Consider the following 53,530-nt stretch of genomic DNA (forward strand, 5'->3'; position numbering starts at 1 on the left):
CCTGAGCCAGGATCAAACTCTCCAAAGAATTTGATATAGCTCGAAATTGACGAAGCTTGCGCTTCATTCAAAAATTGTAAAACTTTTTTGCCTCATCGTTCAGTTTTCAAAGACCAAATCTGTCGTGTTAGCGACTTTTTAATAATAGCGATTTGACTACCGAAAGTCAACCACTTTTTATTATTTTTTTGTCATCTGTTAGTTGTTCGAGGAACAACATCAGCGACGTTTATTAATATATCAGCCTCGTCCATACCCGTCAACTGTTTTTCTAAAAAAACTTTATCAAATTTCTTATCAACCTGATTTTCATTCTTTTCACACTAAAAAAAGCGCCTCTATTTTGACAGAGACGCCTTCCTACATTGTTTTATGAAGATTTTGTCGACATTTGTTTTCCTTTTTTCCCAGTCGATTGAGATGTTTGCTGTCCTGATTGCTGGAAACGGTGTAACATCAACACTTGATAAGCATTCGCAAATACTAAAGTAGCCAACGCCGGCCATAGCAAAGCAATATCATCTGTAGCCTGCAAAGCCGGAATCCATTCAATCAGTGTAATGACGATCATTAAGAAGAGGGTCGGAATGAAAGCACTCGCATTTGTTTGTTTCGCCTTACTAGCTGCAACCAACCAGGCGATCACCACTAGCACAACCATCTCTCCCACGTATCTCCACATATGACCACTGTCGAAAGCGAGCATCCGCAAATACACAGCATCAAAGAGTGCAAACACAATCAATAGCACTTGGACCCGATTCCATAGTCGGGGGCCTCGGAAGATATCTAACCCTACACGATGGACAATTAGATAAGAAAAGAACCCCATCATACTGATTCCTGTCCATGTGCTGGAGTAACTTAGCGCTGTGACAATCGCTTCCCAAGAATGACTAACTAAATAACCTGGATTCGCTAATAGGTTCATAATGAACCCAAACAACGACCCGAATACGAGCGTTGTCCAAAACAAACGTAAAAAGCCTTGTACTTTCATCTTTTACCGATTCACCCTTCTATTTGTTGAATGACTGCCTGCGCTAACTCGTCATATGTGTTTTCGAACGGATGCCCATCCCGATAAACAGACGGTGCAAAATCTTCCTCGTTCTCATACGGTTGACCGAGAGGAATTTGAGCAAGCAACTTGCTCTTCAGCGCTTCCGACAATTTTTCTCCGCCTCCGTATCCGAAGACGTATTCTTTCTCACCTGTCAGCTTACTTTCAAAGTAAGCCATATTTTCGATAATCCCGAGAAGCTTATGGTTCGTCTTAATGGCCATCGCTCCAGCACGTGCCGCGACAAAAGCTGCGGTCGCGTGAGGTGTCGTGACGATCAATTCTTGACAGGACGGGAGCATTGAGTGAATATCAAGCGCGACATCCCCTGTTCCCGGTGGTAAATCAAGAAGAAGATAGTCGAGATCTCCCCACTCCACGTCATTGAAGAAGTTGTTCAGCATTTTCCCTAACATTGGTCCACGCCAAATGACCGGTGCGTTGTCTTCTACAAAGAAGCCCATTGAAATCACTTTAACCCCAAACCGGTCAACCGGAATGATTTTTTCCCCACGGACGACCGGGCGCTCTTCGATCCCTAACATATCCGGAACGCTGAACCCGTAAATATCCGCATCAATCAATCCGACTTTCTTTCCAGCCCGGGCTAAAGCGACTGCCAAGTTAACAGAAACAGTCGATTTCCCGACGCCGCCTTTACCTGAAGCAATCGCGATAAATGTCGTCCCCGAGTTTTCCCGGAGAATTGCCGGTTTAGTTGCCTCTTTCAAACTCTCATCATTCAATGCCTCAAAACGAAGGCCGACCGTCTTAAATCCTTTCCCCTTAAGCAGTGTGACGATTTCTTGTTGCAACTGAAGCTGTTCCCCGCTCCCCGTCTGCCCAAGCGCCACTTTCACACTGACATAATCCTCTTTAATACGGACGTCTTTTACCCCCGCAGTATCTCCAAGCGTTCGGTTGATCGTTGGATCAACGAGCCCCGCTAATTCCTCACGTACTTGATCTACTGTAAGCATTTCGCTTCCCCCTTCTATCTGTTTCGATATCAGTATATCAAAAAAAGCGTTTTCTTGACGGGTTCGGAATCGACTATTTCAAACAAAAAACTCTCCACCCAAAAGGATGGAGAGTTCGAACCACATCGCGAAGATTAACGCTTCGAGAATTGTGGTGCGCGACGAGCTGCTTTAAGACCGTATTTTTTACGTTCTTTCATACGAGCGTCACGAGTTAAGAAGCCTTTTTCTTTGAGGCTTGGACGGAATTCTGGGTCCGCTTGAAGAAGCGCACGTGATACGCCGTGGCGAATCGCTCCAGCTTGTCCAGTGTATCCACCACCGTTAACGTTAACGATTACATCGTATTTACCTTCTGTTTCAGTCAATACGAGTGGTGATTTAGCCATCATGATTAAAGTCTCATGACCGAAGTATTCTGAGATATCGCGGCCATTTACAACAACTTTACCGTCACCTGCAACGAGGTGAACGCGAGCCACCGAGTGTTTGCGGCGGCCTGTTCCGTAGTAACGTACATCTGCCATCGTTTAGTTCCTCCCTGTGTCTCGATTAACCGCGAAGTTCGTAAACTTCTGGTTTTTGTGCTTCGTGTTTGTGTTCAGCTCCAGCGTAAACGTGGAGTTTGTTGAATTGTTGACGACCGAGTGATCCTTTTGGAAGCATCCCTTTGATCGCGAGTTCAAGCATACGCTCTGGACGTTTTGCAAGAAGCTCTTTTGCAGTTTGTGATTTCAAACCGCCTGGGTGACCTGAATGACGGTAGTAGATCTTGTCATTCAACTTGTTACCAGTCAATTTGATTTTCTCAGCGTTGATGATGATGACGTGGTCTCCGCAATCAACGTGTGGTGTGAAAGTCGGCTTGTGCTTACCGCGAAGAAGTGATGCTACTTCACTAGTCAAACGACCGAGTGTTTTGCCTTCTGCGTCGATAAGGAGCCATTTGCGTTCTACTTCAGATGCTTTAGCCATGAATGTTGTGCGCATGTGGAATACCTCCTAGAAATGTCTGTTCACTTAATTTTTTTGATGCTTTATCATAATCCTAGTTTACGGGGCTAAGATTGTGGTTCATCTCTAAATGTGAAAATGAAATGCCAATGAATATAATACGATTTTATAGAGGGAATGTCAATCTACTTTTTCATAATTCACATTCCATAAATACAAGCCATGGGGCGGTGCCGTAATCCCGGCCACCCGGCGGTCTCGTGCAGCTAACATCCGACTGATGTCTGCCGGCTCATATTTGCCTCTCCCAACCTCTATAAGCGTCCCAACCATAATCCGTACTTGGTTGTAGAGAAAGCCTGACCCGATAAAACGGAAAATCAACTCGCCTTCCGTCTCAAGAAGCTCAGCCGCATAGATTGTGCGAACGCGATCGACAACTTCTGCTTTCGTGACGGAAAAAGAAGTAAAGTCGTGCGTCCCGACCAATAACCGAATGGCTTGACGAATCCGCTCGACATCCAGGGGATAGGTCACAGTGACCGCATAGTGACGACGAAACGGATCGTCTTCCTGTCTTACGACATAGCGATACTCTTTTCGCTTGGCGCCGTATCGTGCATGAAATGACGCGTCTACTTCTTCGGCATCTTTAACCAAAATATCGTCCGGAAGCATAGCATTCAACGCTTTGACGAAACGGTCAGCCGGCATCCCTAACGAAGTATCAAAATGGAGGACTTGACCTAACGCATGGACACGTGCGTCCGTTCGACCTGAAGCCACAACTTTCACTTTGCCTCCATGCATCCGGGTCAGTACAGCCTCTATTTCAGCCTGAATTGTATTGCCGTTCGGCTGAACCTGATACCCTGCGTAGTTTGTTCCGTCATAGGAAATGGTTAATTTGATTCGTCTCATCCAATCCCTCTCAATCCAAACAAAATGAGCGTAATGACGACAAACGAAAGAAGTAACGCCGTATCACGCCGATGCCACGTCATTTCACGAAGCCGCGTTCTTCCTTCACCCCCACGGTACCCCCTTGCTTCCATCGCCGTAGCGAGGTCCTCAGCGCGCTTAAACGCCGAAATGAATAAAGGAATCAAAAGCGGGATGACTCCTTTTAAACGAGATTTCCATGGACCGCTCATCAAATCGACGCCCCGTGCTTGTTGCGCCTTCATGATCCGTTCGGTCTCATCCGCCAAAGTAGGCAAAAAACGTAATGAAATCGACAGCATCAGTGCAATCTCATGGGCCGGAACCCGGAATCGTTCGAACGGACGGAGTCCCGCCTCTATAGAATCCGTCAATTCCATCGGAGTGGTCGTCAACGTAACGAGTGTCGTCAACATCACAAGATAGAAGAAACGAAGCGAAACAATCAATCCCATGCGAATCCCTTCAGAATAAATTTTGAAAGGCCCCCAATCCACCAAGAGCGTCCCATCCCGGTTAAAGAAGAGCTGGAGCAGCAAGGTAAACCCGATCAGGAATAAGATCATCTTAAGACCATTCCATAAATAGCGCCAAGACAATTGAGATAGTTTGACAGCAATTAGCGTAAACGTCAGTAAAAACAGGTTTGTCCATAGGTTATCCGCTAAAAACACGACCGGGATAAACCCGAGGATGAAGAGCGTCTTGGCTCGCGCATCGAGTGAGTGAAGCCAGGAGTGACCCGGTATATACTGCCCGATAATCATGAGACCCCTCCTTCAATCTGTGAGGCGATCCAGTCAGCCAGCTCGGTCTCCGTCCTTACGAAAGGTACTTCGGTTACACCGAAGGCTGGAGCGACATCACGGGCCAATCGCAGCACATGTGGAATATCGAGTTGAAGTTCACGCACAAGCGACTCATCCTGAAACAACTCGAACGGGTTGCCGTCAAAGGCGACCTGTCCTTTTTCCATGACCACGACACGTTCCGCATAGGCGAGCACGTCATCCATGTCATGTGACACAAGAATCAAAGTCAAATTCAACTCTTCTCTTAAACGTTTAAAGAGCGAGAGCATATCGCGTCTCCCAATCGGATCAAGTCCGGCTGTCGGTTCATCGACGATGAGCACATCGGGACGGCTCGCTAAGACGCCTGCAATCGCGACACGGCGCATCTGCCCCCCTGAGAGATCGAATGGGGAACGTTCCCATAGCGATTCATCTAATCCGACGAGACGAAGTGCCTCATGGGCACGCTCTTTCGCTTCGGCTTCTGTCGCGCCAAAGTTGCGCGGACCGAACATCACGTCGCGTTCGACCGTCTCTTCAAATAATTGATGTTCAGGATATTGAAAGACGAGCCCAACGCGGCGCCGAAGCGGTAAGAGGTTCTGTTTTTTGTCACGACGCGATCGGATTGGCGTCACGATGAGATCATCCACCACAACGCGCCCTTTCGTCGGTCGCAGGAGTCCGTTCATGTGCTGAACGAGCGTCGACTTCCCGGACCCGGTATGTCCAAGAAACGCAACAAGCGCTCCCGACGGAATGGTTACATTCACATCGCGCAGCGCGGTTCGTTCAAACGGAGTATTTAATTGATATTGATACGTCACTTCTTCAATGCGTATTGGCATAGATGGTTCACCAACTCCGAATGTTGTAGCATCAGACGATCGAGTGGAATGCCTCGTTCCTTCAGTTCGAGTTGCATCCGTACAATGAACGGGACATCCAGTTGGATGGCACGTAACGCTTCCGGATGTTGAAACACGTCTTCAGGTGTTCCGGTCATTGCGATTTTCCCTTTGGACAATGCAATGATACGGTCGGCAAACAATACTTCGTCGAGCTCGTGGGTAATGGCAACGACAGTCATCCCTTCCGAGACGAGCTGTTGCACCGTTTGTAACACCTCTTGCCGCCCAATTGGGTCAAGCATCGAGGTCGCTTCATCGAGCACGAGGACATGCGGGCGCATTGCGAGAGCCGCAGCAATCGCAACGCGCTGCTTTTGTCCACCGGATAACTGATGCGGTTCACGGTCCGCTAGTTCCGATAATCCAACGCGCGCTAGACTGTCATCAATTCGACGAACCATTTCTTGACGTGGAAGTCCCATGTTTTCGAGAGAGAATGCCACATCATCGCGCACGGTCGCCCCGACAAATTGATTGTCAGGATTTTGAAAGACGACCCCGATCCGTGTTCGAACGTCCCACACGTCTGTGGCGTTCGATGGATCGAGTGTCTCTACGCGGACTTCTCCTTGTTCAGGAATAAGAAGTCCGTTCCACAGCTTTGTCAGTGTCGACTTGCCGGAACCGTTATGACCGACAATCGCGAGCCATTCCCCTTTGTATACATCGAGCGACAAGCCATCTAAGGCCGGCTCGGTTTGTCCAGGGTAACGAAACACGATCTCTCGTACCATAATTTGTGATTCCATGGGTCGACTCCTTTCCGATGTGGAAACAGGGCAATACGTCACCGCATGCCCTGTTGACTGCCTAATAAATTAGACGAGTTCGATGATTACAACTTCTGCACCATCGCCGCGGCGTGGGCCGACTTTCATGATGCGTGTGTATCCACCTTGACGTTCAGCGTAGCGTGGAGCCACGTCTTCGAACAATTTTTGGATAGCGTCTTTTTCTCCAGCGTTCTCTTTACGAACGAATGAAGCTACTTGACGACGGGCATGAAGATCGCCACGTTTCCCAAGAGTGATCAATTTTTCAACGACTGGGCGAAGTTCTTTCGCTTTTTGTTCAGTTGTTTGAATGCGCTCGTTGATGATTAGGTCAGTTGCAAGATCACGCAAAAGCGCCTTGCGTTGCGAGCTTGTACGGCCAAGTTTCGAATAAGCCATTACATTTCCCTCCTTCGGTTGAACTTAGTCTTCTTTACGCAAGCCCAAACCGAGTTCGTCCAACTTGTGTTGAACTTCTTCGAGTGATTTACGTCCGAGGTTACGAACTTTCATCATCTCTTCCTCTGATTTGTTTGCGAGTTCTTGAACAGTGTTGATGCCAGCGCGCTTCAAGCAGTTGTACGAGCGAACAGAGAGATCGAGTTCTTCAATCGTCATTTCGAGTACTTTTTCTTTTTGGTCTTCTTCTTTCTCGACCATGATTTCTGCATTGAGAGCTTCATCTGTCAATCCAACGAAGATGTTCAAGTGTTCTGTCAAAATTTTAGCGCCTAATGATACAGCTTCTTCCGGACGAATTGAACCATCTGTCCACACGTCTAATAAAAGCTTATCAAAGCTTGCATCTTGACCGACACGTGTTTTATCTACTTCGTAGTTCACGCGTTGAATCGGTGTATAGATCGAATCGATTGGAATGACCCCAATCGGCATATCATCACGTTTGTTATCTTCTGCCTGGACGTAACCACGACCACGGCGAGCAGTCAAACGCATGCGAAGCGTCGCGTTGTCAGCGAGAGTCGCGATGTGGAGCTCAGGATTCAAGATTTCAACGTCGCTATCATGGGTAATGTCTGCCGCAGTGACAGCACCGGCACTTGAAACGTTAATCTCAAGCGTTTTCTCTTCTTCCGAGTACACCTTGAGTGCTAACTTCTTGAGGTTTAATACGATTTGAGTCACGTCTTCGACGACACCGTCAATCGTAGAGAACTCGTGAAGCACGCCATCGATTTGAACCGCTGTTACCGCTGCCCCTGGGAGCGATGACAATAGAATTCGACGTAGTGAGTTACCGAGAGTAGTGCCATATCCACGTTCAAGCGGTTCCACTACGAATTTACCGAACGTAGCATCCTCGCTGATTTCGACCGTTTCGATCTTTGGTTTTTCAATCTCGATCATCTGAACCCCTCCTTGAGTATATCCTGCCGTGCAGTTTGAACTGCTTAGTATAAGCTGTCGTGCTAGGTGAGCCCTTCACACGCTCAGGCGATTATACGCGGCGACGTTTTGGAGGGCGGCAACCGTTGTGCGGAACTGGAGTTACGTCACGGATTGCAGTTACTTCGAGACCAGTAGCTTGGAGTGCACGGATAGCCGCTTCACGTCCAGCACCAGGACCTTTAACGTTTACTTCAACTGTACGCATACCGTTGTCCATTGCAACTTTTGCTGCAGTTTCAGCAGCCATTTGTGCTGCGAATGGAGTCGATTTACGTGATCCGCGGAATCCGAGGTTACCAGAAGTAGCCCATGAGATTGCGTTACCTTGCGTATCAGTGATTGTAATGATTGTGTTGTTGAATGTAGAACGGATGTGTACGATTCCGGATTCAACATGTTTTTTAACTTTACGTTTTGAACGTACGTTTTGCTTACGTTTCGCCATTGTTCAATTCCCTCCTTTACTTCTTCTTGTTCGCTACTGTACGGCGTGGGCCTTTACGAGTACGCGAGTTGTTCTTCGTGTTTTGACCGCGAACAGGGAGACTACGGCGATGACGGATACCGCGGTATGCGCCGATCTCGATCAAACGTTTGATGTTAAGTGAAACTTCACGACGAAGGTCACCTTCAACTTTGATTCCGTCAATTGCTTCACGGATACGGTTGAGTTCATCTTCTGTAAGGTCGCGTGTGCGTGTCTCTTCTGATACGTTAGCAGCCTTCAAAATTTCTTGTGCTTTTGTTTTACCAATACCATAGATGTATGTGAGCGAAATAACGATACGTTTTTCGCGTGGAATATCTACACCAGCAATACGTGCCATGTGTGCACCTCCTCTGAAATTAACCTTGTTTTTGTTTGTGTTTCGGGTTTTCGCAAATTACCATTACTTTACCCTTACGGCGAATAACTTTACATTTTTCGCAAATCGGTTTTACCGACGGTCTTACTTTCATGAGTATACCCTCCTCCTGGAAAAATCGGAGTTACTTATAACGGTACGTAATCCGCCCGCGTGTCAAGTCGTATGGAGACAACTCAACCGTTACGCGGTCACCTGGAAGGATTCGAATGTAGTGCATTCGAATTTTCCCTGAGACGTGCGCGAGCACCGTGTGGCCGTTTTCTAACTCCACTTTAAACATTGCGTTCGGAAGTGGTTCGACAACAGTGCCTTCCACTTCAATGACATCTTGTTTCGCCATCATTCATTCCCCTTTCTATATGAAGATCTTTAGGAGCACAGACGATCTATTGTCTACTACTGTGAGAGAAGGATCCATGGCGGATCAGTATGAAACAATAGAGCCTCATTCACCGGAATCGAGTTTCGTTAAAATCTCGTATCCATCGTCTGTGATGGCGATGGTGTGCTCAAAGTGGGCGCACATGCTACCGTCCACTGTGACAACTGTCCAGTTATCAGCCAGTGTTCGAACATAGCGTTGACCAGCATTAACCATTGGTTCAATGGCTAACGTCATCCCAGTCTTCAGGCGTGGCCCTTTCCCCGGTGGACCATAGTGAGGAATTTGCGGTGCTTCGTGCAAATTTTGTCCAACACCATGACCTACGTATTCGCGGACGACAGAAAAATCATGTGATTCAACATAAGCTTGAATCGCATGCGAAATATCTGTCAATCGCACTCCAGCCTTGGCGTGCTCCAATCCTTTATACAGACTTTCTTCGGTTACGTCAAGTAGCCGCTGTGTCTCTTCCGAGATTGTTCCCACTGGATAGGTCCAAGCGGAATCTCCATGGTATCCGTTATAGTTGGCACCGATATCAATGGAGATAATATCTCCATCATTCAATACCCGTTTTCCTGGAATGCCATGAACAAGCTCTTCGTTCACCGAAGCGCAAACACTACCGGTAAAACCGTTATAGCCTTTGAACGATGGCGTCGCACCTTGGCTGCGAATGTAATCTTCCGCAATCCGGTCGAGCTCAAGCGTCGTGATTCCTGGTTTAATGTGCTCTTTGAGCACCTGGTGCGTTCGAGCAACAATTTGCCCAGCCTCACGCATAATCGCAATTTCACGAGGCGTCTTCGTGATGATCATTCAGTATCACCGAGTAAAACTTTGACATCGGTATAAACGACATCGATTGGACGATCTCCATCCAATGTACGAAGATACCCTTTTTCAGCGTAAAAGTCAATGAGTGGTTTCGATTGCTCGATGTTGACGTCAAGGCGACGGCGAACCGTTTCCTCTTTATCGTCTTCACGTTGCATGAGAGCCGACCCATCCACATCACAAATCCCTTCCACTTTTGGTGGGTTGAAGATGACGTGATATGTCGCACCACATGTTGGACAGATCCAACGACCTGTTAAACGTGGTACGAGAATTTCCGCATCCACATCGATATTGATGACATGGTCAATCTGTTTTCCCAAATCTTTAAGCAAACTTTCGAGTGCCTCTGCTTGAGCAACAGTACGCGGGAATCCATCGAGCAAGAAGCCTTTTTCGGTATCATCTTGGCTAAGGCGTTCACGTACGATTCCGATTGTTACCTCATCCGGTACGAGTTCACCTTTATCCATATATGACTTGGCTTCTTTACCGAGTGGCGTTCCGCCTTTGATTGCCGCACGAAACATGTCGCCTGTCGAAATGTGAGGGATTTGGTACTCTTCAACGATTTTCGCTGCTTGAGTCCCTTTCCCAGCACCCGGTAAGCCCATGAGTACTAGATTCATCTCGGTTAGCCTCCAGTTTTGATTTTCACGAAGGGCTTGTAAACACGACAGGAAGGAAGGGTGGACCCTTCCTTCCGCTTTAACGGATAAAGCCTCTATAGTGTCGTTTTACAAGTTGACTCTCGATTTGTTTCATCGTTTCAAGCGCTACCCCGATGACGATCAGTAAGCTTGTACCTCCGATTTGAACCGAAGTCGGCAAACCGGCAAGTTTAATGAAGATGGTCGGCATAATCGCTACGAGCGATAAGAAAATCGCTCCGAAGAAAGTCAATCGATAAAGCAACTTCGTGATGTACTGTTCTGTTTGCGCCCCAGGACGAATCCCAGGAATATAACCACCTTGCTTCTGCAAGTTTTCCGCCATTTGTTCCGGGTTCACCTGAACAAATGTATAGAAGTAAGAGAACGCTACAATCAATGCGACGTAAATGGACATTCCGATCGGTGCCGTTGTGTCAAAGTACGATTGCAATTTTTGTGTCGTCTCTGCAGAAGCAACGAAGCTTGCAACAGTTGGTGGTGTTACCATGAAGGAAATCGCGAAGATTACCGGGATAACACCTGCAGCGTTTAACTTGATTGGCAAGTGCGTCGACTGTCCGCCCACAGGGGTACGGTTCGCCGTGCGTTTTGCATATTGGATTGGAATTTTGCGTGCCGCTTGTTGAACATAAATGATCCCCATCGTCACTGCCAAAATAACAAGTGCCAATACAACCAAGTAAACAATGTTAATGAACAATGCATCTCCAGCGTTTTGGAGTTTTGTTTCATAAATCTGCGTGAAGATTCTTGGGAAACCGGCGACGATCCCAGTGAAGATGATGATGGAAATACCATTCCCAACACCTTTCTCTGTCGTCATTTCGCCGAGGAACATCAAGAACGCTGTACCCGCAGTGAGTACAATCGCGATCACAAAGTAAGTGGCCGTCCCCCACGTCTCATTGACGAGACCTGGGTAAAGACGGTTAAATCCGAACGACAACGAAGTCGCTTGGACAAAGCCTAAGATGATCGTCCCATAGCGCGTGACCGTTGCTAACTTCTTACGGCCCGCCTCTCCTTGTTTTGCCCATTCGGCAAACTTTGGAACGACGTCCATTTGTAAGAGTTGAACAACGATCGATGCCGTGATGTACGGCATGATCCCCATTGCGAACAATGAGAAGTTCTGTAAAGCATTTCCTCCAAACAAGTTCACGAAGTCTAAAAGACCTCCTGAGTCAAAACGCAACACATCCGTATTCACCATCGGCACCGGGATATGAGCCCCGATGCGGAAAATGATGATGATTGCGAGTGTGAAGAGAATACGCTGTCGAATATCTTTCACGCGCCACATATTGGAGATCGTCTGAAACATCAGATCACCTCAACTGTACCGCCAGCTGCTTCGATCGCTTCTTTCGCTGCACCCGAGAACTTGTTGGCTTTTACAGTCAATTTAGTTTCAAGCTTGCCGTTAGCAAGTACTTTGATTCCGTCTTTAGCAGAGCTGACGACACCAGTCTCGATTAAGAGTTCTGGAGTAACTTCAGTACCTGCCTCGAAACGGTTAAGCGTGTCTAGGGAAACAACCGCGTACTCTTTACGAGTTGGGTTGTTGAAACCGCGTTTTGGAAGACGACGGTAAAGTGGGTTTTGTCCACCTTCAAATCCTGGACGAACGCCACCGCCCGAACGAGCTTTTTGACCTTTGTGTCCACGGCCAGAAGTTTTACCGTTACCAGTCGCCATACCGCGACCGACACGGTTACGTTCGTGACGTGAACCTGGAGTTGGCTTCAATTCATGGAGTTTCATAGTGGCACCTCCTTATTTATTAAAATCTTTATTATTCGTTGATTTCTTTTACAGTCACAAGGTGCGACACTTTGTTGATCATACCGCGCATCGCGACGTTGTCAGGGACAACGACAGTCTGATGCATTTTACGAAGACCGAGTGTACGTACAGTAACACGCTGACCTTCCGGACGACCAATAGTGCTGCGTGTGAGGGTGATTGCGAGTTTCGCCATGTCTAATTCCCTCCCTTAGTTAAGAAGTTCTTCTACGCTTTTACCGCGTAGTTTAGCAACTTCCTCTGCTTTTTTGAGCTCAGTCAAGCCCTGAACCGTCGCACGGACGATGTTGATCGGTGTGTTTGAACCTAACGATTTTGAAAGGATGTCACCTACACCTGCAAGTTCGAGCACCGCACGAACTGGACCACCCGCGATAACCCCAGTACCTTCAGAAGCTGGTTTCATGAATACACGACCTGCTCCGAATACTCCTGTGATTTCGTGTGGAATTGTTGTACCAACCATAGGTACTTGAACCATGTTTTTCTTAGCGGCTTCAATAGCCTTGCGAATCGCTTCTGGCACCTCTTGTGCCTTACCTGTACCGAAACCGACGTGACCATTTTTGTCACCTACGACTACGAGAGCTGCAAAACGGAAGCGGCGGCCACCTTTTACGACTTTCGCGACGCGGTTTACGGTAACAACGCGTTCTTCAAGTTGTTCCATGTTAACGTCTAACTGGCGCATCGAGTGTCCCCTCCTTTTTATTAGAATTTAAGACCTGCTTCACGAGCTGCTTCAGCAACAGCTTTGACGCGGCCATGATAGAGGTATCCACCACGGTCGAACACAACTGTGTCGATACCTTTCTCGAGTGCACGTTCAGCAGCAAGTTTACCAACAGCTTTCGCTGCTTCAACGTTACCACCATTTGTAAGATCGAGAGCTTTATCTTTCGAAGATGCAGACACAAGCGTTGTTTGTGCCGCGTCATCGATAAGTTGAACGTAAATGTGTTTGCTCGAACGGAATACGTTCAAACGTGGACGAGCTGCTGTCCCCGAGATCGTACGACGTACACGAGCATGACGTTTTTTACGAACTGCATTTTTATCTGCCTTTGTGATCATTTATGCCACTCCTTTCCGTTCATTTCGTGACGAATTACTTACCAGTCTTACCTTCTTTACGGCGAATACGTTCATCAGAGTAACGAACACCTTTACCTTTGTAAGGTTCTGGAGCACGGTACGAGCGGATTTGAGCAGCAACGTGACCGACGCGCTCTTTGTTAATCCCTTTTACGATGATTTGCGTGTTTGAAGGAACTTCGATTTCGATGCCTTCCTCAGCAACGTACTCGATTGGGTGCGAGTAACCGAGGTTAAGGACGAGTTTGTTACCTTGCTTCGTAGCACGGTAACCAACCCCCGAGATCTCAAGTGTTTTTTGGAATCCGTTCGACACACCTTGTACCATGTTGGCGATAAGGGCACGTGTCGTACCGTGAATTGTGCGGCTTTCTTTCGATTCGTCTGGACGAACAACCGTCAATTCGTTCTCTTCAACTTTGATTTCCAATGCCGGGTTAGCTGAAAGCGAAAGTTCACCTTTAGCACCTTTTACTGTGACTGTGTTGTCTTCAGCAACTGTTACAGTAACGCCAGCAGGAATCGTAACTGGTTTTTTACCAATACGTGACATTGATTACACCTCCGTTCTTGTTAGAAAAGTGACTTACCAGATGTAGGCGAGCACTTCGCCGCCGACTTGTTGTTGGCGAGCTTCTTTATCAGTCATAAGACCTTTAGATGTCGAAAGAACTGCGATTCCGAGTCCTCCGAGTACTTTCGGTACTTCATCAGCTTTTGCGTATACGCGAAGACCTGGTTTCGAAATACGTTTGAGACCAGTGATTACACGTTCGTTGCCTGCTCCATATTTAAGGAAAAGACGAAGTGTACCTTGTTTAGCGTCCTCGATATATTCAACATCGCGAATGAAACCTTCACGCTTAAGGATTTCAGCGATCTCACGTTTAATGTTCGAAGCTGGAAGCTCCATTTTTTCATGGCGAACCATGTTAGCGTTACGGATACGTGTAAGCATATCTGCAATAGGGTCTGTCATTACCATGCGATGTACCTCCTTTCACACTGTTAGTGGATTACCAGCTTGCTTTTTTAACACCAGGGATTTGACCTTTGTATGCAAGATCACGGAACTTGATACGGCTGATCCCGAATTTACCCATGTAACCATGTGGGCGACCTGTGATGCTGCAACGGTTGTGCAAGCGTACAGGTGACGAGTTACGTGGCAATTTGCTGAGTCCGATATAATCGCCTTCAGCTTTCAACTTTGCACGCTTTTCAGCGTACTGGGCAACGAGTTTCTCGCGTTTGATTTCGCGATTCACCATTGACTTTTTAGCCATGTTGTCGACCTCCCTTTAGATTATTTTTGGAATGGCATACCAAGAAGTGTGAGCAATTCACGTGCTTCTTCGTCTGTGTTTGCTGTTGTAACAACAACGATGTCCATACCGCGTACTTTTGATACTTTATCGTAATCGATCTCAGGGAAAATAAGTTGCTCTTTCACACCAAGCGTGTAGTTACCGCGTCCGTCGAATGCTTTCTTCGATACACCGCGGAAGTCACGTACACGTGGAAGTGAAACAGTTACCAATTTGTCGAGGAAATCGTACATACGCTCGCCACGAAGAGTAACCTTCGCACCGATTGGCATACCTTCACGAAGCTTGAAACCAGCGATTGATTTCTTCGCTTTCGTTACGAGTGGTTTTTGACCAGAAAGAATTGTTAATTCTTCAACTGCCATGTCAAGTGCTTTCGAGTTCGAAACAGCGTCACCTACACCCATGTTGATAACGATCTTTTCGATTTTCGGTACTTGCATGACCGAGTCATAGTTGAATTTATCCATCATCGCTTTCACGATGTCGCTTTTATACTTCTCTTGCAAACGGTTCATAGTCGAATGGACCTCCTTTCGTCACGTTCTTCTTATTTATCGAGTACTTCGCCCGATTTCGCGACACGAACTTTTTTACCATCGACTACTTTGAAACCAACACGAGTTGGCTTGCCAGTTTTAGGGTCGATCGGCATTACGTTCGAGACGTGAATTGGTGCTTCGATTTCAAGGATACCGCCTTGTGGATTCGCTTGTGATGGTTTAGCGTGTTTTTTCATCACGTTAACCCCTTCAACGATTACGCGGTTCTTGCTTGGCATAGCTTTGAGGATAACCCCTTGCTTGCCTTTATCTTTACCAGACATTACCTGGACTGTATCGCCTTTTTTAACATGCATCGTTTGCGCACCTCCTTATAGGATTGAAATTGGAAATTAAAGTACTTCCGGTGCCAACGAAACGATCTTCATGAATTCTTTTTCACGAAGTTCACGTGCAACTGGCCCGAAGATCCGTGTGCCGCGTGGGCTCTTGTCATCTTTGATAATGACTGCTGCGTTCTCATCGAAACGGATGTACGAACCATCTTTACGACGAGCGCCACGTTTTGTACGAACGACAACTGCTCTGACAACGTCACCTTTTTTAACAACGCCACCTGGTGTTGCTTGTTTTACCGTTGCGACGATGATGTCACCGATGTTTGCAGTCTTACGACCAGAACCACCGAGGACTTTAATTGTCAACAGTTCACGCGCGCCAGAGTTGTCTGCTACTTTCAAGCGAGATTCTTGTTGAATCATGCGAGTGTACCTCCCTCCGGATGTTTAATAAATCCGAACTGTTATTAGATGATTACTGATTCTTCTACTACTGTTACAAGACGGAAACGTTTGTCTTTAGAAAGAGGACGTGTTTCCGCGATGCGAACGATATCGCCCACTTTAGCGACGTTGTTCTCATCGTGTGCTTTGTATTTCTTCGTGTAGTTTACACGTTTGCCATAGAGTTTATGACGAACCTTTGTTTCTACTGCGACGACGATCGTTTTGTCCATTTTGTCAGACACGACGCGACCAGTGAACACTTTACGGTTGTTGCGTTCCATGAGTGTTACCTCCTCTCAAGAATCCGATGTAATTAGCCGTTGTTGATGCCGAGTTCGCGTTCACGAAGAATCGTTTTAGCACGCGCAATCGACTTGCGTACTTCACGGATACGAGCAGGATTCTCAAGCTGACCTGTAGCAAGTTGGAAGCGAAGGTTAAAGAGTTCTTCTTTCCACTCGCCCACTTTACCGTTGAGCTCTTCAGTTGTTGATTGACGGAGATCAGTTGCTTTCATTCGTATCACCACCATTTTCTTCACGTTTCACGAACTTACATTTTACTGGAAGTTTGTGCGATGCAAGACGAAGTGCCTCACGTGCCACTTCCTCAGATACACCTGCGATTTCGAACATTACTTTGCCAGGCTTAACTACAGCTACCCAGCCTTCTGGAGCACCTTTACCCGAACCCATTCGGACTTCGAGAGGCTTTTTAGTGTACGGTTTGTGTGGGAAGATCTTGATCCAAACTTTACCGCCACGTTTCATATAACGTGTCATTGCAATACGTGCTGATTCGATTTGACGGTTTGTAATCCAGCTCGCTTCGAGAGCTTGGAGACCGAACTCACCGAAGTGTACAGTAGTACCGCGTTTAGCATTCCCGCGCATTTTACCACGGTGTACACGACGATATTTCACGCGTTTAGGTAACAACATAGTGTGTTGCCTCCTTCCTGAAAGAGTGTTTATTATTCAGCGTTTTTCGCTGTGTTGTTTTTTGTTGGAAGAACTTCACCGTGGTATAACCAAACTTTTACGCCGATTTTACCGTAAGTTGTGTCAGCTTCAGCTGTTCCGTAGTCGATGTCGGCACGGAGTGTGTGAAGTGGAACTGTTCCTTCCGAGTATTTCTCTGAACGAGCGATATCAGCGCCACCAAGACGACCAGAAACTTCTGTTTTGATCCCTTTGATGCCTGTACGCATCGAACGTTGAATTGATTGTTTCATCGCACGACGGAATGATACGCGACCTTCCAATTGACGTGCAATGTTTTCTGCTACAAGCTTCGCTACAGCGTCAGCGTTTTTCACTTCAACAACGTTGATGTGAACGCGTTTTCCGTTAGCAAGCTTAGTGATGTGTTTACGGAGTGATTCGATTTCAGAACCACCTTTACCGATTACCATACCTGGTTTCGCAGTGTGAAGCGAAATGTTCACGCGGTTTGCAGCGCGTTCGATTTCTACTTTAGAAACACTAGCATCCTTCATTTTGTTTTCGATGTATTCACGAATAACGAAGTCTTCATGAAGGAGATCAGCGTAGTCTTTCTCAGCGTACCAACGCGAATCCCAGTCTTTGATAATACCAACGCGAAGACCGTGCGGATTTACCTTTTGACCCACTACATATCCCTCCTTATTTCTCAGTTACCACGATGTGGATGTGGCTTGTGCGTTTGTTAATACGGCTTGCGCGACCCATCGCACGTGGGCGGAAGCGTTTGAGTGTTGGACCTTCGTTTACGTAAGCTTCTGTTACGACGAGGTTCTCAATGTTCATATCGTAGTTGTGCTCTGCGTTAGCAATCGCTGATTTTAATACTTTCTCAACGACTGGCGATGCTGCCTTGTTTGTGTGAGCAAGGACAGAGAGCGCTTCGCCGACTTGTTTCCCGCGAATTAAGTCTACAACGAGACGTGCTTTGCGAGGAGCAAGACGGACCATATTAGCTGATGCTTTAGCTTGCATGGATTTGACCTCCCCTCAAATTACCGTTTCGTTTTCTTGTCTGATCCGTGACCTTTGTAAGTGCGTGTTGGAGCGAATTCACCAAGTTTGTGACCAACCATGTCTTCTGTCACGAATACTGGCACGTGTTTACGACCATCGTGTACACCGAACGTGTGACCCATGAATTCTGGGAAGATCGTCGAGCGACGTGACCAAGTTTTGATGACTTGCTTCTCACCTGATTCGTTGAGTTTGTCAACTTTAGCGAGTAAGTGGTGATCTGCGAATGGACCTTTTTTCAAGCTGCGACCCATGTTAGAACCTCCCTTTGGAATGATTCGGGAACGGCCCTTTCGAACCGCCCGAGAATCATGTAGTAATTATTTCTTACGGCGACGAAGGATGTACATGTCGCTCGATTTGTTTTTCTTACGAGTCTTAAGACCAAGAGCTGGTTTACCCCAAGGAGTAAGTGGGCCCGAACGACCGATTGGCGCACGACCTTCACCACCACCGTGTGGGTGATCAACCGGGTTCATTACAGAACCACGTACTGTTGGGCGCTTGCCTAACCAACGTGAACGTCCTGCTTTACCGATGTTTACGAGTTCGTGTTCTTCGTTACCAACTGAACCGATTGTCGCGCGGCAAGTGCCGAGGAACAAGCGTGATTCACCTGATTGAAGACGAACGATGACGTACTTGCCGTCACGTCCTTGGATTTGTGCCGATGCACCAGCCGCACGAACAAGCTGACCGCCTTTACCAGGCTTAAGCTCGATGTTGTGGATTGTTGTACCGACAGGGATGTTTACGAGTGGAAGAGCGTTCCCCACTTTAATATCCGCCTCAGGACCAGACATGATTTCCATGCCCACTTTGATGCCCTTAGGAGCGAGGATGTAACGTTTTTCACCATCAACATAGTTGATAAGTGCGATGTTTGCTGAACGGTTTGGATCGTATTCGATCGTTGCTACACGTCCTACAACGCCATCTTTGTTACGTTTGAAATCGATGATACGGTATTTACGCTTGTGACCGCCACCTTGGTGACGAACAGTCAAGCGACCTTGGTTGTTACGTCCGCCTTTTTTCGAAAGCTTTTCAGTTAACGATTTTTCAGGGCGATTCGTTGTGATCTCTGCAAAGTCGAGAGATGTCATGTTACGACGACCGTTAGTGGTCGGCTTAAACTTTTTGATTGCCATCGAGGATTCCCTCCTTTTCTTCTAAGGTAGTTAATTAACCGAGGAAGTCGATTGTGTTGCCTTCAGCAAGAGTTACGATCGCTTTTTTACGGCGAGCTGTGTAACCAGAGTGACGACCGACACGTTTCGCTTTCGGTTTGTAGTTCATTGTGTTTACCGAAGCAACTTTCACGTTGAAGATTGATTCGATAGCGTGTTTCACTTGCGATTTAGTCGCTTTTACGTCGATTTCGAAAACGTATTTGTTAGCTTCCATGAGGCCAACTGAACGCTCAGTGATGATCGGACGTTTGATGATATCGTATGCTTGAGCCATTATGCAAGCACCTCCTCTACCTTCGCAACCGCATCTTTAGTGAAGATGACTTTGTCGTTAGCAACGAGGTCAAGAACGTTCACGCCTGCTGCGTCGATCACAGTCACTCCTGGGATGTTACGAGCTGCGAGAGCGATAGTCTCATTGTAGTCCGCTGTGACTACAAGAGCCTTACGTTCTACTGATAAGCTGTTGAGTACAGCAGCCATATCTTTTGTTTTTGGTGCATCGAAAGCAAGGCCTTCGAGGACGATGAATTCGTTGTTTTGTACTTTCGACGAAAGAGCCGAGAGAAGTGCTAAACGACGAACTTTCTTAGGAAGTTTGTAAGAGTATGAACGTGGTGTTGGACCGAAGACTGTTCCACCACCAACCCATTGTGGTGAGCGGATCGAACCTTGGCGCGCACGACCAGTTCCCTTTTGTTTCCATGGTTTACGGCCGCCACCGCGTACTTCCGAGCGACCTTTCGTATCGTGAGTACCTTGACGGCGTGATGCTTGTTGCATGACGATCGCGTCATAAAGTACTGATTCGTTTGGCTCGATTCCGAAAATGGCTTCTGCCAATTCGATTTCGCCAACTTGTGAACCTGTTTGGTTAAGCAAAGCTACTTTAGGCATTCGTAATTCCTCCTTTCCGTGCAGTTAATTAGTTACCTTTTACCGCTGATTTGATGATGACGTTCGATTTACGAGCGCCTGGGATAGCACCTTTCACGAGGAGAAGGCCGCGTTCCACATCAACTTTAACGACTTCAAGGTTTTGAATTGTTTTACGCTCTCCACCCATTTGACCAGGAAGAAGTTTCCCTTTAAATACGCGGTTAGGAGCGACAGGACCCATCGAACCAGGACGACGGTGGTAGCGCGAACCGTGAGCCATTGGTCCACGTGATTGTCCGTGACGCTTGATCGCACCTTGGAATCCTTTACCTTTCGATGTACCTGTTACGTCTACTAATTCACCTGCAGCGAAAATGTCTGCTTTGATCTCTTGACCGATTTCGTATCCTTCTACTGAAGTACGAACCTCTTTGATGAAGCGCTTAGGTGTCGCGTTTGCTTTCGCAGCGTGACCTTTTGCCGGTTTGTTTTGACGTGATTCTTTGATGTCTCCGAAACCGAGTTGAACTGCTTCGTATCCGTCTGTATCAACTGTTTTAAGTTGAAGAACGACGTTACCTTCGACAGCAACTACTGTTACCGGTACAACTTCGCCTGCTTCGTTGAAGATTTGAGTCATACCAAGTTTTGTTCCTAAGATTCCTTTAGCCATGAGATACACCTCCTATTAATAATTAATTGTCTCTTCTGGCTAGTATCTACTATATGAAGAATTAAAGTTTGATTTCGATGTCAACACCTGATGGTAACTCAAGACGCATAAGCGCATCGACAGTTTTTGGTGTTGGGTTTACGATGTCGATCAAGCGTTTGTGTGTACGCATTTCGAACTGCTCACGAGCATCTTTGTACTTGTGAACCGCCCGAAGGATCGTGTAAACCGATTTCTCAGTTGGAAGCGGGATTGGTCCCGAAACCTTTGCACCTGAACGCTTCGCAGTGTCAACGATCTTCTCAGCTGATTGATCGAGAACGCGATGGTCATATGCTTTTAAACGAATACGAATTTTTTCATTTGCCATGTTTGTTTCCCTCCTTTGTCGCCTACTTTAAAAATAGACAATTCTCCGCGGAAATTTCCACACCGGCCATGGCAATGCTGCCTGGCGTGTCATAACCTCCCGCTTCACCGCAGCGTGCTTGTGTCAGCAGAGGTACCCGATCATTGCCTATCAACGATTGGACCCGTTTTCTGCTGTAAAGTCTCTCACCACTCGCACAAACACTTAATCATTATATCTAATCTGGAACCGGAATGCAAGATTAGATTTTACGACTATGCCGGATGTCTGATGAGTTGCTCAACGTTCCCTAATGTAACAAGATTTACGGGGATTTGCAAGAGAAAATTCATTCTTTTATTGAACTATTTTTCAAATGAAGCCCCATGTCAACTCAACCTAGCGTTTCATCATTGATCCGAATCGCTCTGTGACCCCCTCGATGACCGAATGCGGGGCTCGCTTTAAACACGCATGAACAATTCCTTCATCCATAGAGTGCGTCTCAAAATAGCGAGCTAGACGTGTCAGTTTATCATCTCGACCGATGACCGTATACAGGACAATCCATTCTTCGAGGTGCATCCAGTTCCCTTCTGCTTCTATATAAGGATGTGTATAGATGCCATCGGTACACTTCATACGAAAACTGGACATGACATCTACGTCGGTCCCCTCGAAAACATACTCACCAAAGTAAGTCGTCAAGTACGCCTCATGTGGTTCAGATGATCGTTTCTCTCCGGCGCGACTCAAAATCTGATCTATCCGTTCAAACTGATCGGGTTCCACGAACAAATCGACATCATTTGTCACATCGACGATTCCGTAACGCTTTAACAGCTGTGAACCACCAATCCGATAGGCAATCCCGTTCAAACGACAAATCGTCTCCAATTGTTTGAGCATGACGTCACCCCTTTCGTATCCCTCATCTTACCACGGCATGGTGAAAACACAAAAAAGCAGCCCGCAATATGCGGACTGCTTAAAGTTGTTCAGTTGAATCAATCGATTACTCGATGATTTCTGTTACTGAACCAGCACCTACAGTACGGCCACCCTCACGGATAGAGAAACGTGTACCGTCTTCGATCGCGATTGTAGAAATCAATTCGACCGTCAACTCGATGTTGTCTCCTGGCATTACCATTTCAGTACCTTCTGGAAGGTGAACGATACCTGTTACGTCAGTTGTACGGAAGTAGAACTGCGGGCGGTAGTTCGCGAAGAATGGCGTGTGACGGCCACCCTCTTCTTTAGAAAGAACGTAGATTGATGCTTTGAATTTAGAGTGTGGTGTGATTGAACCTGGCTTAGCAAGTACTTGTCCACGCTCGATGTCGTCACGTGATACACCACGGAGAAGTGCACCGATGTTGTCGCCAGCTTCAGCGTAGTCGAGAAGCTTACGGAACATCTCTACACCAGTACATACAGTTTTCTTAGTTTCTTCTGTAAGACCAACGATTTCAACTTCGTCGTTGACGCGGAGAACACCACGCTCAACACGACCAGTCGCTACAGTACCACGACCAGTGATTGAGAATACGTCCTCAACAGGCATCATGAAGTCTTTATCTGTGTCACGAACTGGTTCTGGGATGTACTCATCAACAGCGTTCATGAGTTCCATAACTTTTTCTTCCCACTGAGCTTCACCGTTAAGTGCGCCAAGTGCAGAACCTTTGATTACAGGGAGGTCGTCGCCTGGGAAGTCGTATTCAGAAAGAAGTTCACGGATTTCCATCTCAACGAGTTCGAGGAGCTCTTCGTCGTCTACCATGTCAACTTTGTTCATGAAGACTACGATGTAAGGAACACCTACTTGACGTGAAAGAAGGATGTGCTCACGTGTTTGTGGCATTGGACCATCAGTTGCAGATACAACGAGGATCGCGCCGTCCATTTGAGCAGCACCAGTGATCATGTTTTTAACATAGTCAGCGTGTCCTGGGCAGTCAACGTGTGCGTAGTGACGCTTGTCAGTTTCGTACTCGATGTGAGCTGTTGCGATTGTGATACCGCGCTCGCGCTCTTCTGGAGCACCATCGATTTGGTCGAACTTAGTAGCTGTTTTCCCTTGTGCACGTGAAAGTACAGCAGAGATTGCTGCAGTCAAAGTTGTTTTACCGTGGTCAACGTGGCCAATTGTACCAATGTTAACGTGCGGCTTAGAACGGTCGAATTTTTCTTTACCCATTCTAGATTCCTCCTCTATTAAACGATTAGTTTTATTTAACTAGGAAGACGTAGGTTACTTTTAACATACGTCCTCCTTAGCTTACAACAATCAATCTAGCGATACAACCGTTATTAGCCGTTCGCTTTTTTGACGATTTCTTCAGCAATTGATTTCGGTACTTCTTCGTAGTGATCGAAGTGCATCGAGTACGTTCCGCGTCCTTGTGTACGTGAACGAAGTGATGTTGCGTAACCGAACATTTCTGAAAGTGGAATCATCGCTTTAACGACTTGTGCGTTACCGCGTGCTTCCATACCTTCTACGCGTCCACGGCGTGACGTGACGTCACCCATGATGTCACCCATGTATTCTTCTGGGATAACAACTTCAACACGCATCATTGGCTCAAGGATGACAGCTTTCGCTTGGTCCTTAAGTTGTTTAACAGCCATCGAAGCAGCAACTTTAAACGCCATCTCGTTCGAGTCGACATCGTGATACGAACCGAATACGAGACGTGCTTTAACGTCTACTACTGGGTAACCAGCAAGGATACCGTTTTCGAGAGCTTCTTCGAGACCTGCTTGAACAGCTGGTACGTATTCACGTGGTACAACACCACCGACGATCTTGTTCTCGAACTCGAATCCAGCGCCTTCTTCGTTCGGCTCGAATTCTACGACAACGTGACCGTACTGACCGCGTCCACCAGACTGACGAACGAATTTCGAATCGATCTTCGCAGCGCCACGGATTGTTTCACGGTAAGCAACTTGTGGTGCACCTACGTTAGCTTCTACTTTGAATTCGCGACGCATACGGTCAACGAGGATGTCAAGGTGAAGCTCACCCATACCAGAGATGATTGTTTGACCAGTCTCTTGGTTTGTTTCAGTGCGGAATGTTGGATCTTCTTCTGCGAGTTTAGCAAGAGCTTGACCCATCTTATCTTGGTCTGCTTTCGATTTAGGTTCGATTGCGACCGAGATAACCGGTTCTGGGAACGTCATTGACTCGAGAACGATGTTATCTTTCTCAGAGCAAAGCGTGTCACCAGTAGTCGTGTCTTTGAAACCAACAGCAGCGGCGATGTCACCAGCGTATACCATTGGGATTTCTTCACGGCTGTTTGCGTGCATTTGAAGGATACGACCGAGACGCTCACGCTTCCCTTTAGTCGAGTTCTTCACGTATGATCCCGCTTCAGCTGTACCAGAGTACACGCGGAAGAACGTCAATTTACCGACGTAAGGGTCAGTCATAACTTTGAACGCAAGTGCTGAGAATGGAGCATCGTCAGAAGGCTCACGTGTGATTTCTTCTTCTGTATCGAGGTTGATCCCTTTGATTGACTCTACATCAACTGGTGATGGGAGGTAATCAACAACAGCGTTAAGCATAAGCTGAACACCTTTGTTTTTGAAGGCAGAACCAACGAGTACAGGGTAGAATTCAACGCTAAGTGTCGCTTGACGGATTGCAGCTTTCAATTCATCGATTGAAATTTCTTCACCCTCAAGGTACTTCATCATCAACTCTTCGTTGAAGTCAGCAACACCTTCGATCAATTGACCGCGAAGTTCTTCAGCTTGGTCAGCCATGTCAGCTGGGAAGCCATCTGTTACTTCGATGTCAGTACCGAGGTCGTTGTTGTACATGTAAGTCTTCATTTCAACGAGATCGATGATCCCTTTGAAATCGTCCTCTGCTCCGATTGGGAGTTGGATCGCGTAAGCGTTCGCTTGGAGGCGCTCATGAAGCGTCTTCACAGAGTACAAGAAGTCTGCGCCGATTTTATCCATCTTGTTGACGAATACGACACGTGGTACACCATATGTCGTCGCTTGACGCCATACAGTTTCTGTTTGTGGTTCTACACCTGACTGAGCGTCAAGTACAGCAACCGCACCATCAAGTACACGGAGTGAACGTTCAACTTCTACAGTAAAGTCTACGTGTCCAGGTGTATCGATGATGTTTACACGGTGGCCATTCCACTGTGCAGTTGTCGCAGCTGAAGTGATCGTGATTCCACGCTCTTGCTCCTGCTCCATCCAGTCCATTTGTGAAGCACCTTCGTGCGTTTCACCAATTTTATGGATACGACCTGTGTAATAAAGAATACGTTCAGTTGTTGTCGTTTTACCGGCATCGATGTGAGCCATGATCCCGATGTTACGAGTATTCTTTAGGGAGAATTCTCTTGCCATACTGGGTATTCTCCTTCCGCATGTGTGATTTTCGTGTGCTGGCACACGATATGATTATACCCGAAAGCCACTCCGTTAAGCCATGACTTGGCGGAACAGAGTGGGCTTTACGATTAAATTACCAACGATAGTGAGCAAACGCTTTGTTTGCTTCTGCCATCTTATGCATGTCTTCGCGTTTCTTAACAGACGCACCAGTGTTGTTGGCTGCATCCATGATTTCGTTCGCGATACGTTGCTCCATCGTTTTTTCGTTGCGGAGACGAGCGTAGTTCACGAGGTAACGAAGACCAAGTGTCGTACGGCGCTCTGGACGAACTTCAACAGGAACTTGGTAGTTCGCTCCACCTACACGGCGTGCCTTAACTTCAAGTACAGGCATGATGTTGTTCATTGCTTCTTCGAATACTTCCATAGGCTCTTTACCTGAACGTTCAGCAATGATGCCAAATGCGTTGTAAATGATTGTTTGGGCTGTACCTTTTTTACCGTCTAACATGACACGGTTAATGAGGCGAGTTACCAATTTCGAGTTGTAGATCGGATCTGCGATAACGTCACGACGTTCTGCACGGTTTTTACGCATCCGAGTACCCTCCTTTCAAAGTTTCAATTGTAGTTTAGTTGGCGAGAATTACTTCTTCGCAGCTTTCGGACGTTTCGTACCGTATTTAGAACGGCCTTGCATACGTCCGTCAACACCTGCAGTGTCAAGCGCACCACGAACGATGTGGTAACGTACCCCTGGTAAGTCTTTTACACGTCCTCCACGGATAAGAACAACGCTGTGTTCTTGAAGGTTGTGGCCAATACCTGGGATGTACGCAGTCACTTCGATTTGGTTAGTCAAACGAACACGAGCATACTTACGAAGCGCCGAGTTCGGTTTCTTCGGAGTCATTGTACCAACACGTGTACAAACACCACGTTTTTGTGGTGAGCTCACGTTTGTTTGTGACTTGATGAAACTGTTGTAACCTTTGTTAAGTGCTGGAGAGTCAGATTTAACGACTTTCGATTTACGTCCTTTACGGACTAACTGGTTAATAGTAGGCATCTTTGAAGATCCTCCCTTCCTGAATGTTGCTATTTTCTAGTCCCACCGACCCGGGTGGTTCATTTAAGGTCATAACGAAACGCTTTTACGAGGCGTAGGCATTCCATGACCTCGCAAAAACGTGAGTTATACCTTGAAAAGTGGCAATAATAGCAGCCAAACCTTCCCGAAGAAAGATCGGATGGACGTCCAAGTAGCTTGCCGACTGCTGGACATCGTTGTCAGTGACAACAACCGATTGGCGGCACTAAATCATAGTAGCACCGCCAACCTATGCTGTCAAGACGTATTTTATTCGACAATCGTATCCTCGAGGGCAACAGGCGCCTCTTCTTCTTCGATTTCGACATCGCGGTAAACCGCCATCCCAGTACCAGCCGGAACGAGTTTCCCGATGATGACGTTCTCTTTGAGTCCAAGGAGATAGTCGCGTTTTCCTTTGATTGCTGCATCTGTCAAGACGCGTGTCGTTTCCTGGAACGAAGCGGCCGAGAGGAACGAGTCTGTCTCAAGCGACGCTTTCGTGATTCCGAGAAGGACTGGTTTCGCAGTCGCTGGACGTTTACCGTCTCGAAGTGCATCCTTACATGCCTCTTTGAAGACGCTGATGTCAACGAGCGAACCTGGGAGAAGCGGTGTGTCACCTGACTCGATGACTTTGACGCGACGAAGCATTTGGCGAACCATAACTTCGACGTGCTTATCTCCGATTTCTACCCCTTGCATCCGGTATACTTTTTGAACTTCCTGGAGAAGGTAGTTCTGTACGCCAGATACACCACGGACAGCGAGCAATTCTTTTGGATCGATCGAACCTTCAGTGAAGACTTCACCAGCTTCTACCGTATCACCGATTTGAACGCGGAGACGGGCTCCGAATGGAATCGTGTACGAGCGAGTCTCGCTAAGTCCTTCAACTGTGAGTTCACGTTTATCACGTGACTCTGTGAAGTCGATGACCGTACCGGCGATTTCCGAGATGACCGCTTGACCTTTCGGGTTACGGGCCTCGAATACCTCTTGGATACGCGGAAGACCTTGTGTGATATCGTCTCCGGCAACCCCACCTGTGTGGAACGTACGCATTGTAAGCTGTGTTCCTGGCTCACCGATTGATTGCGCGGCGATGATACCGACTGCTTCTCCGACTTCAACGTTTGATCCAGTCGCCAAGTTACGTCCGTAACACTTCTTACATACGCCGTGTGACGTGTTACATGTGAAGGCTGTACGGATTTCTACCTGTTCGATTCCCGCATCGACGATGTCGCGTGCGAGTTCTTCTGTGATCAACTCGTTTTTGTCGACGATGACGTTACCTGATTCAGGATGCGTCACCGTTTCGAATGCTGTACGGCCGACAAGACGGTCGTACAATCCTTCGATTTCTTCCGTACCTTCGCGGAGGGCAGACACGCGGATTCCACGGTCTGTTCCACAATCTTCTTCACGGATGATGACATCTTGCGCGACGTCAACGAGACGACGTGTCAAGTAACCTGAGTCGGCTGTCTTCAAGGCTGTATCGGCAAGACCTTTACGAGCCCCGTGAGTTGAGATGAAGTACTCTTGAACCGTCAGACCTTCACGGAACGACGATTTGATTGGAAGTTCGATGATGCGACCAGATGGAGCGGCCATCAAACCACGCATACCCGCAAGCTGCGTAAAGTTAGAGGCGTTACCACGGGCACCTGAGTCAGACATCATGAAGATCGGGTTCAAGCGGTTGAGGGATTTCATCAATCGAGATTGAATTTCATCCTTCGCTTCGTTCCAAGCACGTACGACGCGCTCGTAACGCTCATCTTCAGTGATGAGACCACGACGGAACGACTTCATGATTTGGTCGACTTGTTTTTGTGCTTCATCAAGAATTTCTTGTTTGTCCGGAAGTACGATGATATCGGCGATACCGACCGTCACACCCGCTTTTGTCGAATGTTTGAAGCCGAGATCTTTCATCCGGTCAAGCATGCGGCTCGTTTCAGTCGTTTCAAACTTCTGGAACACTTCCGCGATGACTTTTCCAAGGAATCCTTTTTTGAACGGCTCGATGAGAGGACGTGATGCGATTTCTTCCGCAACGTTCGCCCCTTTGTCGATGAAGTACTTGTCAGGCGTTGCTTCCTGCAAGTTTTGCATCGTCGGTTCGTTCAAGTATGGGAACGTGTTTGGCAAGATTTCGTTGAAGATCATCTTACCAACTGTTGTGATGAGTAATTTTTCGTTTTGCTCTTCTGTGAATGTCGGGTTGTTGAGCGTACGTGCCGGAAGTGCCACACGCGAGTGCAAGTGGACATATCCGTTTTGGTAGGCAATCAACGCCTCGTTAACATTCGAGAACACTTTCCCTTGACCGATGGCATCGTCGCGTTCAAGCGAGATGTAGTAGTTACCGAGGACCATATCCTGCGATGGTGTAACAACCGGTTTTCCATCTTTCGGGTTCAAGATGTTCTGTGCAGCGAGCATGAGAAGGCGTGCTTCCGCTTGTGCTTCTGCCGAAAGCGGAACGTGGACTGCCATTTGGTCACCATCGAAGTCGGCGTTATACGCTGTACATACGAGTGGGTGAAGGCGAATCGCACGACCTTCAACAAGAATTGGTTCGAATGCCTGGATACCGAGACGGTGAAGTGTCGGGGCACGGTTCAAGAGAACCGGATGCTCACGAATGACTTCTTCAAGGACGCCCCAGATTTCCGGTTGCATCTTTTCAATCTTGCGTTTCGCGTTCTTGATGTTTGAAGCGATGCCGCGACCGACAAGCTCTTTCATCACGAACGGTTTGAAGAGCTCAAGTGCCATCTCTTTCGGAAGACCACACTGATACATCTTCAAGTTCGGTCCGACGACGATAACCGAACGTCCTGAGTAGTCGACCCGTTTACCAAGAAGGTTTTGACGGAAACGACCTTGTTTCCCTTTCAACATGTGTGAAAGCGATTTGAGCGGACGGTTACCAGGACCTGTTACCGGACGACCACGACGACCATTGTCGATGAGGGCGTCAACCGCTTCTTGAAGCATACGCTTCTCGTTTTGCACGATGATGTTCGGCGCGCCGAGGTCGAGCAAACGTTTGAGACGGTTGTTCCGGTTGATGACTCGACGATATAAATCGTTCAAGTCAGATGTCGCAAAGCGTCCACCGTCGAGCTGTACCATCGGGCGAAGCTCTGGTGGAATGACAGGAAGCACTTCAAGGATCATCCAATCCGGATTGTTTCCTGAAGTAAAGAACGCATCGAGTACTTCAAGTCGTTTGATCGCACGTGTACGACGTTGACCTTGTACTGTCTTCAATTCTTCACGAAGCTCGCTCACTTCTTTTTCAAGATTGACATCTTGGAGGAGCGTGCGAATCGCTTCAGCACCCATGTCTGCTTTGAAGTCGCTACCGTATTTCTCACGATAGAGACGGAACTCTTTTTCCGAGAGAAGTTGTTTCTTCTCGAGCGGTGTGTCACCTGGCTCTGTCACGACGTACGACGCGAAGTAAATGACTTCTTCAAGCGCACGTGGTGACATGTCGAGAACAAGCCCCATACGGCTTGGAATCCCTTTAAAGTACCAGATATGCGAAACTGGTGCCGCGAGCTCAATATGGCCCATTCGCTCGCGACGCACTTTCGCTTTCGTCACTTCAACGCCACAACGGTCACAAATGACTCCTTTATAACGGATTCGTTTGTACTTCCCGCAGTAACATTCCCAGTCTTTTGTTGGACCGAAGATTCGTTCACAGAATAATCCGTCCTTCTCTGGTTTAAGTGTACGATAGTTGATCGTTTCCGGCTTTTTGACTTCGCCGTAAGACCACGAACGGATCTTTTCGGACGAAGCCAAGCCGATTTTCATATATTCAAATCGATTAACATCTACCAAGGGGCCGACCTCCCTTTTCGCCTTATTCCTCTTCCGTAACAGTCGGTTGAACGACTTGTTCTAACGCCGATGTTGCGTTCGGGATGTTGTCGTCATCTTCATCTTTCATTTCGACTTCTTCATCATCCGCTGACATCATCTTGACTTCCATACCAAGTGCTTGAAGCTCTTTGATCAAGACGCGGAATGATTCAGGAACGCCCGCTTTCGGAACGCTCTCGCCTTTCACAATCGCTTCGTATGCTTTCACACGACCGACTGTGTCATCCGACTTGATCGTTAAGATTTCTTGGAGCGTGTAGGCTGCGCCATACGCTTCAAGAGCCCAAACTTCCATCTCACCGAAGCGCTGACCACCGAACTGTGCTTTACCACCGAGCGGTTGTTGCGTAACGAGTGAGTATGGTCCTGTCGAACGAGCGTGAAGTTTGTCGTCTACCATGTGCGCAAGTTTGATCATGTACATGACACCGACTGAAACACGGTTATCGAACGGTTCACCCGTACGACCGTCATAAAGGCGCGTTTTCGCATCTTTATCCATACCGGCTTCTTCAATCGTTGACCATACATCTTCCTCACGCGCACCATCGAATACAGGTGTTGCCACTTTGATGCCGAGCTTCTTCGCCGCCATACCAAGGTGGAGTTCGAGCACCTGCCCGATGTTCATACGCGATGGTACCCCTAGTGGGTTGAGCATGATGTCAACCGGTGTACCGTCAGGCATGAATGGCATATCCTCTTCAGGGAGAATCCGCGAGATAACACCTTTGTTACCGTGACGTCCCGCCATCTTATCCCCTTCGTGAATCTTACGTTTTTGAACGATATAGACACGGACCATTTGGTTAACACCTGGAGACAATTCGTCACCGTTTTCACGGTCGAACACTTTGACATCCAAGATGATTCCGTCTCCACCGTTTGGTACGCGAAGTGATGTATCACGTACTTCACGTGCCTTCTCACCGAAGATTGCGTGCAAGAGGCGCTCTTCCGCCGTCAATTCAGTTACACCTTTAGGCGTTACTTTACCAACGAGGATGTCACCATCTTTTACTTCTGCTCCGATGCGGATGATTCCGCGGTCGTCCAAGTTACGAAGTGCATCATCACCGACGTTTGGAATATCACGCGTGATTTCCTCTGGTCCGAGCTTCGTATCGCGTGATTCTGACTCGTATTCTTCGATGTGGATCGAAGTATACACGTCATCTTTCACGAGACGTTCGCTCATGATGATCGCATCCTCATAGTTGTAACCGTCCCATGTCATGAAGGCGACGACGACGTTACGGCCGAGCGCGAGCTCACCCATATCCATCGACGGACCGTCTGCAAGGATTTCTCCTTTTTCGACACGGTCGCCAGCCGAGATGATCGGTTTCTGGTTATAGCATGTCCCTTGGTTAGAACGGACATATTTCTGAAGTTTGTAGCGGTCCAGGTTACCTGAAACCTCTGAGCCGTTTACGTCTGACGTACGACGGATCAAGATTTCACGGGCTGTGACGCGTTCTACGACACCTGGGTATTTCGCAACGATTGCTGCCCCAGAGTCTTTTGCAGATACATACTCCATTCCGGTACCGACAATCGGTGAATCCGGTTGAAGAAGCGGTACTGCCTGACGTTGCATGTTTGCTCCCATGAGGGCACGGTTCGAGTCATCATTCTCTAAGAACGGGATACATGCAGTCGCAGCAGAAACAACCTGTTTCGGCGAGACGTCCATGTAATCGACTCGACTTGGCTCAACTGACAAGTTTTGTCCGCGGAAGCGGCAAAGAACTTGTTCGTTCGCAAAGTGACCTTCTTCTGTGAGCGGCATGTTTGCCTGTGCGACGACGTAGAGGTCTTCCTCGTCTGCTGTCATATATTGAATTTCGCTCGTGACAAGACCTGTTTCCGGGTCGACGCGACGATATGGTGCTTCGATGAAACCGTACTCGTTCACTTTCGCATAAGACGAGAGTGAGTTGATGAGTCCGATGTTCGGTCCCTCTGGTGTTTCGATTGGACACATCCGACCGTAGTGCGAATAGTGAACGTCTCGAACTTCGAAGCCGGCACGCTCACGCGTCAAACCACCCGGTCCAAGTGCAGAGAGACGACGTTTGTGCGTCAACTCGGCAAGCGGGTTCGTTTGGTCCATGAACTGTGACAACTGCGAGCTACCGAAGAACTCTTTAAGCGATGCAATAACAGGGCGGATGTTGATCAGCGCCTGTGGTGTGATTGCATTTTGATCCTGAATCGACATACGTTCTTTTACAACACGTTCCATACGGGAAAGCCCGATCCGGAATTGGTTTTGGAGAAGTTCTCCGACTGAACGAAGACGACGGTTTCCTAAGTGGTCGATGTCATCTGTTGTTCCGACTTCGTGAAGTAAGTTAAAGAAGTAGTTGATTGACGCGATAATATCAGCTGGTGTAATGTGCTTGACACTACGGTCGATATTACCGTTCCCAATAATGTTTAGGATGCGTTCTCCGTCTGGATCGTCCGGTGAAATGACTTTAATAGACTGAAGACCGAATGGTTCACCTTCAGCGACACCACCGTGTGGTTCTGCATCCATGTAGCCGAGACCGTTTTCCAAGTGTGGAAGGATACGATCCAAGTTACGACGGTCGAGGACTGTTCCTGCTTCCGCAAGAACTTCCCCTGTTTCCGGGTCAACGAGCGTTTCCGCTAATTTTTGACCGAACAAACGGTTCTTAAGATGAAGTTTCTTGTTCATCTTATAGCGACCGACATTCGCCAAGTCATAGCGCTTCGGATCGAAGAAACGTGACACGAGAAGTGACTTCGCGTTCTCTACCGTTGGTGGTTCACCAGGGCGGAGGCGTTCGTAAATCTCAATCAACGCTTTCTCTGTTGACTCCGTGTTATCTTTTTCAAGGGTATTGCGAAGATATTCGTCATCCCCGAGAAGGTCGATAATTTCTTGGTCCGTACCGAATCCGAGGGCACGCAACAACACCGTTACCGGAATCTTACGGGTACGGTCAATACGAACATAAACGATATCTTTAGCGTCTGTCTCGAGTTCGAGCCAAGCACCACGGTTCGGGATGACTGTTGCGCCAAATCCACGCTTACCGTTTTTATCGAGTTTGGCGTTATAGTACACGCTCGGTGAACGTACAAGCTGGGAAACGATGACGCGTTCTGCACCATTGATGATAAACGTTCCCGATTCTGTCATGAGCGGGAAATCCCCCATGAACACTTCTTGTTCTTTGAGCTCGCCTGTCTCTTTGTTTTGGAGACGTACTTTTACGCGCAATGGCGCAGAGTAAGTAACGTCGCGCTCCTTCGATTCATCGATCGAATACTTCGGCTCGCTGAGCGAGTAATCGATGAACTCCAATACGAGGTTTCCAGTGAAATCGGAAATCGGCGAAATGTCCGTAAACATCTCCTTCAATCCCTCACGTAAGAACCACTCATAAGAAGCAGTTTGAATTTCAATCAAATTCGGAAGCTCTAAAACCTCACTGATACGGGCATAGCTTCTTCTCTGACGGTGACGACCGTACTGAACAAGTTGACCAGTCAACTGATTCACCTCTCAGACCCCCAATTCTTTATCGAATTTTTCGGGCGTAATAATCGAACATTGTCATTGAATGTCGCTCGTTTTCCATGCCTAAAAAGCGGCAGACACGGCAATTTCAAGCGAATTCCATTCCAATGGCATTTTATAATATTAGCATATACGTTATGGCGAGTCAATAAAACTCCGCCGGTTGTCAAGAGCGAATTGCTTTAAAAATAAAGTAGCCTTTATCTTTTGCAATCGTGTCCACTTGACCAAACACCTCTTCCAATAATTTTTTAGCAGAAGGTGCTCCTTGTTTCTTTTGAATGACGACGTAAAGCGCGCCTCCAACGACCAGATGCGAGTGGGCATCACGTAAAATGGTGTGGACCACCTGCTTCCCAGCACGGATCGGCGGGTTGGTGACGATTGCAGCAAACTGTTCCTCTCCCACCGCATCATATGCATGGGAAAGTCGCGTTTCTACGGTCACTCCATTACGGGCGGCGTTCTGTTCAGACAATGCGAGCGCACGCTCGTTCACATCCACGAGCAATGCCTCACGCCCAGAGGCGTCGGCAAGCGAGATCCCCATCGGACCATAACCACAACCTACATCTAAAATGCGCCCGGCAACATCAGGCACTTCAAATGATTCGATTAAGAGACGCGACCCAAAATCGACAGATCCTTTCGAGAACACACCGCGGTCCGAGGTGAAGGTATACATCTTCCCTCGCAACTCAAACGTCCATGTCTCAGGGGCACTTTCCGAACGCGGGTCGTTCGTATAGTAATGATCTCCCATGCTTTGAACCTCCTAACCCATTCTTCAAGGAAATAAAAGAAGCTCGCCGTGGCGAGCTTCTATAAGTTGTGAAGTCGAATTACTTAACTTCAACAGATGCGCCAGCTTCTTCAAGCTTAGCTTTGATTGCTTCAGCGTCGTCTTTAGAAACGCCTTCTTTGACTGGAGCTGGAGTTCCGTCAACGAGTGCTTTAGCTTCTTTAAGACCGAGGCCTGTGATTTCACGAACAGCTTTGATGACGTTGATTTTACCAGCGCCAGCGTTTGTGAGGACTACGTCGAATTCAGTTTTCTCTTCAGCTGCTGCGCCTGCGCCAGCACCTGCAACTGCTACTGGAGCTGCTGCTGATACGCCGAATTCTTCTTCGATTGTTTTTACGAGTTCGTTAAGTTCGAGAACCGTCATTGATTTGAGGTCTTCGATGAATTGCTCTTTGTTGAAAGCCATTATGGTTTTCCTCCTTTGATGTTGTAAAAAAGTTTTTTGGGTTTACGCTACGAGACAAAAATTAAGCTGATTGCTCTTCTTTTTGTTCTGCGATTGCGTTTGTTGCGACTGCGAGCCCACGGATTGGAGCTTGAAGTACGCTGAGAAGCATCGAGAGAAGACCTTCGCGTGATGGAAGTTCTGCAAGGGCTTTGACTTCTTCGAGTGAAGAAACTTTGCCTTCGATGATTCCGCCTTTAAGTTCGAGCGCTTTGTGCTCTTTCGAGAAGTCGTTCAAAATCTTCGCTGGAGCAACAACGTCTTCGTTTGAGAAGGCGATTGCTGTAGGACCAGTGAAGACTTCGTCAAGACCTTCGAAGTTCGACTGAACTGCTGCGCGGCGAAGGAGTCCGTTTTTGTATACTTTGAACTCGATTCCAGCGTCACGGAGTGATTTACGGAGTGTAGTCACTTCTTCAACTGTAAGTCCGCGGTAGTCAACAACGATTGTTCCAACGCTCGCTTGCATTTTCTCAGCGATTTCATCGACGAGAGCCGATTTCTGAGCTACGATTTTTTCGTTTGCCATGTGTTTGCACCTCCTAGTCAATTCTTATACCGGACGAGAGGCTGCTCTCCAAAAGAAATCCCTCGTATGAAGACATACGAGGGCGTAATTGTTTGAAAGTAAACCTGTGACAACAGGCTCAAGTTCGAGCAAAGACACCTCGGAAGGGTTTACGGACCGATGTCCACCTTCTGTCTACGGTAATCCAACATATTCGGTTGAACGTGTATTACTTTAACAGCGGTGTCACACGTTGTCAACAATTTATTTCAACAAGATTACTTAAGGAAATCTGCAGTCGCTACACGGATCCCAGGACCCATTGTAGATGAAAGCGAGATGTTTTTAAGGTAAGTTCCTTTTGCAGTAGCAGGCTTCACTTTCATGAGTGTTTCGAGAATTGTCTCGATGTTCTCAGAGAGTTTCGTTGCTTCAAATGATTTCTTACCAACTGGAACGTGGATGTTACCAGCTTTATCAACGCGGTATTCTACTTTACCAGCTTTGATGTCCGCGATTGCTTTTTCAACGTCGAAAGTAACTGTTCCTGTTTTCGGGTTCGGCATGAGGCCTTTAGGTCCGAGAACACGACCGAGTTTACCAACTTCACCCATCATGTCAGGTGTCGCAACGATTACATCGAAGTCGAACCATCCTTGTTGGATTTTGTTGATGTACTCAGCGTCACCAACGTAGTCTGCGCCAGCAGCTTCCGCTTCTTTCACTTTCTCACCTTTTGCGAAGACGAGAACTTTTTGTGTTTTACCAGTACCGTGTGGAAGTACAACGGCACCACGGATTTGCTGGTCAGCTTTCTTCGGATCTACTCCGAGACGGACAGCAACTTCGATTGTTTCATCGAATTTTGCAGTAGCTGTTTTTTGAACGAGCTCGACAGCTTCAGCGAGGTCGTATGACTTCGTGCGGTCAACAAGCTTAGCTGCTTCTTGGTGTTTTTTACCCATGATCTTTTCCTCCTTGTGGTTAGCGGAATTTCCTCCCACATAATGAAGGGATTGAAGGTGAGCAGTATTCACCGACAACCCCAGAGACTGACAATTAGTCTTCGATTACAATACCCATACTGCGCGCAGTACCTTCAACCATAAGCATCGCTGTTTCTACAGATGATGCGTTAAGGTCAGGCATTTTAAGTTCAGCGATTTCGCGAACTTTGTCACGCTTAACCGTTGCTACTTTCTTACGGTTTGGTTCACCAGAACCACTCTCGATACCAGCAGCTTTCTTCAAGAGAACTGCAGCTGGTGGAGTTTTCGTAATGAATGTAAACGAACGATCTTCGTATACCGTGATGACTACAGGAATAATCAATCCGGCTTGGTCTTGTGTACGAGCGTTGAACTCTTTACAGAATCCCATGATGTTAACACCTGCTTGACCAAGTGCTGGACCTACTGGCGGTGCTGGGTTAGCTTTACCAGCTGGGATTTGAAGTTTAACGAGTTTAGTAACTTTCTTCGCCACGAGACACACCTCCTTAAGTCTAAAATGTGGTTTCTTGGACGTTGTGCGCCCTCCCACTCAATCTATTAGGTCGAGTTTGTACCGAAATAAAGCACAACATCAAACATTTTCGATTGTACCATCCGTTTTACGGATTAGCAAGTGGGTTTAGTTAATTTTCTGAACTTGTTCGAAGTCAAGCTCAATTTTCGTCTCACGACCGAACATGTCGACCACGACTTTGAGCTTCTCTTTGTCGGCTTCAATCTCGTCGATTGTTCCTTCAAAGTTCTCGAACGCGCCTTCTTTCACGCGGACGAGGTCACCGATTTCGTAGCTATAACGATCTTTCTTCTCGATGAGTCCCATCTGTGACAAGACGTTCGTCACTTCATCCGGTTGGAGCGGGATTGGTTTCGCACCGCCCCCGGTCGACCCGAGGAAGCCTGTGACGTTTGGCGTGTTGCGGACAACATACCATGAATCGTCCGTCATGACCATCTCTACGAATACATAGCCAGGGAAACTTTTCACTTCACGTTCTTTAATTTTCTTTTCGCCACTCTTCAATGTGACTTCTTCTTGTGTCGTTTCAGTCGGGACGAGGACGCGGAAAATTTTATCTTCCATGTTCATCGAACCGATTCGACGCTCCAGGTTTTCTTTGACGTTGTTCTCAAAGCCAGAGTACGTCTGGACAACAAACCATTGTTTCTCCACGGCTTTCACCTCTTCCTTAGTTAATTAATAAATTGACGAGATAGCTGACTCCAGTATCTACGCCGAACACGAACAGACCAATCACGACAACTGTCGCGATGACGGTAATGGTATATTTTGTGAGTTCTTTACGAGTCGGCCAACTCGTTTTCTTTAACTCTTTCCATACGTCGCGCAAAAAGTTCATGGTAGCTTCCTCCTACATTGAATGCCAATCTACTTTACTTCGATTCCCGATGCATCGTGTGCGCGTTACAGCGGCGACAAAACTTCTTGAATTCAAGTCGTGTCGACACACCATCTTTCTTCGTCGTCGAGTATTCTCGAGACCCGCATTCCGAGCAAGCGAGACTTACTTTCTTTGCCATTCATAAGCGCCCCTTTCAACTACTCCCTCTTAAAAAAGAGCGAAAAAAAAACGCCTCCTGTAAATGGCGTCTACGGACAAGGCGCTGCTTTTAAAGTATCACATAGGAGGCACGGGGTCAATATCGTTAACTGGTCAACATATTTACATCAACATGCCGCTCGAATTTTTTCTTCACCCGTTGCAAGGCATTATCGATCGATTTGACATGTCGGTCCAAATCATCTGAGATCTCCTGGTAAGAACGCCCATCTAAATAGAGACGGAGCACTTTACGCTCGAGATCACTTAAAATTTCGTCCATCTTCTCTTCCATGAAGGTTTGCTCTTCCTGTGACACAATTAATTCCTGCGGATCCGTCGGATGTGGAGGCAAGATCACGTCCAGGAGCGTGCGGTCGGACTCTTCATCAAAAATCGGCTTATCCAACGACACGTAAGAGTTGAGCGGAATATGCTTTTGTCTCGTGGCAGTCTTGATTGCCGTAATCATTTGCCGTGTAATACACATTTCCGCGAAACTTTTAAAAGAAGCAAGACGTTCGTCTTTATAGTCACGGACGCCCTTATACAGTCCGATCATCCCTTCTTGAACGATATCTTCGTGGTCGGCACCGATCAAAAAATAGGACCGCGCCTTCGCCCGAACGAAATAACGATACCGCTCAATCAAAAACTCCAGCGCGTCACTATCCCCTTCATTACGCGCAAGCAAGACCAACTCTTCGTCTGACATGTTTTCAAACTGTTCGTACGGCCATCCGTTCATGCTCCATACCCCCCGGCAATTGATCCTGAACTATGTAAGGTTGTGTCCCATTATAGGTTTCACATCTGGTTGCGTCAAACAAAATTCTAAAAATTCCGTCAATTGAAATATGCGTAGCCCATATAGTTAATAGTATACAATAAATCGCTTCAAAAAAATGTAAAAGTCATCATAAAAAGACGAGTCCATTTTATGAACTCGTCCGTGACGTCAATCACCCTTTGAACGGCGACGACGCATCTCTTCAAATCGAAGTTGAATATCCGGAGGGAAATCAATCGTTTTACGGTTGGATTGACTTTTTTCCAGTTCGACACGTTGTTGCTCAATGAGCGACTTGGCCTGCTTCCAATCATTCAGTAGCTCGGTGGCGGGTACGCGCAGCGCCCCCTGTCCAAAAATCACCCATTGCTCGGTAAAGTCGTTCGTCGCAACGAATAACGTGACCAAACGATCATCGACCAACTCATGCGCACGACGCTCAATCCATTCATCCGCCGTCTCATTTTCTTTCGTATACACCACGTCGACCCGGCTTCTTTTTTCTTTTGATTCCCGACCATAGCGCATGTGTGCATCGAACACGATTGTGACTTCTTTTCCTGAGGCTGCTTGATATTCCGCCATCGCCTCAATCAACAGATTTCGAGCCTGGTCGAAATCGACATCTCGAAGCCGACGCAAATGGGGCCATGCGCCAATGATGTTGTATCCATCGACAAGAAGGAGCTCACGTTTTTGGATACTCATGATAACGGATGACGGGACCGGTGCACTTCATATAACAGAAGTGCCGCGGCAACGGATGCGTTCAGTGACGTGACGTGACCGACCATCGGTAAATGAACAAGGAAGTCGCAAGACTCTCGAACGAGACGGCTCATTCCTTTCCCCTCGCTACCGATCACGACAACGAGTGGCATATTGCCATCGAGACGACGGTAATCCTGACTTTCCTTCGCATCTGTTCCGACCACCCACAATCCTTTTTCCTTCAGTTCTTCAAGCGTCCGGGTCAAGTTCGTGACACGTGCTACCGGGATATGTTCAATCGCCCCAGTCGACGCTTTCGCGACCGTTTGTGTCAAACCAACCGACCGGCGCTTCGGAATGATGATCCCGTGTGCACCGACAGCATCTGCCGTACGTAAGATCGAACCGAGGTTATGCGGGTCTTCTAACTCATCCAGCAAGATGAAAAGCGGAGTCTCCTCTTTCGAGGCGGCAAGTACGAACATATCTTCAATCGTTTTATACTCATATGCTGCGACAGCGGCAACCACACCCTGGTGATGCTCACTCCCCGCCATTTTCTCAAGCTTCGTTTTCGGCACGAAGGAGACTTGCACCGAAGCCTCGTTCGCCATCGCGATGATCTGGGCGAGCGGTCCTTTTTGTTGTCCTTCGAGAATGAACACTTTGTTCATATCCCGACCGCTCCGCAGTGCTTCAAGCACCGGATTTCGTCCGTAGAGGAAATCAATTCCCTCTTCCATCACGTCAACTTCTTTGTAGTCCGGCCGTTCGGCTTTTTGGCGACGCGGACGTTCAACACGTTCCTGACGCGAACGGTCGAAAGGTTGTTTCTCTCTTCCGCGCCCTCCGTCATGTCGCTTCGGTCGATTCGTTTTCGAGCCAGTTGAACGCTTGTTCGATGAGTTCTTCAAGACGATCCCTTCTTTCTGTTAAATAGATATAACCAATCAATGCCTCAAAGGCTGTCGAATAACGGTACGTATGGACGTCGACCCGTTTCGGAATCGAACCCGATTTCGCATTCTTCCCTCTTCTGACGACTGCTTCCTCTTCTTCTGTCAGCATCCCTGCTTCCAGCCAGTGCGTCACAACGCCAGCCTGGGCACTGGCATTCACGTAACGCACTGCCCCGCGGTGTAAGTCGTTCGGTTTTGTCAAACCTTTTCCTAACAACCGTTTCCTTACAGCCATCTCGTAAACCACGTCACCCATGTAAGCCAGTGCGAGTGCGTTCATTTGTTTCGGTTGCATCATAACCGTTTCCACCGCACACCTTGTGCCGTGTCTTCGAGTTGAATGTTTTGTTGTTTCAACAAGTCACGGATTTCGTCCGCACGGGCAAAGTTCCGGTTCGCTCGCGCTTCGTTCCGCTCTTGGATTAATTGGTCGATGTCATCGTCAAGAAGTTCTTTCTCCTCTGCCAACGTCAAACCAAGCACCCCGGTCAATTCATCAAACAACTCAATGACTTGTTCAAGTGTCTCTTTCGACACATGGTCGGCTTTGGCGTAAATATTTGCCTCCCGGGCCAGGTCGAATAACACTGTCATCGCATTCGCAGTATTGATATCATCATCCATCGCTTCGATAAAGGCAGATTTGATATTCACCAACTTCCGCTCCATCGATTCACTTGGCTCTCCAAGACCCGTCGTGACCGATAAACGGTATTCAATGTTCTGGTAGGCTTCTTTGATCCGGCTCCAGCCGTTTGCCGCTTGTTCAATCAACTCACGACTATAGTTGATTGGATGTCGGTAATGAACAGAAAGCATGAAGAAGCGAAGCACCATCGGGTCTACTTCTTTTAACGCCTCGTGGACGAGCAGGAAGTTTCCGAGCGATTTCGACATTTTTTCATTTTCAATATTGATAAATCCGTTATGCAGCCAATAGTTCGCAAATTTCGCATGATTGCATGCTTCCGATTGCGCGATCTCATTCTCGTGGTGAGGGAATTTCAGATCGTGTCCGCCCGCATGAATGTCGATTGTCGCACCGAGGTGTTTTTTCGCCATCGCTGAACATTCGATATGCCAACCTGGACGGCCTTTCCCCCACGGGCTCTCCCACGCCGGCTCACTCGGTTTGGCCGCTTTCCATAGTACGAAGTCAAGCGGATCTTCTTTCTTTTCGCCGACATCGACCCGTGATCCCGCTCGTAAATCTTCAATCGACTGTTGGCTCAGCTTGCCATATTCCTCAAACTTTTTCGTCCGGAAATAGACGTCTCCCTCCGATTCGTAGGCGTAGCCCTCTTCTTCTAACTGACGGATGAAGTCGATGATCTCTTGCATCGTATCCGTGACACGTGGATGCACATCCGCCGGCTGGACGTTTAACGCCCCCGTATCCGCCAAATACGCCTCGATGTAGCGGTTTGTTAAGGTTTCTACGTCCTCCCCTAACTCATTGGCCGTCCGAATAATTTTGTCATCGACATCGGTAAAGTTTAAAACATACTTCACGTCGTACCCTCGATACGTCAAATAACGACGAACGGTGTCAAAGGCGATGGCAGGTCGGGCATTCCCGACATGAATATAGTTATATACAGTCGGACCACATACGTACATCGATACTTTTCCCGGAACGATCGGAACGAACGGCTCCTTTTTATTCGTGAGGCTGTTGTAAAACTGAATCATGTTTTTTCTCCTCCATTTGCTTCTCGAGCATTGCTAGTCTCCGTTGAAGTTCTTCCACAGCGGTCTCTAATCGCTCCTGGCATTCACGGTCAGGGTCCGGTAATCGATGGTCTAAATCATGTTGCTTCACGCGCTCACCATTCCGAATGACGACACGTCCGGGGATGCCGACAACTGTCGAATCGGACGGAACGTCTTTTAGGACGACGGAACTCGCTCCAATTTTGACGCAATCTCCAATCATGATATTGCCGAGCACTTTTGCCCCTGCTGAAATTAACACATCGTTCCCGATCGTCGGGTGGCGCTTTCCTTTTTCTTTCCCGGTACCACCTAGTGTGACCCCTTGATAAATGGTCACATCATTTCCGATTACGGCAGTTTCGCCGATTACGATGCCGAAGCCATGATCGATGAACACACGTTCACCCAAGACAGCGCCGGGATGTATTTCAATCCCTGTCATCCAGCGACTGAACTGAGAGAGCAGTTTTGCCAATAGTTTCATATTTCGTTTCCAAAGCCCGTGTGCCATTCGATGCGTCCAAAGTGCATGGAGGCCCGGATACGTCAACGCCACCTCCACTTTGGAGCGTGCTGCCGGGTCCAGTTCAAGCACGGTTTGGATGTCGTCACGTACACTTCTCCAAAATCCCATAATGTAATCTCCTTTTCATTCCAAAAGCAAAGGCGCCCCTGTGCCAAGGCACAGAGACGCCGTAAGCGCGGTTCCACTCTGTTTGGGAAAGTCGTTCCCCTCTCAAATCTCGTTAACGCCGAGTCACGGTCTCGACTACATATCGCCGAGACGGCTCCGAGGTGCACTTCGTCGGGGGACACTTCTAGAACTTCCAGCCAAGGTTCTAGTCTCTGCAAAGAGTCATACCGCTTACTTTCCTCATCAATGCCTTTACGCTAATAATTTTGTCAGACGTGTCAATACACGTTCCTTACCAATCAATGAAATGGCGTTTGGAAGCTCCGGTCCGTGCGTCTGTCCTGTCGTAGCGACACGGATTGGCATGAACAAGTTCTTCCCTTTTTGACCAGTGGCTTTTTGCGTCGCCTTTGTTGCCGCTTTAATCGCCTCTGGTGTGAAGTCTTCGATGCTTTCGAGCTGCTGTTTGAACTCTGCAAGCACCGCGGGCACCGTTTCACCTGAAAGGACAGCGTTGGCTTCTTCGTCATACTCGATTTCATCTTTGAAGAACAAATCTGTCAACGGAACAATTTCAGCCCCGTGCGTCATCTGTTCTTTATACAATGCAATCAAGTTTGTTGCCCAATCCGCTTCCTCGACGGATACCGCCTCCGGTAATCGCCCTGCTTCTTGTAAGAATGGTAAACTGAGCGCTACCACTTCGTCAAGCGAAGCCTTCTTCATGTAGACACTATTGATCCACGCCAACTTTTGTTGGTCAAAAACTGCCGGACTCTTCGATAAGCGTCCTGCATCGAACATTTGAATGAACTCTTCCTTCGTGAAGATTTCTTCTTCTCCGACCGGTGACCAGCCAAGAAGTGAAATGAAGTTAAAGAGTGCCCCCGGTAAGTAACCGAGGTCCGCGTACTGCTCGATAAACTGGATGATCGATTCATCACGCTTCGACAATTTCTTATGATTTTCGTTATAGATCAACGTCATATGACCAAACTCCGGATACTCCCAACCGAGCGCGTCATAAATCATCATTTGTTTCGGCGTGTTGGCGATATGGTCATCTCCACGTAAGACGTGACTGATTTCCATGAGATGGTCATCAACAACGACTGCGAAGTTATATGTCGGAATCCCATCCTGCTTGACGATGACCCAATCTCCGAAGTCTTTAGACTCGAACGACACGTCGCCTTTGACGACATCTGTCCACTTATACGTGACATTTTCAGGTACGCGGATCCGAATCGACGGTTTGCGTCCTTCCGCTTCAAACGCTTCACGTTCTTCGACACTGAGGTTGCGGTGTGCACCAGAATAACGTGGTGCCTCGCCGCGTGCAATTTGTGCTTCGCGCTCTGCTTCAAGCTCCTCTGATGTCATATAGCATTTATAGGCGAGACCTTTATTCATCAAGTCGTTTACGTACTTCTCATAAATCGCCAGGCGCTCCATTTGGAAGTAAGGACCGTAATCCCCACCGCGGCCCGGGCCCTCATCCCAGTCGATGCCAAGCCATTCTAAATACTTCATTTGGCTCTCGACACCGTTCATCACATTTCGTTTTTGATCCGTGTCTTCGATTCGAAGGATCATTTTACCGCCCGCATGGCGAGCGAATAAGTAGTTGAATAACGCCGTCCGTGCATTCCCAATATGGAGGTGCCCCGTCGGACTTGGCGCATAGCGTACACGCACTTCACTCATAATTGTTCCACCTTTCTTCTCTTCTGCCCAAATAGTATACCACTTTTGTCAAGCACGGTTGAGCAAGATGACCGCTTGGGCCGCAATTCCTTCTTCACGACCGGTGAAGCCCAACTTCTCCGTCGTGGTCGCCTTCACGTTTACCTGATCCATGTCAGCTTCCAATAAATCAGCGATGACCGCTCGCATCTCATCGATATAAGGACGTAATTTCGGACGCTGGGCCATGACGGTCGCATCCACATTACCGAGAACATATCCTTCTGCTTTCACGAGCTTCCACACATGCTGAAGCAACACTTTGGAATCCGCATCTTTAAAAGCGGGATCCGTATCCGGGAAGTGTTTGCCGATATCTCCCGCAGCGATTGCACCAAGGGCAGCATCTGCAATCGTATGGAGCAATACGTCAGCGTCTGAATGACCCAATAACCCCCGCTCATGAGGAATCTCAATCCCTCCTAAAATCAATGGACGTCCTTCAGCAAATGCATGTACATCAAACCCTTGTCCAATTCTCATCGATAGTCCTCCTTCGTTAAAATCGCTTCCCCGAACAGTAAGTCTTCAGGGGTCGTCATTTTAATATTGTGATAGTCCCCGGGAATAATACGCACCGGCTCTCCAATCCATTCAAACAGACTGGCATCGTCAGTCCCGATAAATTCAGCGGCTGCCGCTTTTTCATGTGCCGCTAAGATCGCACTTGCGGAAAAAGCTTGTGGTGTTTGCGCCAGCCAAAGGTCCGACCGCGGTACCGTCTTGGAAATATGGGCATCGGTCACCTGCTTCACCGTATCTTTTACCGGAACGGCCAAAATCGCGCCTTCAGACCGGGCAGCCTCGGCGACCTGATGCAATTGTTCGACTCGGACAAACGGTCGTGCCCCGTCATGAATCATCACAATCTCATCAGGGGATACGGCACGCAGACCCGCATAGACGCTCTGTTGACGTTCTTCCCCTCCCGCCACATATGTAATCGGTGTCTCGATGTGATGCAGCGCTTCTTCAAACCACGCTTGTTCTTCAAGACGTATAGCGAGCACGATCTGGTGACACCACGCATCTTTTGCAAAGGCTTCAATCGTCCACACAATGATCGGCTTATTTCGCAACGTGAGCATCAGCTTGTTCAAATCCGCTCCCATGCGTTTCCCTCTCCCTGCTGCCGGGATGACAACTGTATATGGCACCATGGTTTACACCTCTATTCGTGAAAAAAGAGAGCGCTCACGCGTCTCTTTTCTCAGCTTTTTTTATTCAGGACGGGCAAAAATCATACGACCCGCAGACGTCTGGAGCACACTTGTGACGACGACCGGAAGCGTTTTTGAAATGAGTTTTCGTCCTCCTTCAACAACGACCATCGTTCCATCCTCAAGATAAGCAACGCCTTGATTTTGCTCTTTTCCTTCTTTTATGACCGTTACGACCATTTCTTCGCCTGGAATCACAATTTGTTTCACCGCATTGGCCAAATCATTAATATTTAACACAGGCACATTCCGGACTTCACACACTTTGTTCAAGTTATAGTCGTTCGTCACGACAATGCCCTTCTTCAATTCAGCCAGCTTGATTAATTTAATATCGACTTCAGGTACATCTTCAAAGTCGCCATCGTAAATCTCGACTTGAATCCGCTTATTCCCTTGAAGCTCTTTTAAAATATCAAGTCCACGACGTCCACGGTTCCGTTTCAACGTATCGGAGGAATCTGCGATATATTGGAGCTCACCGATGACAAATTGCGGCACAATCAATGTCCCTTCGACAAACCCGGTCGTTGCGATATCTGCGATTCGTCCATCGATGATGACACTCGTATCCAGGATTTTGTCGTTTGACCGACGCGTCGCATCACCTGATGGTTTTTCCCGTTCGCTCTTCACAAACAACTTGATCCATTCATTCCGTTTCCGGTAACCAACAGCAAATCCAAAGTAACCAAACAATGCCGTTACAAAAATCGGCACGATTTTACTGAGTAAGAATATATTCGTGACCTCGAGTGATACGCTAATCAAAAAGGCGATCAACAATCCGATAATCAAGCCGATTGAACCGAACAAAATGTCGCCAACCGGTAAGCGAACAAGCCGCTCCTCAATAAAACGAATAAATTTTACGACCCCATCGGTCAAGAATAAACTAAGAATGAAGAAGATAAGTCCACCAATCAAACTTGCCACGTAAGGAATCTGCAACCACTCCGGTACATTCATGCCGAGGTCTCCAAACAAAAGGGTTGCCTCGATAATCCCGAACCAGCCTACAACGAGTCCGATTAAAATAAATCCAATCCGCACTGCAATCTTCACTCATCCCACCTCCTTTTCATGAAGTAAAATTTCAAAAATAACACTTACATTGTACCACGCTTTTTTCAGGAACGTCCGTTACAAAGCGTTAAAAACTGCCAGCGGCGACCCGTTAAAACGGAATCGCCAACTGGAGTGCTTCATCGACTGTCCCGACACCGACAACATCGATTCCAGGCGGTGCCGTCCATCCACCCAAATTGTTTTTCGGAATAATCGCTCGTGTAAATCCTAATTTCGCAGCCTCGGCCACACGTTGCTCAATTCTGGAGACACGCCGTACTTCGCCGGTCAAACCCACTTCACCGATACAGACATCGGTCGGTCGGGTCGGTCGATCCCGGAAACTGGAGGCGATCGATATGCAAATGGCTAGATCAATTGCCGGCTCGTCCAGTTTGACACCACCCGCGGCTTTTAAATACGCATCTTGTGTTTGGAGAAGTAAGCCTGATCGTTTTTCGAGAACAGCCATGAGGAGTGCGACCCGGTTTTGATCAATCCCTGTTGCCATTCGTCTCGGATTTCCGAACGAAGTCGGAGAAATCAACGCCTGTAACTCGACGAGTACGGTCCTCGTCCCTTCCATAGAAGCGACGACGGTCGAACCCGATACACCCGCTGTCCGTTCTTCCAAGAAAATCTCAGATGGATTGAGCACCTCTTCCAATCCACTTTCTTTCATCTCAAAAATCCCGATCTCATTCGTCGACCCGAAACGGTTTTTGACCGCACGCAAAATTCGGAACGTATGATGGCGCTCCCCTTCAAAATAAAGAACGGCATCGACCATATGTTCAAGCAAGCGGGGACCGGCAATCGACCCTTGTTTCGTCACATGACCGACGATGAAAACAGCAATCCCGCGTGTTTTTGCGATTTTCATTAACGCTGCCGTACATTCACGTACTTGCGACACACTTCCTGGAGCCGATTGAATCTCATCCATATAGACTGTCTGAATCGAGTCAATGATGACAAATCCGGGTTGTTCTTCGTCGATGACACGCTCAATCATCAACATATCCGTTTCTGCCAACACAAATAGATCATCTGTCGGAAGCCCTAAACGCTCGGCCCGAAGTTTTGTTTGTTTCAGTGATTCTTCTCCGGAAATATACAATACCTTTTTGCCGCTATGAGCCAAATGAGCGCTCACCTGCAACAGAATCGTTGATTTTCCAATCCCCGGGTCTCCCCCGACTAAGACAAGTGAACCCGGTACAATGCCGCCACCTAAGACACGGTCAAATTCTTTACTGTTCGTGTGTACTCTCGTTTCTTCCTGAGACACAACATTCGATAACCGCTCCGGCTTTAACTGGCGCGACGAGCTGTGAACAAAGGCAGCCCCGCGCTTCGCCTTCTTCTCTTCAACGAACTCTTCGACAAGCGTATTCCATTCATTACATCCCGGACATCTGCCCATCCACTTTGGAGATTCATAGCCGCATGATTGACAGACGTATTTTGTTTTAATTTTCGCCATAGTATTCCCTTCTGTCTAAAAAAGCCCCCTCGTTTGAAAGAGGGAGCTTCTTGTTTACTGGACAACACCTTCATTACGCACGACGAACTCACCATCTTCGACATCGAGCGCAACTTTGCTACCTTTTGAAATTGTTCCGCCAAGCATTGATTCAGAGAGTCGATCTTCGACTTCCCGTTGAAGCGCACGACGGAGTGGTCGAGCCCCGTATTCCGGATCATATCCAACTTCGGCAATCTTCTCAAGCGCCGCCTCTGTCAAGTGGAACTCAATACCTTGTTCCCCAAGACGTTTTGTAAGCGTCTCTGCCATGAGTTTGATGATTTCCTGAATGTGCTCTTTTTGGAGTGAGTGGAAGACCGTAATCTCATCGATTCGGTTTAAGAACTCCGGACGGAATGCTTTTTTCAATTCTTCCAACACCTTGTCTTTCATTTCTGTATATTCACGCTTCACATCGTCTTCAACAGTGAATCCGACGTATTTATTGCGTTTAAGGGCAGCTGCCCCGACGTTTGACGTCATGATGATAATCGTATTTCGGAAGTCAACCGTACGGCCTTTCGAATCCGTCAATCGACCATCATCTAGCACTTGGAGTAAAATGTTGAACACTTCCGGGTGTGCTTTCTCAATTTCATCGAGAAGGATGACAGAATATGGTTTCCGGCGTACCTTCTCCGTCAATTGACCGCCTTCTTCATATCCGACATATCCTGGAGGTGAACCGACGAGACGGCTTGTCGCATGTTTCTCCATATATTCCGACATGTCGATTCGGATAATCGCATCCTCATCACCGAACATCGCTTCCGCAACGGCACGCGCGAGCTCTGTCTTCCCGACTCCGGTCGGTCCAAGGAAAATGAATGACCCAATCGGACGTTTTGGATCTTTCAATCCGGCACGCGCCCGACGAATCGCACGAGAAATCGATTTTACTGCTTCATCTTGCCCGATGACGCGGTCGTGTAAAATGGATTCAAGCTTCAAGAGGCGATCCGTTTCTTCTTCTGCGATTTTTGTAACCGGAACGCCAGTCCAGTTCGCAACAACTTGCGCGATGTCTTCTTTTGTTACTTCTAACTTCTCGTTACCTTGCTTGTTCTGCCATTCTGATTTCAACTGCTCCAGTTCATCACGCAGCTTTTGTTCTGTATCGCGTAAGGATGCAGCTTTTTCAAACTCCTGACTTTGTACAGCCGAGTCTTTCTCTTTTCGGATCGACTCGAGTTTCGATTCAAGCTCTTTTAAGTTCGGCGGAGCTGTGAAAGAACGGAGTCTTACTTTCGAAGCGGCCTCATCCACGAGGTCAATCGCTTTGTCTGGTAAAAAGCGATCCGAGATATACCGGTCCGATAGCACGACTGCTTCATGAATCGCTGTATCCGTAATTGTCACCCGGTGATGTGCCTCGTAGCGGTCGCGAAGGCCGAGCAAGATCTGCTCTGCTTCTTCGGTTGTCGGTTCGTTCACCTGAATTGGTTGGAAACGTCGCTCGAGCGCCGCATCTTTTTCGATATATTTACGGTACTCGTCGAGTGTCGTTGCTCCGATACACTGGAGCTCACCACGGGCAAGTGATGGCTTCAAAATATTCGACGCATCAATCGCACCCTCGGCTCCACCTGCTCCAATCAGAGTATGCAATTCATCGATAAAGAGAATCACGTTACCCGCCTGACGAATTTCATCCATGACTTTCTTCAAACGGTCTTCGAATTCACCACGGTATTTCGTTCCGGCAACGAGCGTTCCCATATCAAGTACCATGACACGCTTGTTTCGAAGCGTCTCCGGCACTTCATTGTTAATGATTTGCTGTGCCAACCCTTCAACGACCGCCGTTTTCCCGACACCCGGCTCCCCAATAAGAACCGGGTTGTTCTTCGTACGACGAGACAGCACTTCAATCACACGTTGAATTTCACTGGCGCGCCCGATGACCGGATCAAGTCGAGACTCCCGTGCCTGTTGTGTCAAATCACGGGCCAATCCATCGAGGGTCGGCGTAGCGGCACTTGCCCCAGGCTGTGAAGCGTTCGATGATGATTCTGTATTCCCAAGAAGTTGGAGGACTTGTTGACGTGCTTTTGTCAAACTAATACCTAAGTTGTTTAATACACGAGCCGCGACGCCTTCTCCTTCACGAATGAGACCAAGCAGAATGTGCTCCGTTCCAACATAAGAGTGTCCGAGTTTACGAGCCTCGTCCATTGAAAGTTCAATCACTTTTTTCGCCCGAGGCGTATAATGAATCGTTGAACCGTTCTCTGATCCGCGCCCAATCAAGGACTCCACTTCTTGTTGAATTTTTTCGGATGTGAGTCCAAGAGCAAAGAGTGCTTTTGCAGCAATGCCCTCTCCTTCTCGAACAAGTCCGAGTAAAATATGCTCTGTACCAATATTATGATGGCCCAGGCGTACCGCTTCCTCTTGTGCTAAAGCCAATACGCGTTGCGCTCGTTCTGTAAATCGTCCAAACATCATTGAAAAAACCTCCTTATAGTTGGATCAAACTAAGCCTTGATCTAACGTTCGACGAACGAGCGTTGCCCGTTCACGATCACGCTCTTGCGTAGATAATGTTTTCCCGAAATGTTTTTGTAGAAAACCTGATTGTAACCTGACAATCAATTCATGGAACTCAGGCGGGCTCCAGTCTGACAGAATACCGAGATCACTCGCCAAGTGTAAATCAGACAGTCGTTCAATCGCCTCAGTTGATGACAACAACTTGGCATATCGTAAAATACCATATGAACGATAGAACCGGTCCTCCAGCTCTTCCTGTTTACTTGCCAGGAGTTGTTCACGGGCTTGACGTTCTGCTTGAACGACCTGTTCTGTCACTTCCATAAAATCAATTAACATTTGTGATTCACGACTACCTAACGTACGCTGATTAGAAAGTTGGAACAATCGCCCAGCCGCATCGCTACCTTCACCGTAACGCCCACGAATCGTATACCCAAGTTTCCGAAGTTCTCTTAGGATAGGAGTAATTCGTCCGGTAAGCGTTAATCCAGGCAAGTGTAACATGACGGATGCGCGAAGTCCTGTTCCGATGTTACTTGGACATGTCGTTAAGTAACCTAGTTGTTCATCGAAAGCATACGGGAGAGACTCCTCGCATAATACATCGACCTGTTTGGCCAATTCAAATGCTTCCTGTACTTGATAACCTGGAAGCAACGTTTGGATTCGCAGATGATCTTCTTCATTTACAAGCACACTGATGGTTTCGTCTTCACTCAAAAAGACTGCACTTTCCTCATTTTCTGCAATAGCCGGACTGATTAAGTGTTTTTCCATAAGGGCTTGACGTGTGATGGCATCATAATCATGCATATGAAGATATTCGAATCCTTTTAATCCACGCAACCCATCTTCAATTCGTTCACACAGTTTCCGTTCCCCTTCTTTCGTTAACATAGGAGAGAACACTGTATCTTTCAAATTACGAGCTAATCGAATTCGCGTAGAAATAACTAAATCATCAAGCTTGGCACGTTCTTTCATTTTTGGACCGAGGGGATGCGCTAGGAATGTTTCCATCATGCTTCACCTTGCCCTTTCAATTGCTTTATTTCTTTTTGAAGGCGTGCTGCTCGTTCATAATCCTCTAGTTCGACAGCTCGCTCTAACTCCCCTGCCAATTTTTCGAGTCGTTCCTCGATTCGTTCATGGGGAGAACGTAGTTGGACTGGAATTGAGCCGACGTGTTGGTCGTGACCTTGCTGATATTGTCTCGTCATTTTAATCAATTCATCCCGAAATACGGTATAACACGTTGCACAACCCGCTTTTCTCAAACGCACCAAATCATTTTGTGTCATTTGGCAAGTTGGACAATGCTTTACAACCGGCACATATCCGGTCATGAGTTCAATCGTACACTGGCGACATAAATGACGTTTGACCGGTATGCCCTGTTCAAGTACAACAATCTCATTTACAGCCGGACGTTGTTTACATCTCTCACATAGCATCTCGTTCTCAGCCTCCATTGCGATAACGAAGTAATTTCATTAGCGTGAGCAATTGTTGTCGTCGAATCAAATAGCGATCTTCGACCTGAAAACTCAACGCTTCATCCGACAATAAATGATAGACTAGTTGGGCTTCTCGTTCTTGAAGCATCTGTTCTTCCACAAGTCGAATTAAAATGTTCTCGACTAACTGTTCAGTTAGACGTGATTGTTCATGAAGGACTTCCATTAAACTTGAAAGAACGTCTTGTTTTTCATGCAGAATCACACGGCGGATTCGAATATATCCTCCTCCACCCCGCTTACTTTCCACCAAATATCCTTTTTCGACAGTAAACCGCGTGTTGATGACATAGTTGATTTGAGATGGTACACATTCAAAACGTTGAGCAATATCTTGTCGTTTAATTTCAATCGAATTCGCTTGGCTTTCTTTTAGCACCTGCTTTAAATACTGTTCAATAACATCCGAAATATTCCTCATCTCCACCACCCTCTGACCATCTTTGACTTTTGACTATATTTTATCATTGATTTATAAAAAGGCAAACGAAAAGCGATGACACAGAATGTCATCGCACGTACAAAAAAACGACCGAGCGCTATGCTCGGTCGTCTTCGCTGTTGCCTGGCAACGTCCTATCCTCACAGGGGGAGAACCCCCAACTACTTTCGGCGCTGAGACGCTTAACTTCCGTGTTCGGCATGGGAAC

68 protein-coding genes, 1 rRNA gene and 2 other annotated features are annotated in these 53,530 nt (G+C 47.5%); all 69 genes read right to left on the reverse strand.

What is annotated here, in order from left to right:
• Nucleotides 1-370: 370 nt before the first annotated feature.
• The gene (locus tag KNP03_RS12690) at nt 371-1,000 is read right to left on the reverse strand and encodes a KinB-signaling pathway activation protein (protein ID WP_214829822.1); all 630 of its coding nucleotides are present in this window, start codon (nt 998-1,000) and stop codon (nt 371-373) included.
• 11 nt (nt 1,001-1,011) lie between these two features.
• Nucleotides 1,012-2,043 (reverse strand): P-loop NTPase, encoded by a 1,032-nt coding sequence (locus KNP03_RS12695; protein WP_214829824.1) that lies wholly within the window; start codon nt 2,041-2,043, stop codon nt 1,012-1,014.
• 134 nt (nt 2,044-2,177) lie between these two features.
• Nucleotides 2,178-2,570, reverse strand: coding sequence for a 30S ribosomal protein S9 (gene rpsI / locus KNP03_RS12700; RefSeq protein WP_012727644.1), 393 nt, complete (start codon nt 2,568-2,570; stop codon nt 2,178-2,180).
• A 25-nt stretch (nt 2,571-2,595) separates the two neighbouring features.
• A complete protein-coding gene (gene rplM / locus KNP03_RS12705) occupies nt 2,596-3,033 on the reverse strand; it encodes a 50S ribosomal protein L13 (protein ID WP_012727645.1) in 438 nt (145 codons plus the stop codon).
• 144 nt (nt 3,034-3,177) lie between these two features.
• Nucleotides 3,178-3,918: a tRNA pseudouridine(38-40) synthase TruA gene (gene truA, locus KNP03_RS12710; protein WP_214829826.1), complete on the reverse strand. Its 741-nt coding sequence runs from the start codon at nt 3,916-3,918 to the stop codon at nt 3,178-3,180.
• The gene (locus KNP03_RS12715; protein ID WP_214829828.1) at nt 3,915-4,706 is read right to left on the reverse strand and encodes an energy-coupling factor transporter transmembrane component T family protein; all 792 of its coding nucleotides are present in this window, start codon (nt 4,704-4,706) and stop codon (nt 3,915-3,917) included. The genes truA and KNP03_RS12715 overlap by 4 nt, the downstream gene beginning before the upstream one ends.
• Nucleotides 4,703-5,581, reverse strand: coding sequence for an energy-coupling factor transporter ATPase (locus tag KNP03_RS12720; RefSeq protein ID WP_214829830.1), 879 nt, complete (start codon nt 5,579-5,581; stop codon nt 4,703-4,705). The genes KNP03_RS12715 and KNP03_RS12720 overlap by 4 nt, the downstream gene beginning before the upstream one ends.
• Nucleotides 5,557-6,393, reverse strand: a complete 837-nt coding sequence (locus KNP03_RS12725) for an energy-coupling factor transporter ATPase (RefSeq protein WP_214829833.1) — start codon at nt 6,391-6,393, stop codon at nt 5,557-5,559. Before KNP03_RS12725 ends, KNP03_RS12720 begins: the two co-directional genes overlap by 25 nt.
• Nucleotides 6,394-6,462: 69 nt before the next feature.
• The gene (gene rplQ / locus KNP03_RS12730) at nt 6,463-6,816 is read right to left on the reverse strand and encodes a 50S ribosomal protein L17 (protein WP_012727650.1); all 354 of its coding nucleotides are present in this window, start codon (nt 6,814-6,816) and stop codon (nt 6,463-6,465) included.
• 24 nt (nt 6,817-6,840) lie between these two features.
• Nucleotides 6,841-7,785, reverse strand: a complete 945-nt coding sequence (locus KNP03_RS12735; RefSeq protein WP_012727651.1) for a DNA-directed RNA polymerase subunit alpha — start codon at nt 7,783-7,785, stop codon at nt 6,841-6,843.
• Between the two features lie 91 nt (nt 7,786-7,876).
• Nucleotides 7,877-8,272, reverse strand: a complete 396-nt coding sequence (gene rpsK / locus KNP03_RS12740; protein ID WP_214829837.1) for a 30S ribosomal protein S11 — start codon at nt 8,270-8,272, stop codon at nt 7,877-7,879.
• A 16-nt stretch (nt 8,273-8,288) separates the two neighbouring features.
• The gene (gene rpsM / locus KNP03_RS12745) at nt 8,289-8,654 is read right to left on the reverse strand and encodes a 30S ribosomal protein S13 (protein WP_012727653.1); all 366 of its coding nucleotides are present in this window, start codon (nt 8,652-8,654) and stop codon (nt 8,289-8,291) included.
• Nucleotides 8,655-8,673: 19 nt separating this feature from the next.
• Complete coding sequence (gene rpmJ / locus KNP03_RS12750; RefSeq protein WP_003156543.1) at nt 8,674-8,787, reverse strand: 50S ribosomal protein L36; 114 nt, start codon at nt 8,785-8,787, stop codon at nt 8,674-8,676.
• A gap of 30 nt (nt 8,788-8,817) precedes the next feature.
• Nucleotides 8,818-9,036 carry a translation initiation factor IF-1 gene (gene infA, locus KNP03_RS12755; protein ID WP_021066622.1) on the reverse strand — a complete coding sequence of 73 codons (219 nt, stop codon included), beginning with the start codon at nt 9,034-9,036 and terminating at the stop codon, nt 8,818-8,820.
• A gap of 105 nt (nt 9,037-9,141) precedes the next feature.
• Nucleotides 9,142-9,900, reverse strand: coding sequence for a type I methionyl aminopeptidase (gene map, locus KNP03_RS12760; RefSeq protein WP_214829840.1), 759 nt, complete (start codon nt 9,898-9,900; stop codon nt 9,142-9,144).
• Nucleotides 9,897-10,547 carry an adenylate kinase gene (locus KNP03_RS12765; RefSeq protein ID WP_214829843.1) on the reverse strand — a complete coding sequence of 217 codons (651 nt, stop codon included), beginning with the start codon at nt 10,545-10,547 and terminating at the stop codon, nt 9,897-9,899. Before KNP03_RS12765 ends, map begins: the two co-directional genes overlap by 4 nt.
• A 79-nt stretch (nt 10,548-10,626) precedes the next feature.
• Nucleotides 10,627-11,916 (reverse strand): preprotein translocase subunit SecY, encoded by a 1,290-nt coding sequence (gene secY / locus KNP03_RS12770; RefSeq protein ID WP_214829846.1) that lies wholly within the window; start codon nt 11,914-11,916, stop codon nt 10,627-10,629.
• Complete coding sequence (gene rplO / locus KNP03_RS12775; protein WP_012727658.1) at nt 11,916-12,356, reverse strand: 50S ribosomal protein L15; 441 nt, start codon at nt 12,354-12,356, stop codon at nt 11,916-11,918. The genes secY and rplO overlap by 1 nt, the downstream gene beginning before the upstream one ends.
• Nucleotides 12,357-12,387: 31 nt before the next feature.
• Nucleotides 12,388-12,573, reverse strand: a complete 186-nt coding sequence (gene rpmD / locus KNP03_RS12780; protein WP_012727659.1) for a 50S ribosomal protein L30 — start codon at nt 12,571-12,573, stop codon at nt 12,388-12,390.
• A 15-nt stretch (nt 12,574-12,588) separates the two neighbouring features.
• Nucleotides 12,589-13,089, reverse strand: a complete 501-nt coding sequence (gene rpsE / locus KNP03_RS12785; protein ID WP_012727660.1) for a 30S ribosomal protein S5 — start codon at nt 13,087-13,089, stop codon at nt 12,589-12,591.
• Nucleotides 13,090-13,109: 20 nt separating this feature from the next.
• Complete coding sequence (rplR, locus tag KNP03_RS12790) at nt 13,110-13,472, reverse strand: 50S ribosomal protein L18 (RefSeq protein ID WP_074032453.1); 363 nt, start codon at nt 13,470-13,472, stop codon at nt 13,110-13,112.
• A 34-nt stretch (nt 13,473-13,506) separates the two neighbouring features.
• Nucleotides 13,507-14,046 (reverse strand): 50S ribosomal protein L6, encoded by a 540-nt coding sequence (gene rplF / locus KNP03_RS12795; protein ID WP_214829849.1) that lies wholly within the window; start codon nt 14,044-14,046, stop codon nt 13,507-13,509.
• A gap of 33 nt (nt 14,047-14,079) precedes the next feature.
• On the reverse strand, nt 14,080-14,478 hold the full coding sequence (rpsH, locus tag KNP03_RS12800) for a 30S ribosomal protein S8 (RefSeq protein WP_214829852.1): 399 nt from the start codon (nt 14,476-14,478) through the stop codon (nt 14,080-14,082).
• 31 nt (nt 14,479-14,509) lie between these two features.
• Nucleotides 14,510-14,779, reverse strand: a complete 270-nt coding sequence (gene rpsN, locus KNP03_RS12805; protein WP_034804036.1) for a 30S ribosomal protein S14 — start codon at nt 14,777-14,779, stop codon at nt 14,510-14,512.
• A gap of 20 nt (nt 14,780-14,799) precedes the next feature.
• Complete coding sequence (rplE, locus tag KNP03_RS12810; protein ID WP_012727665.1) at nt 14,800-15,339, reverse strand: 50S ribosomal protein L5; 540 nt, start codon at nt 15,337-15,339, stop codon at nt 14,800-14,802.
• A gap of 32 nt (nt 15,340-15,371) precedes the next feature.
• A complete protein-coding gene (gene rplX / locus KNP03_RS12815) occupies nt 15,372-15,680 on the reverse strand; it encodes a 50S ribosomal protein L24 (RefSeq protein WP_214829855.1) in 309 nt (102 codons plus the stop codon).
• Nucleotides 15,681-15,716: 36 nt separating this feature from the next.
• Nucleotides 15,717-16,085 carry a 50S ribosomal protein L14 gene (gene rplN, locus KNP03_RS12820; RefSeq protein ID WP_012727667.1) on the reverse strand — a complete coding sequence of 123 codons (369 nt, stop codon included), beginning with the start codon at nt 16,083-16,085 and terminating at the stop codon, nt 15,717-15,719.
• Nucleotides 16,086-16,129: 44 nt separating this feature from the next.
• Nucleotides 16,130-16,390: a 30S ribosomal protein S17 gene (gene rpsQ / locus KNP03_RS12825; protein ID WP_012727668.1), complete on the reverse strand. Its 261-nt coding sequence runs from the start codon at nt 16,388-16,390 to the stop codon at nt 16,130-16,132.
• A gap of 32 nt (nt 16,391-16,422) precedes the next feature.
• A complete protein-coding gene (gene rpmC, locus KNP03_RS12830; protein WP_012727669.1) occupies nt 16,423-16,626 on the reverse strand; it encodes a 50S ribosomal protein L29 in 204 nt (67 codons plus the stop codon).
• Entirely contained in the window at nt 16,613-17,050 is a 438-nt protein-coding gene (gene rplP, locus KNP03_RS12835) for a 50S ribosomal protein L16 (protein ID WP_012727670.1), read from the reverse strand. Before rplP ends, rpmC begins: the two co-directional genes overlap by 14 nt.
• 32 nt (nt 17,051-17,082) lie before the next feature.
• Nucleotides 17,083-17,742 (reverse strand): 30S ribosomal protein S3, encoded by a 660-nt coding sequence (rpsC, locus tag KNP03_RS12840; RefSeq protein ID WP_214829857.1) that lies wholly within the window; start codon nt 17,740-17,742, stop codon nt 17,083-17,085.
• A gap of 13 nt (nt 17,743-17,755) precedes the next feature.
• Nucleotides 17,756-18,088, reverse strand: coding sequence for a 50S ribosomal protein L22 (gene rplV, locus KNP03_RS12845; RefSeq protein WP_012727672.1), 333 nt, complete (start codon nt 18,086-18,088; stop codon nt 17,756-17,758).
• Between the two features lie 20 nt (nt 18,089-18,108).
• Nucleotides 18,109-18,384 carry a 30S ribosomal protein S19 gene (gene rpsS, locus KNP03_RS12850; RefSeq protein ID WP_012727673.1) on the reverse strand — a complete coding sequence of 92 codons (276 nt, stop codon included), beginning with the start codon at nt 18,382-18,384 and terminating at the stop codon, nt 18,109-18,111.
• A 66-nt stretch (nt 18,385-18,450) separates the two neighbouring features.
• Nucleotides 18,451-19,281, reverse strand: a complete 831-nt coding sequence (rplB, locus tag KNP03_RS12855) for a 50S ribosomal protein L2 (RefSeq protein ID WP_214829861.1) — start codon at nt 19,279-19,281, stop codon at nt 18,451-18,453.
• Nucleotides 19,282-19,315: 34 nt separating this feature from the next.
• Nucleotides 19,316-19,597, reverse strand: coding sequence for a 50S ribosomal protein L23 (gene rplW / locus KNP03_RS12860; RefSeq protein ID WP_214829864.1), 282 nt, complete (start codon nt 19,595-19,597; stop codon nt 19,316-19,318).
• Nucleotides 19,597-20,220 (reverse strand): 50S ribosomal protein L4, encoded by a 624-nt coding sequence (rplD, locus tag KNP03_RS12865; RefSeq protein ID WP_026824833.1) that lies wholly within the window; start codon nt 20,218-20,220, stop codon nt 19,597-19,599. The genes rplW and rplD overlap by 1 nt, the downstream gene beginning before the upstream one ends.
• Before the next feature lie 28 nt (nt 20,221-20,248).
• A complete protein-coding gene (gene rplC / locus KNP03_RS12870; RefSeq protein WP_214780851.1) occupies nt 20,249-20,875 on the reverse strand; it encodes a 50S ribosomal protein L3 in 627 nt (208 codons plus the stop codon).
• 61 nt (nt 20,876-20,936) lie between these two features.
• On the reverse strand, nt 20,937-21,245 hold the full coding sequence (rpsJ, locus tag KNP03_RS12875; protein ID WP_214749786.1) for a 30S ribosomal protein S10: 309 nt from the start codon (nt 21,243-21,245) through the stop codon (nt 20,937-20,939).
• Nucleotides 21,246-21,623: 378 nt separating this feature from the next.
• The gene (locus KNP03_RS12880; RefSeq protein ID WP_214829866.1) at nt 21,624-22,133 is read right to left on the reverse strand and encodes a hypothetical protein; all 510 of its coding nucleotides are present in this window, start codon (nt 22,131-22,133) and stop codon (nt 21,624-21,626) included.
• Nucleotides 22,134-22,239: 106 nt separating this feature from the next.
• Nucleotides 22,240-23,427 carry an elongation factor Tu gene (tuf, locus tag KNP03_RS12885; RefSeq protein WP_214829868.1) on the reverse strand — a complete coding sequence of 396 codons (1,188 nt, stop codon included), beginning with the start codon at nt 23,425-23,427 and terminating at the stop codon, nt 22,240-22,242.
• Between the two features lie 113 nt (nt 23,428-23,540).
• Nucleotides 23,541-25,619 (reverse strand): elongation factor G, encoded by a 2,079-nt coding sequence (fusA, locus tag KNP03_RS12890; protein WP_214829870.1) that lies wholly within the window; start codon nt 25,617-25,619, stop codon nt 23,541-23,543.
• A gap of 118 nt (nt 25,620-25,737) precedes the next feature.
• The gene (gene rpsG / locus KNP03_RS12895) at nt 25,738-26,205 is read right to left on the reverse strand and encodes a 30S ribosomal protein S7 (RefSeq protein ID WP_012727682.1); all 468 of its coding nucleotides are present in this window, start codon (nt 26,203-26,205) and stop codon (nt 25,738-25,740) included.
• Nucleotides 26,206-26,253: 48 nt separating this feature from the next.
• Nucleotides 26,254-26,676, reverse strand: coding sequence for a 30S ribosomal protein S12 (rpsL, locus tag KNP03_RS12900; RefSeq protein ID WP_012727683.1), 423 nt, complete (start codon nt 26,674-26,676; stop codon nt 26,254-26,256).
• A gap of 291 nt (nt 26,677-26,967) precedes the next feature.
• Nucleotides 26,968-30,567, reverse strand: a complete 3,600-nt coding sequence (gene rpoC, locus KNP03_RS12905) for a DNA-directed RNA polymerase subunit beta' (RefSeq protein ID WP_214829872.1) — start codon at nt 30,565-30,567, stop codon at nt 26,968-26,970.
• Nucleotides 30,568-30,589: 22 nt separating this feature from the next.
• Nucleotides 30,590-34,138 (reverse strand): DNA-directed RNA polymerase subunit beta, encoded by a 3,549-nt coding sequence (rpoB, locus tag KNP03_RS12910; RefSeq protein ID WP_214829930.1) that lies wholly within the window; start codon nt 34,136-34,138, stop codon nt 30,590-30,592.
• Nucleotides 34,139-34,331: 193 nt separating this feature from the next.
• Nucleotides 34,332-34,928 (reverse strand): class I SAM-dependent methyltransferase, encoded by a 597-nt coding sequence (locus KNP03_RS12915; protein WP_214829874.1) that lies wholly within the window; start codon nt 34,926-34,928, stop codon nt 34,332-34,334.
• Between the two features lie 79 nt (nt 34,929-35,007).
• On the reverse strand, nt 35,008-35,376 hold the full coding sequence (rplL, locus tag KNP03_RS12920) for a 50S ribosomal protein L7/L12 (protein ID WP_214829877.1): 369 nt from the start codon (nt 35,374-35,376) through the stop codon (nt 35,008-35,010).
• 61 nt (nt 35,377-35,437) lie between these two features.
• Complete coding sequence (rplJ, locus tag KNP03_RS12925; RefSeq protein WP_214829880.1) at nt 35,438-35,944, reverse strand: 50S ribosomal protein L10; 507 nt, start codon at nt 35,942-35,944, stop codon at nt 35,438-35,440.
• A gap of 44 nt (nt 35,945-35,988) precedes the next feature.
• Nucleotides 35,989-36,142 (reverse strand) — a sequence feature (ribosomal protein L10 leader region).
• 59 nt (nt 36,143-36,201) lie between these two features.
• A complete protein-coding gene (gene rplA / locus KNP03_RS12930) occupies nt 36,202-36,888 on the reverse strand; it encodes a 50S ribosomal protein L1 (protein ID WP_214829883.1) in 687 nt (228 codons plus the stop codon).
• Nucleotides 36,889-36,982: 94 nt separating this feature from the next.
• A complete protein-coding gene (gene rplK, locus KNP03_RS12935) occupies nt 36,983-37,408 on the reverse strand; it encodes a 50S ribosomal protein L11 (protein ID WP_021066593.1) in 426 nt (141 codons plus the stop codon).
• 147 nt (nt 37,409-37,555) lie between these two features.
• Nucleotides 37,556-38,107 carry a transcription termination/antitermination protein NusG gene (gene nusG / locus KNP03_RS12940; protein ID WP_214829885.1) on the reverse strand — a complete coding sequence of 184 codons (552 nt, stop codon included), beginning with the start codon at nt 38,105-38,107 and terminating at the stop codon, nt 37,556-37,558.
• Between the two features lie 16 nt (nt 38,108-38,123).
• On the reverse strand, nt 38,124-38,294 hold the full coding sequence (gene secE / locus KNP03_RS12945) for a preprotein translocase subunit SecE (protein ID WP_012727692.1): 171 nt from the start codon (nt 38,292-38,294) through the stop codon (nt 38,124-38,126).
• Nucleotides 38,295-38,328: 34 nt separating this feature from the next.
• Entirely contained in the window at nt 38,329-38,475 is a 147-nt protein-coding gene (gene rpmG / locus KNP03_RS12950; RefSeq protein WP_214829887.1) for a 50S ribosomal protein L33, read from the reverse strand.
• Nucleotides 38,476-38,601: 126 nt separating this feature from the next.
• Nucleotides 38,602-39,243, reverse strand: a complete 642-nt coding sequence (sigH, locus tag KNP03_RS12955) for an RNA polymerase sporulation sigma factor SigH (protein ID WP_214829889.1) — start codon at nt 39,241-39,243, stop codon at nt 38,602-38,604.
• Nucleotides 39,244-39,453: 210 nt separating this feature from the next.
• Nucleotides 39,454-39,993 carry a YacP-like NYN domain-containing protein gene (locus tag KNP03_RS12960; protein ID WP_214829891.1) on the reverse strand — a complete coding sequence of 180 codons (540 nt, stop codon included), beginning with the start codon at nt 39,991-39,993 and terminating at the stop codon, nt 39,454-39,456.
• A complete protein-coding gene (rlmB, locus tag KNP03_RS12965; protein ID WP_214829932.1) occupies nt 39,990-40,739 on the reverse strand; it encodes a 23S rRNA (guanosine(2251)-2'-O)-methyltransferase RlmB in 750 nt (249 codons plus the stop codon). The genes KNP03_RS12960 and rlmB overlap by 4 nt, the downstream gene beginning before the upstream one ends.
• A gap of 109 nt (nt 40,740-40,848) precedes the next feature.
• Entirely contained in the window at nt 40,849-41,253 is a 405-nt protein-coding gene (locus KNP03_RS12970) for a Mini-ribonuclease 3 (protein WP_214829893.1), read from the reverse strand.
• Complete coding sequence (gene cysS / locus KNP03_RS12975; RefSeq protein WP_214829895.1) at nt 41,250-42,647, reverse strand: cysteine--tRNA ligase; 1,398 nt, start codon at nt 42,645-42,647, stop codon at nt 41,250-41,252. Before cysS ends, KNP03_RS12970 begins: the two co-directional genes overlap by 4 nt.
• Nucleotides 42,616-43,305, reverse strand: a complete 690-nt coding sequence (gene cysE, locus KNP03_RS12980; protein WP_214829909.1) for a serine O-acetyltransferase — start codon at nt 43,303-43,305, stop codon at nt 42,616-42,618. The genes cysS and cysE overlap by 32 nt, the downstream gene beginning before the upstream one ends.
• Nucleotides 43,306-43,354: 49 nt before the next feature.
• Nucleotides 43,355-43,561, reverse strand: a binding site (T-box leader).
• Complete coding sequence (gene gltX, locus KNP03_RS12985; RefSeq protein WP_214829935.1) at nt 43,558-45,015, reverse strand: glutamate--tRNA ligase; 1,458 nt, start codon at nt 45,013-45,015, stop codon at nt 43,558-43,560. (Overlaps the previous feature by 4 nt.)
• A 45-nt stretch (nt 45,016-45,060) precedes the next feature.
• Nucleotides 45,061-45,534, reverse strand: a complete 474-nt coding sequence (gene ispF, locus KNP03_RS12990) for a 2-C-methyl-D-erythritol 2,4-cyclodiphosphate synthase (RefSeq protein WP_214829912.1) — start codon at nt 45,532-45,534, stop codon at nt 45,061-45,063.
• Nucleotides 45,531-46,208 (reverse strand): 2-C-methyl-D-erythritol 4-phosphate cytidylyltransferase, encoded by a 678-nt coding sequence (gene ispD / locus KNP03_RS12995; protein ID WP_338082739.1) that lies wholly within the window; start codon nt 46,206-46,208, stop codon nt 45,531-45,533. The genes ispF and ispD overlap by 4 nt, the downstream gene beginning before the upstream one ends.
• Nucleotides 46,209-46,271: 63 nt before the next feature.
• Nucleotides 46,272-47,336: a PIN/TRAM domain-containing protein gene (locus tag KNP03_RS13000; protein WP_214829919.1), complete on the reverse strand. Its 1,065-nt coding sequence runs from the start codon at nt 47,334-47,336 to the stop codon at nt 46,272-46,274.
• Nucleotides 47,337-47,448: 112 nt separating this feature from the next.
• The gene (radA, locus tag KNP03_RS13005; RefSeq protein WP_214829920.1) at nt 47,449-48,825 is read right to left on the reverse strand and encodes a DNA repair protein RadA; all 1,377 of its coding nucleotides are present in this window, start codon (nt 48,823-48,825) and stop codon (nt 47,449-47,451) included.
• A 54-nt stretch (nt 48,826-48,879) separates the two neighbouring features.
• On the reverse strand, nt 48,880-51,315 hold the full coding sequence (clpC, locus tag KNP03_RS13010) for an ATP-dependent protease ATP-binding subunit ClpC (RefSeq protein WP_214829922.1): 2,436 nt from the start codon (nt 51,313-51,315) through the stop codon (nt 48,880-48,882).
• Nucleotides 51,316-51,339: 24 nt separating this feature from the next.
• A complete protein-coding gene (locus KNP03_RS13015; protein WP_214829924.1) occupies nt 51,340-52,383 on the reverse strand; it encodes a protein arginine kinase in 1,044 nt (347 codons plus the stop codon).
• Nucleotides 52,383-52,817, reverse strand: a complete 435-nt coding sequence (locus KNP03_RS13020; protein ID WP_214829926.1) for a UvrB/UvrC motif-containing protein — start codon at nt 52,815-52,817, stop codon at nt 52,383-52,385. The genes KNP03_RS13015 and KNP03_RS13020 overlap by 1 nt, the downstream gene beginning before the upstream one ends.
• A gap of 7 nt (nt 52,818-52,824) precedes the next feature.
• Complete coding sequence (locus KNP03_RS13025) at nt 52,825-53,301, reverse strand: CtsR family transcriptional regulator (RefSeq protein WP_214829928.1); 477 nt, start codon at nt 53,299-53,301, stop codon at nt 52,825-52,827.
• 142 nt (nt 53,302-53,443) lie between these two features.
• Nucleotides 53,444-53,530, reverse strand: a 5S ribosomal RNA gene (rrf, locus tag KNP03_RS13030); the annotation flags it as partial.

Source organism: Exiguobacterium algae (genome assembly GCF_018617875.1).
GTDB classification, from domain to species: Bacteria; Bacillota; Bacilli; order Exiguobacteriales; family Exiguobacteriaceae; genus Exiguobacterium; species Exiguobacterium algae.

Excerpts from the sequence above, each read along its gene's own strand:
- KNP03_RS12690 (WP_214829822.1), bottom strand. The coding sequence starts at position 1,000 with ATGAAAGTACAAGGCTTTTTACGTTTGTTTTGGACAACGCTCGTATTC.
- KNP03_RS12695 (WP_214829824.1), bottom strand. The coding sequence starts at position 2,043 with ATGCTTACAGTAGATCAAGTACGTGAGGAATTAGCGGGGCTCGTTGAT.
- rpsI (WP_012727644.1), bottom strand. The coding sequence starts at position 2,570 with ATGGCAGATGTACGTTACTACGGAACAGGCCGCCGCAAACACTCGGTG.
- rplM (WP_012727645.1), bottom strand. The coding sequence starts at position 3,033 with ATGCGCACAACATTCATGGCTAAAGCATCTGAAGTAGAACGCAAATGG.
- truA (WP_214829826.1), bottom strand. The coding sequence starts at position 3,918 with ATGAGACGAATCAAATTAACCATTTCCTATGACGGAACAAACTACGCA.
- KNP03_RS12715 (WP_214829828.1), bottom strand. The coding sequence starts at position 4,706 with ATGATTATCGGGCAGTATATACCGGGTCACTCCTGGCTTCACTCACTC.
- KNP03_RS12720 (WP_214829830.1), bottom strand. The coding sequence starts at position 5,581 with ATGCCAATACGCATTGAAGAAGTGACGTATCAATATCAATTAAATACT.
- KNP03_RS12725 (WP_214829833.1), bottom strand. The coding sequence starts at position 6,393 with ATGGAATCACAAATTATGGTACGAGAGATCGTGTTTCGTTACCCTGGA.
- rplQ (WP_012727650.1), bottom strand. The coding sequence starts at position 6,816 with ATGGCTTATTCGAAACTTGGCCGTACAAGCTCGCAACGCAAGGCGCTT.
- KNP03_RS12735 (WP_012727651.1), bottom strand. The coding sequence starts at position 7,785 with ATGATCGAGATTGAAAAACCAAAGATCGAAACGGTCGAAATCAGCGAG.
- rpsK (WP_214829837.1), bottom strand. The coding sequence starts at position 8,272 with ATGGCGAAACGTAAGCAAAACGTACGTTCAAAACGTAAAGTTAAAAAA.
- rpsM (WP_012727653.1), bottom strand. The coding sequence starts at position 8,654 with ATGGCACGTATTGCTGGTGTAGATATTCCACGCGAAAAACGTATCGTT.
- rpmJ (WP_003156543.1), bottom strand. The coding sequence starts at position 8,787 with ATGAAAGTAAGACCGTCGGTAAAACCGATTTGCGAAAAATGTAAAGTT.
- infA (WP_021066622.1), bottom strand. The coding sequence starts at position 9,036 with ATGGCGAAACAAGATGTCATTGAAGTGGAAGGCACTGTTGTCGAACCA.
- map (WP_214829840.1), bottom strand. The coding sequence starts at position 9,900 with ATGATCATCACGAAGACGCCTCGTGAAATTGCGATTATGCGTGAGGCT.
- KNP03_RS12765 (WP_214829843.1), bottom strand. The coding sequence starts at position 10,547 with ATGAATCTAGTACTCATGGGCTTACCGGGTGCTGGGAAAGGGACTCAA.
- secY (WP_214829846.1), bottom strand. The coding sequence starts at position 11,916 with ATGTTTCAGACGATCTCCAATATGTGGCGCGTGAAAGATATTCGACAG.
- rplO (WP_012727658.1), bottom strand. The coding sequence starts at position 12,356 with ATGAAACTCCATGAATTGAAGCCAACTCCAGGTTCACGTCACGAACGT.
- rpmD (WP_012727659.1), bottom strand. The coding sequence starts at position 12,573 with ATGGCGAAACTCGCAATCACCCTCACACGCAGCACTATTGGTCGTCCG.
- rpsE (WP_012727660.1), bottom strand. The coding sequence starts at position 13,089 with ATGCGCCAGTTAGACGTTAACATGGAACAACTTGAAGAACGCGTTGTT.
- rplR (WP_074032453.1), bottom strand. The coding sequence starts at position 13,472 with ATGATCACAAAGGCAGATAAAAATGCAGTTCGTAAAAAACGTCATGCT.
- rplF (WP_214829849.1), bottom strand. The coding sequence starts at position 14,046 with ATGTCACGTATTGGTAAAAAACCAGTTACGATTCCTGCTGGCGTTACT.
- rpsH (WP_214829852.1), bottom strand. The coding sequence starts at position 14,478 with ATGGTAATGACAGACCCTATTGCAGATATGCTTACACGTATCCGTAAC.
- rpsN (WP_034804036.1), bottom strand. The coding sequence starts at position 14,779 with ATGGCTAAAAAGTCAATGGTGAATCGCGAAATCAAACGCGAGAAACTC.
- rplE (WP_012727665.1), bottom strand. The coding sequence starts at position 15,339 with ATGAACCGTTTGCAAGAGAAGTATAAAAGCGACATCGTGAAAGCGATG.
- rplX (WP_214829855.1), bottom strand. The coding sequence starts at position 15,680 with ATGCATGTTAAAAAAGGCGATACAGTCCAGGTAATGTCTGGTAAAGAT.
- rplN (WP_012727667.1), bottom strand. The coding sequence starts at position 16,085 with ATGATTCAACAAGAATCTCGCTTGAAAGTAGCAGACAACTCTGGCGCG.
- rpsQ (WP_012727668.1), bottom strand. The coding sequence starts at position 16,390 with ATGGAACGCAACAACCGTAAAGTGTTCACTGGTCGCGTCGTGTCTGAC.
- rpmC (WP_012727669.1), bottom strand. The coding sequence starts at position 16,626 with ATGAAAGCAACTGATCTCCGTCAATCAACAACTGAAGAGCTCAACGGT.
- rplP (WP_012727670.1), bottom strand. The coding sequence starts at position 17,050 with ATGTTGTTACCTAAACGCGTGAAATATCGTCGTGTACACCGTGGTAAA.
- rplV (WP_012727672.1), bottom strand. The coding sequence starts at position 18,088 with ATGCAAGCTAAAGCATCAGCTAATATGGTCCGTCTTGCTCCTCGCAAA.
- rpsS (WP_012727673.1), bottom strand. The coding sequence starts at position 18,384 with ATGGGTCGCAGCTTGAAAAAAGGTCCATTCGCAGATCACCACTTACTC.
- rplB (WP_214829861.1), bottom strand. The coding sequence starts at position 19,281 with ATGGCAATCAAAAAGTTTAAGCCGACCACTAACGGTCGTCGTAACATG.
- rplW (WP_214829864.1), bottom strand. The coding sequence starts at position 19,597 with ATGGCTCAAGCATACGATATCATCAAACGTCCGATCATCACTGAGCGT.
- rplD (WP_026824833.1), bottom strand. The coding sequence starts at position 20,220 with ATGCCTAAAGTAGCTTTGCTTAACCAAACAGGTTCACAAGTTGGCGAA.
- rplC (WP_214780851.1), bottom strand. The coding sequence starts at position 20,875 with ATGGCTAAAGGAATCTTAGGAACAAAACTTGGTATGACTCAAATCTTC.
- rpsJ (WP_214749786.1), bottom strand. The coding sequence starts at position 21,245 with ATGGCAAATGAAAAAATTCGTATTCGTTTAAAAGCATATGACCATCGC.
- KNP03_RS12880 (WP_214829866.1), bottom strand. The coding sequence starts at position 22,133 with ATGCTCAAACAATTGGAGACGATTTGTCGTTTGAACGGGATTGCCTAT.
- tuf (WP_214829868.1), bottom strand. The coding sequence starts at position 23,427 with ATGGGTAAAGAAAAATTCGACCGTTCTAAGCCGCACGTTAACATTGGT.
- fusA (WP_214829870.1), bottom strand. The coding sequence starts at position 25,619 with ATGGCAAGAGAATTCTCCCTAAAGAATACTCGTAACATCGGGATCATG.
- rpsG (WP_012727682.1), bottom strand. The coding sequence starts at position 26,205 with ATGCGTAAAAACCGTGCAGAACGTCGTGACGTTATCGCAGATCCGATC.
- rpsL (WP_012727683.1), bottom strand. The coding sequence starts at position 26,676 with ATGCCTACTATTAACCAGTTAGTCCGTAAAGGACGTAAATCGAAAGTC.
- KNP03_RS12915 (WP_214829874.1), bottom strand. The coding sequence starts at position 34,928 with ATGGGAGATCATTACTATACGAACGACCCGCGTTCGGAAAGTGCCCCT.
- rplL (WP_214829877.1), bottom strand. The coding sequence starts at position 35,376 with ATGGCTTTCAACAAAGAGCAATTCATCGAAGACCTCAAATCAATGACG.
- rplJ (WP_214829880.1), bottom strand. The coding sequence starts at position 35,944 with ATGGCAAACGAAAAAATCGTAGCTCAGAAATCGGCTCTCGTCGATGAA.
- rplA (WP_214829883.1), bottom strand. The coding sequence starts at position 36,888 with ATGGGTAAAAAACACCAAGAAGCAGCTAAGCTTGTTGACCGCACGAAG.
- secE (WP_012727692.1), bottom strand. The coding sequence starts at position 38,294 with ATGAACTTTTTGCGCGACGTATGGAAAGAGTTAAAGAAAACGAGTTGG.
- rpmG (WP_214829887.1), bottom strand. The coding sequence starts at position 38,475 with ATGGCAAAGAAAGTAAGTCTCGCTTGCTCGGAATGCGGGTCTCGAGAA.
- sigH (WP_214829889.1), bottom strand. The coding sequence starts at position 39,243 with ATGAACGGATGGCCGTACGAACAGTTTGAAAACATGTCAGACGAAGAG.
- KNP03_RS12960 (WP_214829891.1), bottom strand. The coding sequence starts at position 39,993 with ATGAGTATCCAAAAACGTGAGCTCCTTCTTGTCGATGGATACAACATC.
- rlmB (WP_214829932.1), bottom strand. The coding sequence starts at position 40,739 with ATGGAAGAGGGAATTGATTTCCTCTACGGACGAAATCCGGTGCTTGAA.
- KNP03_RS12970 (WP_214829893.1), bottom strand. The coding sequence starts at position 41,253 with ATGATGCAACCGAAACAAATGAACGCACTCGCACTGGCTTACATGGGT.
- cysS (WP_214829895.1), bottom strand. The coding sequence starts at position 42,647 with ATGATTCAGTTTTACAACAGCCTCACGAATAAAAAGGAGCCGTTCGTT.
- cysE (WP_214829909.1), bottom strand. The coding sequence starts at position 43,305 with ATGGGATTTTGGAGAAGTGTACGTGACGACATCCAAACCGTGCTTGAA.
- ispF (WP_214829912.1), bottom strand. The coding sequence starts at position 45,534 with ATGAGAATTGGACAAGGGTTTGATGTACATGCATTTGCTGAAGGACGT.
- radA (WP_214829920.1), bottom strand. The coding sequence starts at position 48,825 with ATGGCGAAAATTAAAACAAAATACGTCTGTCAATCATGCGGCTATGAA.
- clpC (WP_214829922.1), bottom strand. The coding sequence starts at position 51,315 with ATGATGTTTGGACGATTTACAGAACGAGCGCAACGCGTATTGGCTTTA.
- KNP03_RS13015 (WP_214829924.1), bottom strand. The coding sequence starts at position 52,383 with ATGGAAACATTCCTAGCGCATCCCCTCGGTCCAAAAATGAAAGAACGT.
- KNP03_RS13020 (WP_214829926.1), bottom strand. The coding sequence starts at position 52,817 with ATGCTATGTGAGAGATGTAAACAACGTCCGGCTGTAAATGAGATTGTT.
- KNP03_RS13025 (WP_214829928.1), bottom strand. The coding sequence starts at position 53,301 with ATGAGGAATATTTCGGATGTTATTGAACAGTATTTAAAGCAGGTGCTA.